This window comes from Cerasicoccus frondis (assembly GCA_031296915.1).
GTDB classification, from domain to species: domain Bacteria; phylum Verrucomicrobiota; class Verrucomicrobiia; order Opitutales; family Cerasicoccaceae; genus Cerasicoccus; species Cerasicoccus frondis.
This window is the reverse complement of sequence record JAVDPC010000008.1, coordinates 1-57671: the sequence shown is the minus strand read 5'-3', so window position 1 is coordinate 57671 and position 57671 is coordinate 1. Positions and strand designations below refer to the sequence as shown.

Genomic DNA, 57671 nt, shown 5'->3' with positions numbered 1-57671 from the left:
TTAGTCACCTGAAATCCAACGTCGGAATAAGGCTATAATCCAACAAAGTATTTTGTTTCGGGAGGTATGTTCTTGCTCGACGTTTGTCCGTTCGAATAAATCAGGCAAGCAATGCAGGGCTTACTATAAAGTAATCACCAGCCAAAGCTGTTTAGGTCATTATCAAGCATAGCTACCCAATCCACCGATAACCACCTTCAGACCATGAAGGTAGATCAGCTTCGATGAAGCCTATAGATCAGCAATTCTGTATTTGGCGTAACTAGCGCCATTCAGCTTAGTTGTGCTTCACTTCGTCGGTAATTAAAGTGTAGCGGCCGTTGGTCATTTCAGCGATTAGTTTCAATGATTCTTCCGCCCCCGGAATCCCAAGAGCGATCGTATTAATTTTAGCATCCGGATTCTTTCGATGCCACCGTCCGACCATCTCTATCGTTTTCTCTTGGTCTTCTTTACCTACAGCTCCATCGGTTAGAAAGAAGATTAAATCCGGCGGTTCCTCCATCGCAAAAACAACTTCGAATGGCAAACTCCAGGTCGTTCCATTAGTTAGCGGTGAGTTTTGAATTTGCTGAGTAATGATTCGTTTATTGGCGCTACTTAACGTGCGCCATTTTGGAGTAGGCGGTTTAACCCCCTCTGGCAGCGCGTATGCATCCGCTCCTTTTTGTCCGGGCATCTTATAGGTTTTCTTCGCATCGCTAACGACAGCTTTCAGCTCTTTGTTTTCCACGCCAACGGGCTCCCAGACCGGACCTGCAAAAAACAATACACTGACCATTGCTTGTTCAGGCAAATCATTCACAGAACGTGTGAATTCTTTGCGCATCAATTCCACACGCGGAATGCTGCCAGCCATTTTTGTCATTGAGGATGAGTAATCCACGACAAAGGCAATACGCTCGGCGTTGCCGCTAAGCCCAAAAAAATCTACAGAGATCTTACTTAAATCGACTCCACTGATTCCTTTCCCTATACCGTTACCTGAGAATCCGCCCATCGCGACACGGTTATCCACCATCGGCATATCAACATCGACCATAGGTATATCCATCGTAGTGATAGATCTCACTTGGATTTTCTTCACCGAAGCGGGTTCCATATCCAACATCGGCTTGATTTTTACGCGAGTCGGCTGATCCATAGGTTCAGCTATTGGAGGCGCTTCTAATTCCAATGGAGCGTTTCTAAAATTCTGCCAGATAGCAACGCCCCCCAATAAGAACAAAGCGGCGATGTGTATAATGAGACTGACGATAATGACTTCTAAAAGGGGTATATTGAACTTTCGACGCTTCACGTGAGATTGGGATTCAGGGTAGAACGATTTACAATTAGACTTATTTTTTCAAGGGATACCTAAGCCCAATAGGTATAACACTAAAAGGCTTTGTGCAGATCAACTCTGATCATTGTCTTAATAATGTTTCTCGCTTTGCACGCGCCTGCTCAAGACCATTGAAACTTAATATTAAGCAATCGACGACTTGTGCAAAGCCTTAAAAACACCGATACCCTCCTTCTAACACAAGATTTGAATAATGCCCAACGACACAGATGGTCTGGGCTGCAGGTTATCGCCGACAAATCACTGCTTTGCACCCAATGCCTCTTGAAACAGTAACATTACATAGCCCCTTGCCCGGATTACTTTCGGTCGGCCCCTTGAAGACATGGATTTCCCCGGAAAATACATCCCTAAATCGCTTGCCTATGCGGTCTACGCTTTACCCATATGCAACTGCCCAACAAGCGATATCTGGCCTGCGTGAAAACTCTCCCTGGTTTCAGCATTTGGATGGAGTTTGGCGCTTCCGACTGGCGGAAAACCCACTCACAGTGACCGTGGATGATATTAGCCCTGATTTGAATCGTGAGAACTGGGCATTGATGGAGGTGCCCGGGCACTGGTGCTTACAAGGTCACGGCGCCCCACACTATACGAACTTAAAAATGCCCTTTTCCAATGAGCCTCCTGAAGTTCCAGAAGCCAACCCCACGGGTATTTATGTTCGTGAGTTTGAAGTCGCTCAAGACTGGGAAAATCGTCGCATAATTCTGCACTTTGGGGGAGCCGAAAGCGTACTGTATGTCTATGTTAACGGGCATGCTATTGGCATGGGAAAAGACTCAAGACTCCCTTCCGAATTCGACGTCACCGACTATGTTGTGGTTGGAGAGACGAACTTTCTCGCAGTAGTAGTTGTTCAGTGGTCAGATGCATCCTTTATTGAAGATCAAGATCAGTGGTGGCTGGGCGGCATTCATCGAGAGGTGTTTCTTTATTCGACATCCCCTACTTATTTAGCCGATGTCTTTGTCGAGGCTTTACTGGAAAATGGCTATACCCACGGGCGCCTGAATTTAAGGGTTAATGTCGGATTTCCAAGCCAAGGCGAGGATGGCTGGAGCGTCCAAGTTCGTGTGTTAGATCCAACCGGAAAAGATATCTTTCAGCCACCACTGTGCAAACGCGTTCCGATTGGAAAGCCAAACTCCTGGCCTCGCATGATGGCGCGCTTTAATGAGCAGATAAACAATGTTGCAGTGTGGTCAGCGGAGCAACCGAACTTATATCAAGTCGTTGTTTCGTTAATCGATGTAGATGGCCACGCGATTGAACACACATCGACCAGGGTTGGCTTTCGCTCAATAGAAATTCGTGATCGTAATCTGTTGATTAACGGACAGAGAGTTCTAATCAATGGTGTCAACCGGCATGACCATCACCCGACAAAAGGTAAGGTCGTTGATCGCGAAACCATGCGCCTCGACGCACAACTCCTAAAGCGATTCAATTTTAATGCGGTACGGTGTGCTCATTATCCCAATGATCCTTACTGGCTGGATTTGTGCGACGAGTACGGATTGTATGTAATTGACGAAGCAAATATCGAATCACACGGCTACTTTTCTCAAATGTGTCAGGACCGGCGATACGCCAGCGCGTTTTTAGAGCGAGCGATACGCATGGTTGAGCGCGACAAGAATCATCCAAGCGTGATTATTTGGTCTCTTGGCAATGAAAGCGGCTATGCAGCAAACCACGATGCAATGGCGGGGTGGATTCGCACTCGCGACCCCAATCGCCCACTACATTATGAAGCCGCGCTCTGGAACACTCCCGATGGACGGCAGTTAGAAATGGAACACGACTTATCTCTGGGGCACTTAGCCAGTGATATCGTCTGCCCAATGTATCCTTCGATCGAGAGAATCGTAGCTTGGTCCAAGAATAAAGAGCATCCAGACCAACGGCGTCCCATGATTCTATCGGAATACTCGCATGCGATGGGCAATAGCAACGGCTCATTGGCGGATTATTACGACGTTTTTGAGTCTGCCTCCGGAGTCCAAGGAGGCTTCATTTGGGAGTGGATCGATCATGCATTTCAGCGTAATCACGCAGGAAAGACAAAATGGGCATACGGGGGGGATTTCGGGGACTACCCCAATGATCTGAATTTCTGTTGTGACGGACTACTTTGGCCAGATCGCTCCCCGCACCCGGCACTCTTTGAATTTCAACATCTTGCTCAGCCATTAAAAGCTATTTCATATGAACATGGATACTTAAAAGTAAAAAACAGACAGCATTTCACGAACAGCAATTGGCTGTCTGGCGAATGGCGTTTAACAGTAAATGGGTCCACTTATGCATCGGGCGCCTTACCACTTCTGGATTGTCCACCACAACTAACACAGGAGATTGCACTGGAGCTTCCCCAATACCCATCTACAGCAAGTGACGAAGTCCTTCTGCATGTATCATTTCATTCTAAGGAAAAGCATACTTGGTGCAACGTGGGACGTCGAGTGGGCTGGGATCAACTTGAGCTAAACCCCAGAACGACCTTCCAGATAAAACCGACTCCATCAAAGAGGCGATTGCACTACACCAATACGAGTAAATTATTACGGATTGAGAATGACGATATTTGCTTAATCTTTAACCGATCATATGGTCTTTTGGAATCCTTAAGTTCGCATGATACTCTCGTTCTATCTTCAGGACCTCAATTACAGGTTTGGCGAGGCCCAACGGATAATGACGGTATCAAGCAATGGACTGGCCAGGAGAATAAAGCACTCGGCAAATGGCTCGCTGCTGGCATCAATTCAATACGGCTGATCTCAACGGAACCACAACTAACGCAGTGCGCGAATGGCTCAGTTAAAGTAGTGCTTCAGCATACGGCGACTTGCGCTGCTTCTGATCGCGCAATTCTGCACAAGCATTCTTACATCATACACCCCACAGGATATATATATGTTGAAAATGAATTTGATGTCTCCTCTACTTTAGAGCCCCTCCCACGACTGGGTCTCTCATTAGTGCTTCCTGGTGATTTCGAGGACCTCAGTTGGTACGGTAGAGGACCTTGGGAAAATTACCGAGACCGAAATCGCTCTGCGATGATAGACCTTTACCAGTCTACAGTCTCGGAACAGTATGTGCCCTACATAGTTCCACAGGAACATGGTAACCATTCGGATACACGGTGGTTGACACTTAGTAACGGAACGGTGTGCATGCGCGTTTTTGCGAATAAATCTTTCGAGTTTTCCGCTAGCCACTATACGCCAAACGATCTCTATGCCGCAACCCATTCATGTCATTTAAAGCCACGACCTGAAACTTTCTTAAATCTGGATTACCTACATGCTGGCTTAGGCACAGGCAGCTGCGGTCCCGCAACACTGCCCAGATACCAAATTTTTCCAGGAAGGCACAAATTTTCATTCAATCTACAAATCGAAACTATTGGCCGATAAGCACCAGAGCCGACGCAACAAATATCAATCATTGCATATTCATATTTTCTATTTCTTCATAAGCGTCCAACCATCCTGCCATTCACCTTCGATTGATGTATCTACCGCAAACTCTGGAATGCCGTACTGACGATTGCGCATCAGTGATACCAATAGTTCAATCGCTGTCGCTCCAATTAACCTCTTGTTTGAACAGACACCCGCCCAATCAGCTACATCGTCATCTGTTGCTAAATGGATGATTCCAATTTCTTCCGGAATTTTCAATCCAGTCTCCAAAACACAATTTACTAGTTCGGAGCTATGTCCGATGATCACTTCAGGTCGGTGCTTGCGAATCCAAGCCTGCAGAACTTTCTTCGCCGCTGGCCATGTAGATTCGTCTCGATGAGAATAAAAAAGTGGTGGCACCTGATGCGTTCTAGGAGTTACTGAATTAGCATATATGGCTGCTGCTCGTAGGGAATGAGCAGAGAATTGATCAACTTGCTTTTCTAAACAAACACCAATGCGCTTATAGCCATATCGCTTAGCCATTTTCAAAGAGAGCAATAAGTTCGCATAGGAGTTAGATACGACACGATGTAAACGTGGACTGAGCAAACCACCTTGTATCGCGACTCCAGCAACACTATTCCAATCGATTCTAAAGTGCGTTGCCGGATAAGTGCAGACGAAACCCTCGATTCCACGCCGATAGAGCATATCTGAGACTTTCTTCATATTCATCCCGGGCTGATGAGTCCAGAATTCATCGATTCGATACCCAAGCTCTAACCCTCTCTTCTGCGCTCCCTCAAGATAGGGCGACAGAAAAGAATAATCATGCCAAGAAGGTGTATTCTTAATCGTATTCAGCCAAATGATCGGCAGGAGGCCTTTCTCCTTAGAATCTCGAATTCGAGCCATCCATGTATTTATCCGCGCGTCTGGAACATACCCCATCCGCTTACTTATTTCAAGGATCCGCTCTCTAGTTGCCTTACTAACGCCTGCTTGATTATTTAAAGCGTAGCTGGCAGCTGCTCTTGAGACGCCTGCCTCACGTGCAATGTCACCGAGGCTAACAATAGATTTTTCACTTTTAGAGGGCATACAATTGCTCTATTCTCTTGGATAAAGAACTGTTGAAAACTTAATATTAAGCCACGAAACACTTGTTCCTCGAATAAATCAAGATCTTACTAGTAATATAAAGATAAATTCGCTAATTTAGTTCGCGCTCATACACCTAGAACTTACCCTACCCTTGAATACCCCAGCACCAAATCGATTTCGAAATAATCGTATTATCTTCAGATCTCGGCGAGGCTTTGCACTCATCATATCCATTACCCTGATGCTCTTCTTGGTGATGCTTATGGTTAGCCTTACCACGCTTTCTCAAATAGAACTTCAGTCCGCAGGAAACACCAAGCACATTGAGCAGGCCAGATCCAACGCCTTGATGGCCTTAAACTTTGCTATTGGAGAACTACAACGAACGGCTGGTCCTGATCAGCGAACCACCGCTACCGCTGGATTGGGAGAGAATTCTACTGGTGTAACAGTTGCAAGCGCTCAAACAAACGGACTGGGGCAAGTAAATGCCGGCACCCGCTTCTGGACCGGAGTATGGGGTAATAAAAGCACCCCAGACTCTATATTTACGAGTTCACCCGAGCCAGTCTTACTCAACTGGTTGGTTAGCGGACAAGAAGACGCACCCCAGATAGTATTAGGCGCGGAAGGCCAGATTGCAGAGCCAGCTCAAGCTACGGAATTTACTTTTACGCCAGCGCAGTTAGTTACATACAATGATGGCAGGGCACTCAGTTCGGCAGTGAGCCCAGAAGAGACATTACTCATAGGCACAAAGAGCGCCACATTGATGTTGGGGGCCGGCTCAGCAGGTAGCAATATTGAGTCCTATGTCGCTGCGCCTCTCGTGGAAATTGCAGAAGGAGACGCTGCAAATGCCAAAGGACGTTATGCGTGGTGGGTTGGCGATGAAGGAGTGAAGGCCAGGTACAACTTAGTAGACTTACATGCTGGAAAAATTTCCCCTGATGATGCCATGACTGCCGAAAGTCGAGATAGTAGATATCGCTTACTGACGGCTCAGCGCAATGGCATCGATGCGATTGATGTCTTCGAATCAGATTATCCACTCGCAACAGCAGAACCGGACAATCCACAGTACGAAGCAGTGAAGCGAGCTGTGTCACTCGATCATGCGCTTTTAACTTCAGACACGCTTACCGATGAAGACTTGAAAAGTCATTTTCACGATCTAACCACCTACTCTAAAGGAGTTTTGTCTGATTCTCAGTTTGGGGGGTTGAAACGCGACCTTTCTTACCACTTGGATCCGCGTTCTGGAGACACTTTTCTCGATGGTCGTAATATCCTTCCCGACGCAGGAACCCCAGCATCAGACTTTCCTGGAGGTAAATTCCCCTCTAACCCTTCATTATTTTCAGCAAGTACCGAGACTGGAGGTTTTGGCTATGCTCATGTCGATGTAAGCCCCCGGCTTGGACCCAAATGGGATCAATTAAAGTCCTTCTATTCCCTAGCCTACACAGATAATAGTGCGCTCGAGGTTCAAGCAGCCGTTGACATTGATTCCGACCCGATTGTGGTGCAGCACGCGGTTACTCCCGTAATTCTAGAATCGAGATTTCAGATCGCTCTTAAGAGCGGCCCAGCTATCGATACATCGGTAATATTTGTTTTGGGCAACCCTTACACACGTGCACTGACAGCGCCTGACGGGCTAAACATACAGCTTGAGCTAAATCAGCAAGACTATCAAAATAACTCTTGGGGCGATAATGAATGGGGCCTGCTGTGCGAATACATCGAAGACGGCATGCCTGCCCAGCAATTACCTGAAGAACTTAATGGCACTCCTAATCCTAAGCGTATCACTTCTGTATTTAAGAGGCAGGAGAATGGCAGTGATTCCGTGAAAAATCTCTCGGAACCATATCAAGTCTACTTCGATCCAGAAAATCCCGATAAAAGCTATTTCAGGCGTAGCTATCCGATACTAAAATACCAACGCTCACTGAATAACGACGGCCCAACAGATCCTGACGACAATCGACCCGGTGTATTAGATAGAGTAGTATTTCAGGTTCCTCCTGGCGACCTCAACTTAGCTCCTGGTGAAACAAAGGCATATATCATTGATCCAAATAATAGCCTGCCCAGCACTGGAATTGATGGCGATAGCTACGAGACAATCCCGCTGCAAGAAATGACTGACTCTTCCATGGTCACATGGTTCACCCATCATTGCGACTGGCACTACATCAGTGATGCCTCTCTCTTCCCTACCGGTTTACTCACTGGAGGAGGTAACGCAGCCATGGGAAGCAGCGCTTTTTTTCGATCAACATTCATTAAGCCCAAATTAGGGGGCATAGATGTCAAACTGACGATACCTGGCAAAGAACGCTCAGTCCTGCAAGAATTCCGTTCCTTTCGCGTAGTTGATAACAATGGGCTACCAGGCATTGAATTCTACGATAACCTATTCAACAGCTACCGTACAGAGATAGCAGGCTTTCGCGGTTGGCGTGTTTTTGGCGACAACTTAGGAGGAAACAAATATGAGGGTGATTCCCTCTTTGCGACACACGGGGAAGCCAATCTATTGGGATCATATCAATACGAAGCTTATTACACTGAAGCGGATAGCACTAAACGTGGCTTGCTTCGATTAAACAAAACCGGCCTGAGTCCAAGCGAATTCACCACCTATTTCGACACAGACACCTCCTCCCAACCAGCTTGGGGCGCTGGTGAACTCGGCAACCCAAATCGCACCAGCCCAAACGGCAAGTATGTTATTGCTGATATCCCACGCTCTTATGCCGATAACGAAGTCGCTCTCTTTTCGTTAGCACAACTACAGCATGCGGATCTAAGCGCAGACGATGAAGCGCTTGGAGTATGCACTCAAGCAGGCAACCTCGTAGGCAATTCGCGCTACAACCGCTTTGTCCCCCGAAACAAGTCTCACACCGATCCAATTACCAATAGCCTTAGCATCCAACTATCAAACCATGATATAGAATCGAGCGACGCATTCGGCAATAGTCCTAAATGGTATACCGACTATGTGCCTGATCTCCCCAAAATGACTGAGATTCGTCGCTACGACATGAGCTACCTGCTAAACGTTGCGTTATGGGATAGCACTTATTTTTCGACAATTATTCCTTCGAAGGAAATGGATCCCTCTCCAGCAAATAATCGTTTGGTGTTTAATCAGGAGCAGAATCCAACTTTCGACCAGTTGGTAGGCCTTGAAGCGTCAGAAGCATTTCCTGACCCATCCATCCTGGGACCTGGCGAAGCAGGTCTAACGCCCGCAGCTTGGATGGTGAATGAAGGAGCCTTTAACGTGAACTCAGTTTCGGTTGACGCCTGGAAAGCAGTTCTCTCCGGACTACGTGGCCTCTCGGTAAACGGTGATTTAAACGATCCGGATGCCGAATTGGAAACGACTCCAATGGCTCGCTCCATAAGACAACCAGGAACTGGCCAATCAGTCTTTTCCAGTTCCAAATCGGCCAAAGAGGACGAAAATTCATTTACTGGATTCCGTAAATTGAATGATGACCAGATTGAGCGTCTGGCAAAGGAAATCGTCTGGCAGGTAAAAGCTAGGGGGCCCTTCCTCTCGCTATCTCAATTTATCAACCGTCAATTGACGCCAGCTGAAAGCGTATCTCATAACTACGATCTCGATCCAACGGACAATGAAGATTCTTCTGCGGACATAAATATCGAAGTAACTGAGACAGGGCTTGCAGGAGCCATTCAATTAGCGATCGATTGGTCTGGGATTAACTTGGATTTCAATAAAAATGACTACTTGGAGCGTGCATCCGTCAATAACGGAAAGGATAAAGCGTCTGAGTATCCCGATAATGACTACATGCCAGAGGGAGACTACTCTGGCTTCAGTAATTTCTCGAATATCCCAGGTTGGCTCACTCAAGCTGACGTGTTACAAGCACTGGGCGCTTCACTTTCTGCTCGATCAGATACATTTATCATACGCGCGTATGGAGATGTAATCGATCCGTTCTCAGGTTCAAGCGATTCCCCCGCTGTGTTAGCGCAGGCATGGTGCGAAGCAGTAGTTCAGCGCTTACCGGAATATATAGACTCAAGTGAGCGGCCAACTCTGTCTCCATTAGCTGCAAATAGTCAAAACCAGAAATTTGGACGCCGTTTTGAAATCGTGTCATTCCGCTGGCTATCTTCAGATGAAATCTAAAATTCTATCCATTAACTTCCTATCACTGTTTTGCTGGGGAGCTCTCTTCACTCTGTTTTCAAAAGCTGACGCTGAGCAAACTTATTCATTTCGCATCACAGGCTGGAATGTGGATATACCAGATCTCTATTATCAGACAGGCAGCGAAGTCATCTCAACTCCCGCACGTAGAAGGACATTGGGCAAATTGCATGTGTATCAGTCTACCAGTCGTGAATTGAATCTGTATGAGCCTACAAATGATGAAACGAAAGCCCCGTTAATCAAAGCGTCATTGAACCCCAAACCTCAGAACAATCTAATCCTAATCTGGAAAAATTCCGCAGGGAATATTGACTATACGGTTTTGAGCGATGACCCAAGTTCGCCGGCGCCAGGAGAAGTACGCTTTGTCAATCTGGCAAAAGATAATTTGGTGCTGAAATGCAATCACCTTGATCCGTTTCCATTACCCCCAGGCAAATCAAGAATTGTTGAGCCTCCAAAGTCACACGGCGTCGGGGTTGGCGTCAAAGTTGCGCAGCAGGCCAATGATAATGAAAGTTGGGAGTTAGCCTTGATGAGCGGAATTCCAGTTGAGCCGAATGAGCGGGTCACTGCATTTTTAGCGGATCCAAGGAAACTAGCGCTTCAACCTGAATTGGAGGGTAAACCGAAGAAGAAAAACAAAGACACCCTGACCATTTTCTTGATACGAGACCGCGTTATTCTTGAACACTAAAATTCCATGAGTCGCTTGCCTAACATTGTCTTAACTATAGCCGATGACCAACGTGGCGACGCACTCGGATTCGCTGGCATCGAACCCGTATTGACACCGGCTCTGGATGCACTCGCCGCACGTGGAACACACTATGCTGCCGCTCAACATTTCGGTTCTTGTCATGGAGCCATTTGTTCTCCGAGTAGAGCAATGCTGCATACCGGACAAACTTATTTCGATCTGGATAGCAGGCTATTGGGCGAAACGTATCACACCGATGGAGAACCTGAGGTCCCACCCTTGTTAGGAGAGCAACTCCAATCAATTGGCTATGATTGTTTCGCTACAGGAAAATGGCACAATGGGGTCACCTCATTTCAGCGATCATTCAATCAAGGCGAGAATATATTCTTCGGAGGCATGGCCGACCACTGGTTTACACCAATGCACGATTTCGATAGCGCTGGACGCTATCCTGTGGGTAGGGCCAAGATTACCAACGGCTTCTCGACTGAAGTATTCGCACAATCAGCTATCGATTTTATTCACTCACAAAAAGAACAATCCAGGCCCTTCTTCTGCTATTGCGCCTTTACAGCCCCACATGACCCTCGAACACCACCAGATTTCTGGCGAAGACAGTATGCTCCAGAGCAAATCCAGTTAAGTTCCAACATTGAAGTTTCACAGTGGCGTCGGTGCTCTCCCTCCGGGGCGGTTCCCCTGTTCGACAATGGTTCTTTGAGCATGCGTGATGAACTCCTACTGGGCGTTCCACGTGATAAAATGGAACTCCAGCGATCGATAGCTGAGTACTATGCGATGATCTCTCATATGGACGAATGCATCGGTAAGATCCACGATGCGATTGCCAGCATTGGCGAACTGGATAATACGATAATTATTCATACTGCAGATCACGGTTTAGCCGTCGGACAACATGGCCTACTTGGCAAACAGAACCTCTACCAGCACTCATTGCGCGTCCCACTTATTTGGGCTGGGCCTGACATTGAGGCAGGCGCCACTTCAACCAGTCTTTGCTATCAGCATGACTTAAACCCGACTTTATTGGAGCGTGTCGGACTGAAGTCAGATTGTAGTTTTTTTCAACCTTTAGACAGTCAACCCAGAACAGAAATAACAGCCGGGTTCAGTGACAGCCAGCGTACAATCCGTGATCAAAACCTCAAGCTTATCGAGTATAACTACAACGCTTCTCGAAAAACACAGTTATTTAATTTAATAGATGATCCTTGGGAGACCAATAACTTGTTCAACGGAATAGTAACAACAGATGTAAACCGTTTGCGAACATCATTGATTGAATCGAGAAGTCTAATAGGTGATGATAGCGCCCATTGGCTGATCGAAAAGCCACGAGATGTTCAACACGCTCCCCTTGCCTGAAGGACATTGCGAAGTGGGAGATTGGCTCAACTGCATCTGAGTGCTGACTTCTATCTACTGAGTGTCAAATCATCAGATCGGAACAACGCGAACGGTAACAATTTCATAGGGCGAAAAGTTCACCGTTGCATTCTCAAGTGGCCCATTCGACTCAGACTCAATGATGTCTGTTCTATAGACAGACACCGGTCGACAAAACGACAAAGACGCCTTTCCTCGCTGACCAGCCACTTCGTGCAAGCGTAAGATCCATTCGCCATTCTCCAATGGCTTCACCCAACAAGGAATGAGTGTGCTGTCTCCTTCAATAGATTCAAGAAGCTGTGAATACCCCTCCCCTTGATACGCGACGATATCTGTAAACAACGTATCAGCTAACAACGCTGGCTGGCGTTCACGAGGTAACGCGATATCGTAACGACCGATTGCCATTTTAATCGAATGTTGACCAATGTCGCTGCATTCAGTCAAGCCCTCTAAACGTGTCAAGTGAGGTGGCCAGGCAGCACCGTGCCCCAGGTCATAACCGGTTACTTTTGGACTACGAACCAAACTAACTCCCACCATACCATCGCGGACAGATGCACCGTATTTGGATTCAGAAAGCACATACATTCCAGCACTCTCCCCCTCATCAAATACTGCGAGGTAACGGCTAAACGGCACTTCCCACATCGCTTCTGCCTGAAGGGAATTCGAAGTTTGAGAGCGCAGCACACTCCCAAAAGGAATGCCAAAGCGAGCATTGGTAGCACGATATTCGGTTGGGAAAATCATCTTCAATAAGTGCTCTTCTTCCTTCCAATCCAACGCTACATTGATCTCGATGACGGGGCTCCCAGATTCAAGGATGAAAGAGACACTGGCCTCGCTCGAGGCGCCAACTTTACGCGTTACCGTGAATCCTGCACGGTGCGCGCCTACTTTTATCGGCTTGATGATCGGCTCCTCATCGCAAACTTGTCCAAGCTCCAAAACATGGCGATCAATATCCCAAGCCTCAAAGTTGGATGCACGATCAGGATAGATCATCAAGTGTCCTAAAGGAGCACTTAAAGGGACCTCACATCCCTCCCATACCAAACGATCAATCCAGCCAGCGTCGCTTAAATGAAATTCTACTAATTCATTCGAAACGGTCATCCCGTCCAATACAACTCCAGTTGGTTCAGCAATCATTGCATCTTCAAGCGGCAAGCCAGTAAGAGGAGGAACTGAGACATAAATATCTACATCGGTCTGAAGATTCGTGACCCACTTCTGAATTGCCACCGCATGCGGATTGAATACGCAAGGCGCCCCAGAAGCGCCAAGCGCACTTTTTGCTGAGGCAATTTGCTCTTCAGCATGCGCATCCATCACCGGTAGGTCCTCCACGTAAACATCCCAAACCGAGCTCCCAGGAATGTAATCATGGAATTGCGCAAAAACTAATTTTTTCCAAGCAGTCTCCATCTCCCAACTTTTACCGGTGACTGCGGATACTGCCTCGGCGACCTGCAAAGCCCGCTCTAATCCGCGAAAACTAGCCTTTAGGTTGTTGTGAGTAGTATAGGTCCCACGATGATATTCCAAATAGCATTCGCCCTTATGCACGGGCATTCTGTCTCGTGAAGTATTTAACTCAGCAAAGAATTCCTCTGGGTGCCCCCACTCCATTTCAGGCATACCAGGTAGAGCGCCTAAACGTCGAGCGCGCTCAAGCATTTCGTCCGTGGCGCCTCCACCGCCATCACCATAACCTGTCGGCAGTAAGAATGCATCATGAGCGTGTGCTTGACGATTCGCGTGCATCGGAGCTTTGATGTTATCAATTGTCATGTGCGTCACATATCCAGAATCCTGCGTGACGTGTGCGAGCACTTCTGATCCATCATTCCCGCGCCAGATGAAACTACTGTAGGGAAATGCATTAATCGCATTCCAGGTCATCTTTGTCGTGAAAAAGTACTCTACCCCAGTCTGCTTCATGATCTGTGGTAAACAGGCTGAGTAGCCAAATACATCAGGTAACCAAGTCAGCTTAGCTGGCTCTCCGTTTATCTCAGTAAATCCAGCTTGCCCTAAAACAAAACTGCGCGCTAAGGCCTCACCACAGGCAAGCAATGTATCCGACTCAACATACATCGCACCTGTGGCCTGCCATTGCTTAGAGCGAATACGATCTTCAACTCGCGCATAGAGTAATGGTTCTCTTTTAGCGACAGCTTCGTAACTTGCAGGCTGACTGTAGGCAAAGCGATACTCGGGGTACTCCCCCATTAGGTAATTGGCCGTCGCAAATAAATTAACGGCTTTGAGCTCCCCCATGCGTTCCGGCCAAATCCATACGAGATCCAAATGCGCATGCCCCGTTAAGACGCAACGCGCAAATGTCTTATCCATGTGCAATTCTGCGTAACCTTGCTTCAGCTTCTCACGCATTGCATCGACACCATTTATATCATACTCATCAATGGCGTCATTCAACAACGACAACATCTTGCGGTAGACAGGGGAATAGCTGTCCACAGGTGGCTGAAGCCCAAAGCCGCGAAATGTCTCCATGGCATGAGGGTTTTCACGATTACGCTGATCAACCGCTAAGTCGTTCAGGCATTTTAAATCATGATAAGTTTCCCACGCGTAATCATCGCGCTGCTTGATCGAAGCTCCTTCAAAGAAGCTACCCTTCTCCGCCATTCCGCGAGCTTCCGGATGCCAGATTGCACTTTGAATGCAACTCGATTGAATCCATAATTCGTGGCATCCCTCCGGTAAGCGGCAATGTCGGTGGGCTACATTAAATCCATAGTATGGCTCATCATCGACATAGAGTGTTGCCTCGCCTTGATCCTTCCAAAAAAGCCAAGTATTGCTGCCAGCAGGCGCAGGCAAGCGAAGTCGGCACCAACGCTGATCGAATAACCTGCCCCAAAACGAGCAATTCGAAACCGGATGGAATTCCATTCGCTTTGCTGCTTCCAGATTCACCTGCTGGGCGCTGGGCACAGTAGCGACCACGCTAAGAGGCTGCTCATCTGTCCAAATGGCTTTGGATAATCTGTTAATTGCTGCGCTTGCGCGAGTGGGAATCAACTGGGGAAGGTGATGTTTGGGAAGCATGAATCAGGGTATCATATTCTGCATAGTCTTGTCTTGTGCGAGGCTGACTTTTTATTACGCTCACTTGATGCGACATCTTTCCATCCATGAGTGGCCGAAGCAATATGCCTGCACCTATGAAGTCTGGAACTATCAATACTGCCCTACCCCAGTATACCATAGCCAAGACTACCATGAGCTTTTCTGGATAGAAAGCGGACGCGGAAATCATGATTTTAATGGAAAGTCCAAGTACATGGAAGCCGGCTATCTAGCTTTGATCCGTGAAGATGAAACACATGCATTTTCAGCCTGGAATAAAGAAGACAAGATTTGCCTGGTCAATTTCGCATTTCCAACGCAGCTATGGCATCAAATTCGTGACCAATTCTTCAACACTGGTACTGTCTTCTTTGATCTCAAGGCAATCGAACAACGCGAATATTTCCTGGATATTGGAGATCGCGAGCGCATTCGCCAATTAGGGGCTGATCTAGCTGCTGGCCGTTGGACACGTGTAAATGCCGCATCTTTCCTGCTCGGCGTCCTCGCGTTGTTATCAAATAGAGCTCCTGAACAGGAGCAACCGAACTCAACGCCGATTTGGCTATCACGTGCCGTTCGTCAAGTTGAGTCTTGGCCAAATTTTGTTGGTGGCGTTCCGACCTTCATCAAGCTGGCAGGCCGCAGCCACGAGCACGTGTGCCGTGACTGTCGTCGATTTTTAAATACGACACCGAGAGAGATCGTCAACCGTTCACGGCTCAAGTGGGCATCGATGCAGCTAGAGACAACTGACATGGAAATCACCAATGTCGCCCACGAGTGCGGTTTCGAAAACCTCGGGCATTTCTATAAATTATTCAAGCAGACCTATGGAGACACTCCTCGCAATTATCAACGAAAGCGAAGAATTGCCAATTATACTCAGTAGGCTCGCGATCGCCTAATCCAGGGCGTTGGCGTTTGCAGCGCCAACGCCTGTCCCTTTCATCTAAATTGATGGTGTCCCCAAGACCTCAAACTCATACACTTTTTGATAATAAGTTCCGCTGGAAACCAGAAACCTCACTTTACTCGTGGTGACTGAGCTAAACTGTTCGTTAATGGTCAGATCAGTATTTGCTACACCAGTAGCAACGGGCAGCCATGAAGAGCCATTCCAAACCTGAATTTCGTAATCATCGACTCTCTGAGTAGATTGAATATAGTTAATCTCAGTGATATCATAATCGCTGCCCAAATCGACCTCTATCCATTGCGGGTATGCCTCAGAACTGCTGGACATCCAGCGGCTTCCACTGCTTGACGTGTCGCCATCAATGGCCCGTGACGGCAGGCTTCCACCATTAGTTGAGCTTGCTGTGGCTACCTTCCCAAGCGCAACATTCACAGGCGTTACTGGAACAGAAGATGTCGACTGACCGTATACCTCCATTTCGTAAACTTTTTGCGTACTCGATCCAGCAGTTATATAGAAGCGAATTTTATCTGTTGTGACTGCGGGAAATGTTTCAATGATATCCAAATCCGTATTCCCAATTCCGCTTACCACAGTGACCCAAGCTGAGCCATCCCATGCCTGAATTTCGTAGTCATCAACACGCTCAGTATGCTGTAGATACCGAAGTTCTGTAATATCACGTTGCTGCTTAAAATCGACAACTGCCCATTGAGGGTAAGTCGATTCAGAGCCCAACCAACGATTGCTGTTACTACTAGTATTGCCATCCGTTAGCTTAGCGCCCTTATCGATACCTGAGCTTACGGTAGTCGCCGCAGTGAGAGCAAAGTTGTGCCCTGGACCTAGAATGGGATGCGTAATCGGACCGTTCAAAGTCACGAATACAGGATCCTCGGCCAGATTCAATGAAATCTGACCATTCACTACATTCACAGTCCATGCGTTGCCATATACATCATGCACGTCAAGCATGCCTGTAGATTGAGTATCTAAGCTAATGGCGTGTTGGGTAGGCAGACGATTGCTACTTGGATCAGAAAGGGTTGGCGCCGTCCAAGCAATGAGCTTCTGATCCCCAAAATCATTTTCCAGTATAATCACATAATCTAAATGACTCTCGACCTCAACTCGCTCTACAAAATGATAGCCAGAAAGTGTAGCAAGCATAGTCTGCGCAGCGTAATATGAAGCACGCAGACTCAGGTCATCATTTACCATGCCCCATTTCGAGCCTTTCCACTGGTACCAGTTCGTCAAGCGAACGTCAGCCATTAGATCAATCAGGTACTGTCGGACGAGCATGCAGGATTGCCAATATTCGGCATCAGCAGCAGGAACTCCTCGGCTGATTAAATAAACGTCACTAAAACCTGTTTCGCTGTTAATTATCGCGAGATTACCGGCGCCATAAACATCAAGCAAGTTCTGCAATTGCACATAACCACTCTTGTATGCAAGTTCCGGCCAGGGAAAACCATACGGATGAACAGATATCCCATCTATACCAGTCGTGTGTATTCCTTGTATAAGGCAACGCTCTATCCAACCAAAGGATCCGGTTCCCAAAGATGAAACAGATCCAGCAAAAATGAGACAATCCGGATCCGCCGCGCGCATAACCGGCACGGTTGCGGCCACGAGTTCGGTATATTGATCTGCGATCTCGTCAGTATTGCTGTCACTACCCCAAAAACCGCCAAGGTTCGGTTCGTTCCAGATCTCGAATATGACATCATCATCTTTATAGCGATCCGCTAAAGCCGCAGCAAAGTTTGCAAATCCCTGACGTCCCTGAGCGGTTAAAATTGCCCGCTCTCCATGGTTTTCGTACAAACTGTTATTGAAAGCCATCGTCACCAGAATGCCAATTCCCTTGGCGCGCATATCGTCTACAAAATCATCGTAGTAACTAAAATCATAAATGCCTTGGGATTTCTCAATCGTTCCCCAGATGAAGCCTTTCCGCACATAGGGAGTTCCAGTTGCTTCAATCAAATTTCGATTAGCAGAGGACATATCCCCGTCTTTTGTCTGAATGCAAAAAGTATTAGGAATAACTAAATTAGGAAGTGTGTTCGCAGACAAGCCAACTGTAATAAACATAGCAACGACGACACCAAGCAAACGAATATAAAACTTGAAGTAGATCATGGGTTTGGTCACTGGGGTTACGGGGTCAATTCACGCATCCATAAAAATCTGCATGCGCAAGCCAGACACTAGTGCTGTCAGGTAAATTCACTTTCGACAAACAACGGTTTACTTAACATTAATCCATCTGCCATCATTGCACGACTTCAGACCGATGCGACTCATAGGCCACGAGTAAAAAATCGTGTCATGGCTCTGCTTAATGTTAAGGTATGTTCCTTTCATTTTACCTTTCGCAAAGAAACAACTAAGCATACTCATGACGGTAAGATCCCTTCATAGAAACTCTTACTCTACTTTGCATGAGCACTATACTCGCATCAACTAGCGGCGAAGATTCTCTCGATTTATTTATTCTTGCGGGCACGAGTAATATGCAAGGCGATGCAGCGTTCGTCAGTGAGCTTCCAGATGAGCTCCGTGTTCCAAATACGAGAGTTCTGATTTATCAAAATGACACATGGACTCCGCTCCAAGCTGGGGTTTCCCCGAAAAAAGCTGGAAGAAACTTCGGTCCTGAAATCACATTTGGAGATATAATGAGTCGGCATTTCGGCAAGCCTATTGGCATCATTCAAACAAAGCTGACCGCAGTGAGTGATACGACAGGCTACCAGAAAATTTTAGATCAGGTAAAGAGTGCAAGGCGAACTCGCTCAATACGAGTTAAAGGGCTGGTTTTACAAGCAGGTGAGCGTGATGGAAATAGCAAGGAACACCTCGAAAACTTTAAGCAAAACATCATTACTCTCATCAATCTGGCTCGAAACGATTTTGAAAATCCGAAGTTACCAGTCATCATAAATTTAGCGATTCCCAAACCAGATCGGTGGCCCTTTGTGCTAGAAATTCGCAAAATTGAAAACGACCTCATCTACCCCGGATTCGCAGTCATTAATTGTGACTCCCTCCCCCAGGCCCCAGATGGAATCCACTACACCACAGAAGGCGAGCTTGAGTTCGGACGCCTCTTAGCAAATGGCCTTATACAGATCCTCAATCATCATTAAATACTCAAGAAATCTATATATCCAGCCAGACAATGAAAATGTGTAAATCCCTCAGCTTCCATCTAAGCGTTTTGAGCTTAATAATCAGCATCCAGTGCACGGATGCCTTTGCAAAATCACCAGCCCCGCCAGCGAATTCTACGGATGTTGAGGCACTTACAGATACTCCCCAATCCAATGAGAACGGCTCAAAAAAATCGTCTAAAAATAAGCGACAGCCGCAACGAGTCACATACGCTGGCAAACCCCAAGGTGAAGGAGAAGCGATCCGGCTTTTTATTCTCTCAGGACAGTCAAATATGGCGGGACTCGACGAAACCACTACAATGCTTTCGGCATTTGAGGCGGCATTCCCCAATGATGAGCTAGTACTAGTTAAAGACGCTCAAAGCGGACAACCGATTCGCCGATGGTATAAAGACTGGAAACCAGTGGGAGACTGGACTCCTAAGAACAAGCGCAGTGAACCCGGAAACAACGACTTATACCAACGATTAATGGAGTCAGTAAACTCAACCATTAGCAGCAGGACTATTCATACTATTTCTTTCATTTGGATGCAGGGGGAAGCAGATGCCAAGGCCCAACAGTCTTCCAATTACGAAGAAAGTCTTGCTAGATTAATCAGCCAATTACGGACAGACCTGAATCGTCCAGATGTCACTGCAGTTATTGGACGCATTAGCGATCATCAATTAGATGACCCCCACTGGCTTGCAATCAGGCAAGCGCAAATCAATGTCGCAGAGAAGGACGCCTTGGTAGAATGGATCGACACAGACGAATTGAATGGCAACGAAAATGGCCTACATTACAATCGAAGTGGCTACGATGAATTGGGAACTCGATTCGCTCAAAAATCAATTGCACTCGTCCAGAAAAGCCAGCACCAATAACGCTTCGGTATCCGTAATTTTACATGTTGTGTTGACACCCATAGATCCATCTTCGCCTAACTAGAGCCGTTTTTTTGTGGGCATACAGATCATCAAGCTTGACGAAAGATGCGCAAGCGCAACTATAACGTTATACAAGATAGATTAAAACCTCATTCTTATCTAGCATGTCAACAAAACCCGTAATCAATATTCTCGACTTTGGCGCTGACGCGTCAGGTCAAACGATCTGCACTGAGTCTTTGCAACGCGCGCTCGACGCAGTAGATGGCGTAACGCCAACTCGTGTCCTCATTCCTGAGGGGCGCTTTGTGACCGGTCTGCTTTACCCCAAATCGAACACCGAAATCCATCTCGCTAAAGGTGCGATTCTGCAAGCCTCGCCGGTGTATGAGCATCACCGCCATGAAGACAACGTTGGCGGTATTCTGCTTGCACGAAACCTGGAAAATATCTCCGTCACCGGTCTTGGCGAAATCAATGGCGACGAATTGAACTGGTTCTACATGGACCAATCACGCACCTACATTGACTATGACATCAACTCCATCAAGCAAGGCGCAGAGTTCGTTGGCTTCGACAATCCATTCCCTGACGGCCCCGTCGAACCCAAAGAACGCCCGGGCAATACACTCATATTCTCCAACTGCCGACAAGTCGCCTTGAGAGACTTTAGCGTGCGTGGATCGGCATACTGGACGATTCACTTGGCTGATTGCGTTAACATCGAAGTCGAAAACCTCACCGTTTCGCACAATCAGAATATCCCGAACAACGACGGCATTCACCTGACCTCTTGCCGACATGCCGTCTTGAAAAATCTGGATATCCAATCTGGCGATGATTGCATCGCATTGACCGGTTTTCGCGATCTCAAAGGCGAGCCGGAGATCGAGCTTGGCTTCACCAACCTGGAAGGCGAGCTACTGGATATCCATGTTGAAAACTGCCGCCTTTCCAGCCGCTCATCAGGCATCCGGATTGGCCACGGCGAAAACCACATGTCTCAAATCCATCTCAAGGACATCGAAATCTACGACAGCAACCGCGGCATCCTGATTCAGGCTCGCGACGCCGGCGACATTCATGACGTGCATTGCGAGAACATCAAAATCCAAACCCGCTATATGGCCGGCAGTTGGTGGGGCAACGGCGAGCCGATTTCCGTTAGCTCAATACACCGGCTCAAGGATCTCTCCGAACCGCTTGGCGAAGTATGGAATATCCATTTTAAAAACATTCAGATGGCAGCCCCCGCCCCCGCCTTCCTCTATGCGGCGCAGGAAGGCATCGTGCGCGACATCTCTTTTGAAAACTGCCAGCTCTGTCACCAGCCTGATCCCCTCTTTAAGCAAAAAGGCCAAACCGTTGACCTGCGCCCAGTCCACGATTACAAGCTCGCCTTGATCAATACGGACAAGACCGACATCGACAGCATCAACGTCGCCAGCGACACCATCTCGGGTTCGATCCAACTCGTCGAACAAGCGCCCGCGTAACCATCTACTCAGCCCGCGTGAGGCGCAGTCGGTAAAACAGCTGCGCCTCCGCGTTCGGCCCCGTGCTACGAGGATCATTGATCGTCACTTCCGATGGCGACTCGCCATTTTCCTCGATCGTTACCGCGTAGGCATTCGTACTTACGAACGGGCTACCTTCGTTACTCACGGCGAGCAACTCCCAGTCCGCAAGGTTTACGCTGGACCACAGTTCGACGACTAAGTCGTCTTTACCAGCATCGCGGCTTAGCTGGATGCCGCGTGCCGCATTCATCGTAAATGCTTCACCACCGCGCGCAACGGGATCAGTCGGGTTCGTGCCAAAGTAGTATTCCAGTAAATTACTGCGGCCATCGTGATCGGGATCAGCCTCGGCGTCGACTAGTGCGGCATCCCCCATTTCACCAGCATTGAGCCACTCGCCCAACCAAGCCAGATAAGCACTTGGCAGCGCGGCCATGATCGACTGATCCACCACCCGCAATTCATCAAAGGTCATGCGGACGGCCTGGCCCGAAGAGCAGAGAAAACGAAATGCACTAATCGTGGAAGCGCTATAGTTCCCTTGGCGAGGAGCGTCATCGATCAGCAAAGCATCATCCACCCAAAGGTCAGAGCAGTTGGTCGGCAACCCATACTCGATACCATCCACACCTCGGTAAACTTTTGCTTCACCGGACATGTTGGAATACCATATAATTCTCAGCGGCGTAGCACTGGTCGGCATATTCGGCGTATCATAATTCGTCGCCCCATCCGTGAGCCGAAGGTAGTATTGACCCGCACCACGCGCTTTAACGATCAGGCCAAATGACCGCTGTGCATTGCTGCCACTGGCGTTGTCTGTAAACGCAGTATCCCAGTCGCCCAGAATGAACGCCGCGATATCACTGTAGCTGGAAGTATCTTCGACGGATAGCTCAAACTCCATGCGGACAAACGACATGCCGCCGCCCGTTGAAAGGATACGCTGAAAGCCCGCCGTGCCCGTTCCACCATCGCGCTGGTGAACGAGCTGACCAGCATCAATCTCCCAACTACCGCCATTGGTATTCGCACTAATATCGTCGAACTCACCCACCGCTGGATCACTCGCGGCAACGTAATCCGACAAGAGGCTGGAGCTGTCGAAGTTCTGATAGAAAACCGTTTCACCACCCAAGGAACCTCCATCCAGCCGAACGGTTATCGTAACGTCATCGCTGGTCGTCGTGGCGCCGTCGTTACCGGACAGTCGCAGTATGTAAACACCCGGTTCATCGAAACTGACGCTCGTGCTGGGCGATTGCGCATCAGCAAAAACCGGAGTCGAGCCAACTGGCCCATCCACGACGGACCATTGCGAAGTCAACGTGCCTGATGGCAGTCCGTCGTCCGTAACCGCTCCTGATAAGTTACCCGAAACCGTCGAACCAAACGTTAAAACCAACTCCTGATCCGCTCCCGCATCTACAACAGGCGGGCTATCGAGCGGACCACTCGGACCGGATACAAACGTGACGCGCACTGTGCTGATGTGGCCATAGCGCGAGCCGGAATCCGGCGTGGGGAAAACCTTCAGTTCCAAGCGCCCCTGGCTGTTCGCGCTAACAGAACTAAAAACCGCCGTCGTATCAAGGTTCGAGGCCGCTTCGAGATCACGCACTTCATCACCGATTCTGTAGCGAGTCATACGCCCGCGACCGCCGTCGTCATTCACCTGATAGGCGTAAATCTCCACCTCGTAAACACCGCCCGGATACAAGCCGGTTAAGGCCAGCACGCCAGCCCCGTCAGTTTCGGTAGCATTACTTTCGGTCACCCAACCATCATTGGAGATCTCCTCATCGAAAAGCGATCCCGGTGCATAGGTGACCAAGGAATGTCCGGCAAATGGTTCAACCAGCTCAACCACAGCTTGCGCGCGACCAGAGTTTTCCAAACGCGGGAACACAATATTCGCGCCCAAAGTGTCGTGGTAGCCGTATGCAGTGCTGTTCCACTGCTTGCCATCGCTATCGAGGCCGCTGAACGAGCGATTACCGAGGTCGATCAAAAAGGTGTCACCGATTGCCCAGTCATTGTCTCCCTCTTGCGCCAACATCCAGTCGTAGAGGAATGATTGGGCATAGACTTTGTTCCAAATACCGTGTCCACCATTGGGATACTCCGAGTATCGAAGATCATTCACTTCCAAGTAGGTTGTCCCATCCGAATGATAAGGAGAGCCATCGTTGTTGGCCAATGGAAAGGTAACCGTCGGCTCACCATTGGCAGCAAGCACTTCATTCACGCGATTGCGCGATGTGTTTACGCCGACGGTTCCGTCATTTTGCGCGTGAAACAACCAGATGGGCTCACCCATCGAGTGCGAACCAACGTCTGCGCTAAAGGCTACGGCCGCCAAGGCAGATGTCGCGGCAACTACATCGGAATAAATCTCGATAGATTGCCAAATGCCGCCACCACCCAGAGAAATGCCCGACGTGTATATTCGCTGCCGGTCAATGTTGTAGTCCGACATCACATTACCCAAAGCACGCCAAGCATTGTCGGTCTGCGATGAGCTCCACCCTCCCGATGGAAGTTGCGGTGCGTAGATAAAGAAATCCCGCGCCTTGGCAGCCTCCACGAGATAGGCGATATTCCTTTCGACCTGAATCTGGTTGTCCGAGCCGCGCTCGCCTGCGCCATGAAAGAGAAGCACGATCGGGTAAGAGATCGCCGGATCATAGTTCTCCGGCACCAGCAACCGGCCATTCATATCGATGGATCCGTCACTGCGAAAATCAAAGCCATAGACTTCGAAGTCATCGACGTCTACGGGATCCACTGCATGCAGTGATGGGGCAATGACAGAAGCTAACAGTAGGGAGACACAGGGGATAACACGCATAATATTTTTTCAGTTTAATCAACAAAAGTAAGGGGTAATTTTGCTGATATTGAACTACGCCGAAGATCAACAGAGCTCACGACGAAAGCCAACGAATGGAGGCGACGCACCTGGCCGAAGCACTACGCTATAGCACAAAGCAATTTGACCTTGGAGTGAGCGCGCGCCCCCTCCAAGGTCAGGAACTGCCTTAACGACCAAGTCCCTCAGTTTAACCCCCAAGTTAAAATAAACAGGCAGCACAATCGCCAATGCCCCAATTGGTGCATTAAACGCCTAGCAGCACAAACCGCGTGCGACGACGTCTGAAAAGTATGGCATTGCTTCGCGATCATGCGAAATAAGAATTATTGAATGTGTAAGGAAAAGAGCTCGTAGGCGTCCAAGTCCAGAGTCACCGAATTGCCACCTTCCGAGATAACGCGCCCAGTCGCCGCCGCAATGACACGGCCGTTACCAGGAACCTTGACTTGAACAGATTTCAACGGCTCGATGCCGGTGTTCACAATCGCAAGATAGGTGCCTTTTCCATCCGTTTCGATTTCCCTGACAACGACAGCTTGGTGATTAGCGGCGCCCTCCACCACGCGGCTAGGCAACGCAGGCAAGGCTAAGAAATTTGCGTTAAAGCGGCGCGCATAGGATGGGAATCCGCGATTGAACACATGCCCGCTCGTGTACCCGAGATACCACGGATCGCCATTGGCCACCGCCAGCGCTTCGGGCATCATTTGATAGGTTCCCACGCGCTCGAAATCCGTGACAAAATAGCCAGTAGCATAATCCATTGTGTTCTCGTTCAACGGAAAATGTCGAACCATCGCCAAGCCGGTGTCATTCCTGAACTCGTCCATCGCAGATGAATCCGTGACGGTATATTTACGGTTATAAGGATAGACCATGAGAATGCCCTCAGCGTCCTTGTAATTCTGCGGATCGGCCTGCGGCGCGGCGTGGTGCCACTCCCAGGTCCCCCATGTCTTCAGTGGTCGTGTGATGGCATCCAGGTAAAGATGCTGTGCGGGCACGTCATTTTCATCGATCACGTAGAAATTTTCGTAGTCTTCACGACGGGTAGAAATGTCTTTCCACAGCTCGGTGTCATCCGTCACCACAATGCGATGATTGCCGCGAACAAAAATGTCCGGCACCGGCTCCTTGGGAACAGCCATGAAGAGCAACTCCGGATCACCGTCTTCACCAACACCATTTACCTTAAGGTAGTCATAGATTGCGACGAGGAACTCCTTGCGCTTGCCAAACCACCATTCGTAGTAGGCGTCCAGCGTAGCGTCGTCACCCTTTAGTTCCTTACGGGTAATCTTCGCACGGCCGGTTTCCTCGCAGAAGCGGGCCAAAGTCTTGTCTGAGAAACTCATCGGCATTTGCGCAACACGTGGTCGCAACCAAAGTCCCACAAATTCTGCGCGATCTTTGTATTTAAGGATCGTCAAATCGATGATGTGCTTAAATTCCGCCAGCGTGTCTGGATCGGTTAAATCGACGCGGTTCTTTTCAGCGAACTTTACGTGCGTGAAGTCATCGCCGTCCAGCGGCATGACGAGTTGATCGCTCTTACCACGTTGTCCACGCCCCTGTCGGCCCGTGCTGCCAGCATACTCATAGTATGGCAACAGCGTTAGCCCATACTGCTGAACGAGGTCCACCACCTCGCCCCATACATGCGGGAACTTGTGCGAGTTATACCACGAAGGGTTTTCCACATCCCAGTGCTGGGCATGCCCAAACTCAAGTAAATCCTTGGAGAAGGTGTTCATGCCCAGGAACCGCATCAGGCGCATATGGTATTCATACCAGTCTGTAGGATTGGTAACCGATCGCTCCGTCTCATTGGCCGAGTTGATTACTGCATCGGCCATCTCTTCACGATAGAAAAGGTGACGAGACGGCAGACCTTCCGGGAGCTTCAAGGGAACGAAGAAACGTTCAACATCCGGCACCTCGAAGAGACGAATTCGGGCAACTGCTGCACCCTTCGATAACGGTGCTTGCTCTGCGCCTGGCTGACCTACGATGACGCGAAACCCACTGACGGGCGAGAAAATGCGCTCTTTGGGACTGCGGCTTTGCTCGATGCCATCATAGCCATCATTAAGCCAAAACAGCTGCTGAAAGGTCATGAATTTATTCGAAAGCGGAATGTCCAGCGGCTCAAGATTGGTGCTGGTGTAGGTAAAGATAACATCACCTAGCGCCTTCCCGGTTTGTATGCCTCTCGTCATATCGCCACCACGATTAGCCACGTGGAATGAGCGCGGGGCATTATCTGGAAATTCAACGGTCAGCAGGTATGGCTTACCGGGCTCCAAAAATTTGCCTTCTCCCATTTGGTAAGCGAAATACTTAACGTCTTCACCTTCGTTGGGCAGCACGCGAACGGGCTTTCCCAGCACGTTTTCCACTTGGGAAACACCGGCTGGAAAATCAATAAAAGAATGTGTGGTTTCAAGTCCCGGCTTCACCTCATCAACCAAGGGAAGCTCACCAAATAAAGTGCCAGTATCGACTAGAGGACGGCTCTTCACCTCAGCGACGGCATTCGAGATTATCGCATCACGGCGCGCGGCTTCCGCTTTTGCTTCGGCAACCATGGCCGAACCTTCTGGCGTGTAGGCATAGACCAGCATCTCCCCGTAGGCGCCGCCATCGGTCATCTTCTCTACCTTGAGGTAGCGGGTATGGGCATCAAGCCCCTCATGAATCTTCCATTGCTTAAAGCCCACTCCTTCTTCAACGAGAAGCTCAGTCCAGTTTCCTTCAGCCCCAGACGAAACCACCACATCTCCGTGGCCATTCAGATCCCAGAACATGACTTTGCCAAGATGAGCCTCTTCCCCCAAGTCGATCACGAAGCTGACAGGCGCTTTGTCGGCGGGCGTCCATTGCGTCTTTGGCGCAAGCATCGTTGGATTTGCTCCCATAGTCTGCTCATCGAACAAACCATTCGCAGCGCCAGCATTGGATAACATTTGCGGAGTGATGGATAATTGCTCCATCGGAACATCATCCGAATCAATGGCAGACAAGCTGGCAGCGGCCAAGAGGAATACGCTTAAAAACGAAAGCCTAAAAAGAGGGGGGAACATTTAAAATACAATAACGTTATACTTTCTTAATCATCAATGGCCCGAAGAGTCGCTTCGGGCCATTGACTATCAATTTAACAAGACTTACTTACGGCGGCGCAGCGCGGTGAGACCGAGCACTAGCATACCACCCAGCAGAGCATAGGTGGATGGCTCAGGAACGATCACCACAACATCCGAGAATGTATCGCCAATACGGAATTCATCAAAATTCCCTGGCTCGACTCCCTGTGACGTCGCCCAAGTATCCAATGAATTTTGACTACCTGCTGAAAAGCTGGTGCTAACAACTGTAGCTGTTGCCGGATCCGAAGGAGAGAGCGTGGAGATATCGGTCGAACTTTCCACAACCCAAAGGTTGAATGTCGTGGTTCCCACCTCGGTGAACACGACCTGCCCGTAAACGAAATAATCAATGTTTACATCCAAAGTAAAAGTGGACGATAAATCAATCTGAGCCGAAGTGCCCCACCGTATGCGAGCAACTGCGTCGGTGGTGTTGTTATCAGAGAAAATCCCCAAGAACTGCCCTGCTTCAGCATTTGTAGTCGTTGAGAAGGGATTAATGGTCAACTTCTTCGCACTACCGCCTCCATCTTCTGCTCGATTCATTGCAAAGCTGAACCACAACTCTTCATCACCAGTTCCCACGATGCTCGTGCCATATTCTCGGCTGAAAGTTCCACCCGAACTCGGCCCGGCTACGTATCCGTTCTCGCTCAAGAGAGTCGATGGCGCAAGGGAACCACTAGTCGCAGTGTAGGAACCGGAAGTGAACCAGCCATTACTCCAGCCACTGCCACCATTTTGACCAGACATATCGCTGCCTGGAGTGTAGTCAAAACCATCATAGACCAGAACATTCGCCTGGGCGGATGCGGTCATCAGCGAAGCCGCGGCGACAATAATCGCAGAACGACCGGCAAATGAGAAGGGGTGATTTTTTTTCATATCGATATTTTTGTTTTTAGGGTTGGTAGATTGGTTCATCAGGCGTCTATAGCGCCAAAGGAAGATCGAAAATAAATTCTCTGTGATGGGTGGGGATTACAGGGATAGTCTTTCAGTTTAGCATGATTACTATAACGTTATTGCAACTATGCCAAGTAAAATATTTATATTTTCAACGATGTAAGAATCTTCGCGATTAACGCTCAATTACCACTCACGTAATCGGTAATTTTCCTGATTTGGATATTGCCCCGGGTCGGATCGTCCGAGGGCATGATAAACACTAGGTACCGAAACTTCGAAGAGAAATTCCACGTAGCGGCAAAAAGACGTTTAACACCATCGCTCGTGCCTTCCGCGAGCTTTACACTGATAGAGACTGAATCGGTTTCGGGAATTTTTGTAACCGCGAACGCATTCGGCTTCACCCGAAAAACCTGGTCGCCAATTTTGCCTGCCACGTCTTTCTCCGTAAAATTGTAGATACGAAAGCTTCCCACTGGAGAGAACTCTGCTGAGTCATTGATCGAGTATATATCGTACTCAGCTGGGCCTGACTTACTGCGCGAAAACAATAACAACGGAGCTTCAACTTCAGGATTCAAATTAAATTTTGCCACCGGAACACGTGGCGCTCCTTTCACCTCCGAGTCTTTGTAAAAAACAATCGGCAAAGGTCCACTGTATTGAATCCAGTCCGTCCTCGCATTGTTATAGATGCGAATTGCCTCCCCCCCCTCGGGCCGCACATACAGCGGTGTGCGAATTGGCGCATCCAACGACAGGCAGCGAAAACGCACGGACACCATTTGCTCGCTTTGAGCAAAGCCAGCAACGCTGAAGCAGCCCCACAACAATATGTAGAATAATTTTCTCATTAGGCTATACATCATCCTCTCCCAACCAACGGAACGAAATAACGCGGAAGCGACGTCCCATAGTCTTATTCGAAACGTCCTGAAGCTTGCTTATTTGAGTTTCAGGCTCATCTCCCTCTGGGTTAACAAACTCAGGCATACGCTGAACCAGCGCCTCACACCAAGCACGGGATTGCACTTCTCCCGTAAGCGGATCATTTACCTCTCCGTAGGATCGAATTAAGAAAGTATCTGAGCGAACGGTCATAGCAGCAGCAAGCGGCGTCAACAAATCTGCCTGAGTCAAATACTGTGGCGTGCCGACCCCAGACTTACTCGTTACATGGTCCACATCAAAAGTTCCCGAGGCTACGCCTGATGTATAGGCGTCAACGAATTCAGCATCATCATTAATGTCAAGGCGATCAATAGCCGTCTGCAAGACACCCTTTTTTCCAGTATCATCGTCAACCAATCGGCGATTGATAAAGTCAGACATACTTAAGAAAGGGCCACGCGTGCGGACTTCAGTAACAATAGAACTCGCCAGCGCACGCCGTTGAGCAGAAGTCAATCCTCTCGGCGCAACCCACTCATCCTGGTCATCAGCCGCACTGCCATTGCTTAATGTCGAACGCGGAAAGATCGTCAGGTCGCCATTGACTTCCGTAGAAAGTCCTCCTGAAGGATTCAAAACCGTGTAGTCCGCCCCCAGCGTCGAGGCCAAGAAAGAGTCCCAAGCATCGACGGACAGACTGTTTACATTAAAGCCACCTTTAACCGCAAAATAAGACGCACTTTTACTAAAGCCATCTATCGCACTGAGATCATTAACGAAATCCGAACTAATGAGCGAATCAGTCGACCCAATGTATGAGTAACGCTCATTCAGCACTTCAGGAGCTTCTCCTTCATTCAGGTAAGTGTCCACCATCGCCTGGAGCGTTGACTCAAGGTCCATATCCTCACTCACCGGACTATCACTAAAGTCCAAACGAGGCGTTAGAGAAGAAAAGAAGTACTCATCAAACAACGCTTCATTACTCAGATACGAAATATCGTATAAGGTATAACGTCGATCCGTCTTTGCTGTATACGTCTTATCCAAATCAACGAAGCCAGACGCCCAAGAATTACCGATAGCCTGCCCTGGCATATAAGTCGACGGTGATATCCGGGCATGCTGGAGACTAGCCAGCGATTGCAATGGGTATGTTGGCGCCTCCGACACCACAATGTTCGACTTTCCACCCGCTGAATACATCGTACCGAAATACCCCTGGCCGGAATCCTGTTGAATTTCCGAATAGTCATCTGTCCCGCCAATTTGCACCGTGTAGGGCGGGCTATCAATCGAGTGGTTAGAGAATTGCTTATCCAGCAATGGCGCGAAGGGAGACATGCTTCCGATAAACTCCGACGTCGCAGACACCCGGCTAGAATCAGGGACCACAGGATTCTGATACAAACCGAAATAGAGGAACGGCTGCTTCCCTTCAGATGCTAGTTGCGCACGATTCACACTCATGGGAAACGCAGCATTGGATCCGCTGTAAAGTAAATCGACCAGAGGCCCACGGCTATTACCTACCATTGGCCCATAAACATTCAGAAACAAACGCTGAATGAATGTATCTTCAGTATAGAGACTGCCTCCCGAGGAAGGATTCGGCACATAAGCGAATTCGAGATTAAAAGCGCGGCTAGTATCAAAACGACGGTCCTGAGTATTGGCGCCTCCACCACCGCTGTAGTACTCATTCAACCCCCAATTGAAGACATTGATCTCCAAGGGAGTAGTGTCTCCAGTTTTCAACTGATGAAACAAGCCATCCCGGTCAATGTTCTCATTTGTCTTTAAGCGACGCCCCAAAATTATGCCGCCATGATTCCTAAAGCCCTCCTTCATTTCAAGATATGGAGCGCTACGCGTGCCATGCTCTTCGTTAGATCTGGGTAGTTGATCGATGGTAGCGGGTGTAGCATTCCCTGGAGAAAAGAGCAATACCTCGCCTGGCTCCATTCGAATAGTATTAGCACCATCGCCAATCACCAGATCCAGGGTTCCAAATCCCCTACCCGTTATTCTTCCATAACCATCAAGGAAACCAGACATCTGCGGCACCGAAGTATCCGCAATGGGTGGAATGATATCTGCAGCAGGATCCGCCACCGATACCATTAGCCCGAAGGGTGAGTCTCTAGCGTGAATTTTAAATCCGCCATCAAACTCCAACGCGACGTTATAGGGATTCCAAAGATATACAAAAGGCTCAATAGTCAAAGCAATGGCGTCCGTAACGCCTCCTGCCTCACGGAACATTTCATTGCCGACTCGCTCCTCTCCTTCCACATATTCGTATTCGACAACATTCTTATCGTTATAGAGAGAATAGATGAAAATAACACGATTCAGAACAGGAAGCATTTCGTGCTCAGTTAAGCGCGTTACTGGCTCATCCTGCCCAGTGGCGTCATTAAATACAACAGTATTAATGTAGTTATCTTTATTTTCAATATCACCACCTTTGTCACTCTCCCATGTCGCAATCAGTCCTTGCATTCCACCCTCGCCGGAAAAGTCAGATGCATTTGGACCAAATGGACGCACTTTTGTGCTAAACGTACTATTGTTTCGAGATACACCCTTGTAACCACGATAGAAATCACGCAAGTAACTCCAGGTTGGACCGCGCACAAAAGCTTGGCTACCATAAAGCGGGATCGGCTCTTTAAACAGATAACTCACTTCATCTCCAGAAACTGGGTCCACGTAAACATTACTCAAATCCGAAGGAGGAAAGACAGCCCAACTGTCAGTGAAGACCGCATCCATACCCGATTGCCCCGTGTAGGGTGTATCTGCGAAATCTGCGTCATCCAGCTCAAAAAGCAGACTCAAATCTTTCTTTAAACCACCAGACTTGGTGTCTGTTTGCAGGGACAGCGAATTCAAGCTGGTCGAATGATAGTGCTCCTGCAGACCAGCTTGCCAGCGTGGCGTGCCCAAGGAGCTATAAAGGGGATCCGCAAGGAACACCTCACTGTGTGTTTCCGCCCGTGCAATGTTCTTTGCCAAGTCAGGATCTTCACTAACACTCATCGTTTCCAATCCACTGAAAACACGCGCATCGCCGCCAGAGGGAGCGCTGAGCGCCAAGACGCCTTGCAAGCTATCAGTTGCCCCTGGGTAATTACCCAATTCCATATCCGTGCGACTCACTAAATTGATTCTCGCCTTCAAGCCTTCGTCTGCCACCCAATAGGCGTAACTACCGCCACCTTCGAGCTGAACCTTTGGCGCAGCTACATAATCGGTGACAGTCAGGTTGCCAAGAGTCCCTTCACCTAACAGCACCGCGTCGGAATTCGGATCAATCAGGGCGCCAGCCTGATCGAAAGGATTAGCGTAAGCAGGGATCGTCTCGGCATCCCCACTACGATCAAACCCAGAGACTAGCCAGGCTATATGTTTCTTGTAGTCTGGATTTGCGCTGCCATCCGGCAATCTCTCAGCAGCATCCCAAGCGCCGATCCAATTCGCCATGTGCGAATCATCCACAAGACTCTTATCGAGCATCTGCGCCGTAGCACTGACTCGCTGATCCCCTCCCAGACTCTCCTGCAAATTCCCAATAGCCACGGTGAGCCCGAGCAAGGCATTTTGCTCAGCCTGGGTTCGCGTTTGGTGAGTAGCGGCGCTGAACATCTCGACACGGCTTACCGTTACAAGGCTAAGCAACATCAACACCATAAAGCCCATTAATAGCAGAGAGATCACCAAGGCAAACCCACCGGATCGAGGATTCTGACGACCAGAAATCAATTTGGGGTGGAATTTGAAGATGATGGGGCTGGATTTGGATTTCATAGAAAACGCTCTGGGAATTATTGTCAGCTGATCGACAGTCTAGTGCTAAAACTTGCGCCTAAATTTACGCTGCAACGAATAAACTTCGCCGCACAAGAGCGCCTGCTTCTGTATTTAGCGGGACCGTTCGGACTTTCATTGGACTGATTAATCGGGGAATTGGGGTTTTTGGAAAAGTCATGCCCTCAATTAAAAGAACAACGACTGTAGCCCAATCTCGGGCCAGCATTCTATAACGTTATACTATCAAGATTTATTGCTTCAACAAAAAAATTACTGATTCCGAACTTTTACCGGAGACTAACGACTCAAATAATTTCAAGCCCATCACGGCTCGGCAGCACAGGAAACGGTGCAGTCGGCAGCGTCTGATACCAAAAGGCCACGGAGGCCAAATCGTCCTGAAGCGGATGATAACGCCCCTCACTGCGCCAACCTAGCGCCTGAACCGTAACAGCGATTCGCTCCTTGAAGCGAATCGGGTCCGGGACATGCCAGCGATAAAGACTGAAGCGCATCTGAGACTCATACAGGCCATCCGGTCGCACGACATGCGGCATGCCCGCATATGGCGTCGAAAACTCCTGGTAACGCTTCTTAGCCTTGTCTTCGAAATTATAGGACCCGCAAAAATAATCCTCTGTGCCCGTGCCACAGATCGTCGGAAAACAATCGCCGCCATGTTCACCCACGGAATCCGCCACACTACGCCCAGTCGGCAAGTCGTCGTCGAGGTAAAACTTCACTTCCCCCTCTCCCCACCAGCCACCGCTGTTGACACCCCATGCCATATAGGTCCCGACATAGTGACCACGCCCCTCGACGCCATCCAGAATCGTGTAGACCTTACCCTCGGGCACTGGATTCACCCGACGAAATTGCGTATGCAGGTATGCCGCATCTTCCGGGACAGGCTGGAGACTGTAGTTGACTTGGTAAAACAGCGTCAACGCGTTGCGGGGATCGCGATTTTCCAGAGTCATCCGGAAGCGCCCGCGAAACGGCATCGGCCAATAGCAGTTAAACGCACAGCCCGGATTCAAGCAAACCATCTGAGAATTCAATGGCGCAAACAGATCGTTGCGCGTATAGGCAGATGCAAAGAAGTCACCCAAGGGACATTCAATCGAAGGAGTTGTTTGGTCGTCGTAATAGACGCGCAGAATCAAATCACGATAACGCACGTGAGCAGTCGTCATCCAGATCGATTGCACACAGCCTGGGCCCTCAATGTTCGCAACCGTGAAAGTCTCGCCCGGGCCCACCTGCTGATTAGGGCGCACCTTCCACCCGCGCCCCAATTCACGCGAACAATGGCCCTCCAGCGCTGGATCACCACTTTTCGGCAATTCCGCACGACCGCCGCCACGACGAGCGCCATCTGGATTTTCTGACGTAATGCTTCGGCTCTCAGCATTTGAGAGCAGCGCTAAATTTTCCAAAGAATTATATAAACCGTGATCCATCGACTAGAAATACGAGATAAGTTAATTAAGATAACGTTATAGCAATTGAGCAACAAAACATCAGTAGACAAGAAAAAAATCTGCTGCGGCGACCTCAATGCAGCCCAACAACTATTTCAACCTTATCGGCCCCATTGAATTGCGGAGGATAAACTCTGATCGTATTGAGTTCAATCGAACGGGCGCATCAAAATCACGAATACGATCTTCCAAAATCTCAAAAATCTTCTGCGCCATCTGCACACGGTCAACACGTACGGTGGAAAGCTCAGATGGCTCAGCCGCCTGAATGTCATCACTGCCCAAAATTGACAAATCGCCCGGGACACTGACCCCCATCCGCTTCGCTTCAGTCATCAGAGAAATAGCCGTCTGGTCATTATACGCAACAATAGCAGTTGGTTGCGCTCCAGCTTCACGCCACTGCTGGAATGCCCGCTCACCAGCGGACTCAGCAGACACCCCCAACACGGAACCATTCTCATCATAGCTCATACCAAGTTCCCGCAGGACCTTGATGACTTCCGCATGCTTACCAACTGGCTCTGCCCCCATCGGCGCCATGCCCACATACGCAACCCGCTCATGGCCCACATCTCGCAGATAACCAAGGGCTTTCTGCAGGCTTGGATTGTAATTCACACCGAGGCTATCAAACTCATCGCCATAACTCTTATAAATGAAAAGCACCGGGTAACGCCAAGACTTCAACTTCCGATAGACATCAAGGTTCTCGAGATTGGAAACTGGATTGACCACGAGTGCATCCGCCTCTCCAGCCGAGAGCTGTAGTATGAGATTTCGCTCTCTCTCGGGAGAATGATGCGTCAAAGCCAGGATGGAAGAATACCCTTCCTCGGCAGTGACCAAATCCAACTGCTCGTACAACTCCGAGTAGTTCGCATTCGCGAGATTAGGCAGGATCATTCCAAGCCGTTTGGTATAACCACGCTTAAAGTTTCGGGCCGAAGGATTCGGATGGTAGCCAATCTCCTTAGCGGCTTTCATGATTTTTTCCCGAGTCGCATCACTGATGCCGCCCTGCCCATTAAACGCTCTCGATATAGCGCCCTGAGAAAAACCTGTCAGCTTGGCAACCTGCAGGATAGTCGGGCGCCCCGACTTGGACTTGGCTGTTTTTTTCTTGGGCATGTGTAAAACGTTACCGATTTTTTATAGGATAAGCCAATAAAGAAAATACGCCCCACAAAAGATCAACAGCCCCAACTATCCGCAACTGATGCGTAATCCGCCAACCGAGATTTTCCACCAGCACAAGCACGGAGAGTGACAATCATAAATTCCACAGCGTTTTTTCGTTGTTAAAACGTTATAGTTATATAGAGTTTTGCGCAATGAATCATTTAATCGCTCCCGAGCCAGTAAGTACTAAACCCTTATCAACAATCCCCACACCACCCTGGGGTGAATTTGACCTGAAATCGAATGAATTCATTCTAAAAACACCGTTTGCGCCTCGTCCATGGAAAAACATCCTCTGGAACAAGACCTTTAATACTCAGCCAACACAGGCCACCGGCGGCATCAGTTATAAGCGCTATAACGATGGACGAATAGTGCTCTTAAATTGGTCTGGCGCCCAATATATCTACCTCAAGAATCTGCATACCGGCGCGCTGTTCTCCCCCACCTTCTCCCCGATTGGAGACAAGTCATTTGAGAGCTACCAATACCGAATTGGACTGAACTACAGCACCACCGCCATGCAGCAGCATGGCCTCTGCATTCGCATCAAGCAGACAGTCGACGAAACGCTTCCCCAGACCTATTTCGAGCTCGAAATCGAAAACCTGACCGACCAGCCTAGCACGTGGAGCGTCGTCTTCCTGACCGAGTTAAATTTAAAACAAGGCGGCGCCAAGTTCAGCTCGACGGATCGCTACGTACACCAAACATGCTTGAACGGACGACGCCTCATTATTGAAAACACCAGTGCTGAAGACCGCTCATATGCGGCATTCCTTGAGTGCGACAAACCCTTCAACGGCCATGCATTCAACTCCACCGACTTCACCGGCGTCTATGGTTCCCTAGCCCGGCCTGAAGCACTACTTGAAGGCTGGCCGGAGACTCTGACTCCCATCGAGCAGCCCGTTCTGTCAGGTTATGTCGACTGCGAACTGGCCGCCAATGGCAAAGAATCCCTCCTCATCACGCTTGGTTTGCCACACTCCCCCGGTGTCGATCTCACGACGCATCCAGAATCCACAACGCAATATATTCACCGTAACGAGCAGAGCCAGCAGAAGGCACTGAGGAAGCTCTATAGCCAAGTCGAAGTCAAGACGCCCGACGCGAGTTTCGACTTATACATCAACACCTGGATCAAGCACCAGCTCAACTACTGCGCCCAGTGGAACCGCGGTTGGGGCAAGGGCTTCCGCGACAGCAATCAGGATGCCTGGGCCTGCACGTTGCTCTACCCCCAGCGCTCGCGCCAAATGATCCTCGACTGCCTGCCTTATCAATTTAGCGACGGGCGCACCGTACGCAGTTGGGGGCCCGTTGACCGGGACGCCTACAACGATGGCGGTGTGTGGCTGATCTTCTCAACCTACGCCTACCTGGCCGAGACCGGTGATCTATCCACCCTCGATTACGTCGCCCCGTTCTTCGAATCAGAAGAGAGGGGAACGCTGTATGAGCACCTTTGCCGCGGCGTCAATTACCTATGGGAATCTCGTGGCGAACACGGCCTTTGCCTCATGCCCTATGGCGACTGGAATGACCGCCTGACCGGCATTGGCAAGGGCGGCAAGGGCCAAAGCGTTTGGACCACGATGGCGCTTATCGGCGCTCTGCGCAAGATGGTCGAAATCGCCAACCACTATAACCAACCCGGGGACGTCCAAACCTTCACCGACCGCATTGATGAGCTGGTAACCATCGTTCGCAAAACCGCTTGGAACGGCCAATGGTATTCCCGCGCGATCACCGACGATGGCGAGCTCGTCGGCGCCCCCGAATGCCAGGAAGGCAGCATTTACCTGCTCCCACAAGCATGGAGCATCATCTCCGGCATCGCCACGGACGAGCAACAAAGCGAGCTCATTGAGGCCGTAGAAAAGCACCTGAAAACCGTTCACGGATTCCGCCTACTCACGCCGCCCTACCAGAAGTTTAATCCCAGCATCGGCCTCCTCAGCGCCACGCAACCTGGGCGCCTTGAGAACGGCGGCAACTACTGCCATGGCACCATGTTCATGACGTATGCGCTCTGCCTGGCCGGTCAGCGTGCTCGCGCCTTGGAGGCGCTCGAAAGCATCTTCCCGATCAACCCGCTCAACCCTCCCGCGACCTCCCGCCAAGAGCCCTATTCGTTAACGAACTCCTACTGCGCACCGGAGTCCGGCGGCATTTCAGGCCGTTCGCATTTCTCATGGCGTTCGGGCACGGCAGGCTGGGCTTTCCGTTCCGCAATTGAGGGCATCATGGGCGTCGTCGCCACTATGAACGGCCTCGAAGTGGCGAGTGAGCTACCGGTGGACACCTGGGATCACGCCAGCCTGAAGCGGACGATTCGCGGCAAGACTTTATTCATCGAATGGCAGCGCACTGGAACACCCTCGCGCACGCTCAACGGAAAACCCATCACATCGGAGCCGCTACAACCAGACGAATGGACCGAGACCGAGAACACGCTGCAGATCACGTTCTAAACCAACCGCATTCATCGCAGAAAGCGACGCTCCCTTTTCAATAAGCCAATGAAACACGCGCTTCATCATCTTCCCCTGCCCGCAACTGCCAATTGGTGCTGGGCCGAAAAAGAACACCCAAACCAGACCATTCTCTTTCGCACTGAGATTCAAAACCTCAGCGAATTCGAATCCCTAGCGCTACACATCGCGGCGCAGACGCGCTACTATCTTTGGGCCAACGGGAAATACATCGGCCAAGGCCCTTGCCCGACTCCGTGGCCGGACAATACTGTCGATGGTCACGCAGTCCAAGCGCACAGCGATGGCCGACTAACGCTCGCAGTCATCGTATATCATTACGGCGTTCCCACGCAGAGCCATCCGTTTGCCCCGCCCGCCTTATGGACTCGCCTGATCGGAGAACGCGCGGGCCAATGGCAAGCCATCGACATCGCCCCTGATCAATGGCGCTACCTCGCACAAGGCGGTTGGCAGCACACCAAGCTGCGACGCACGTGGGCTACGTCATGGATGGAGCAGTTTGACGCTTCGCAGCACCCAACCGGCTGGGAGCAACCTGACTTCGACGATACCGCGTGGCAGAGCGCCATTTCTGTCGAGCGCCCCGATACCACGCTCACACCGCGTATGACGCCCGCTCTACGTGAGTCCTCAGCACCGGCACAAAAGCTGATTGCCGCCGCAAAGGTATCCGTCGATGCACCAATCGCTGAAGAGGGCGAAGGTCAACTTTCCAAGCTGCTCGACGAAGAGCCATGGGAGTTAATTCCACATGCAGACCTACAGGCGCAGTGGGATAAAGGCACCAGCATAACCGCGAGCCCGGAGCAAGGAGGGCTGGCCCTACTCTTCGATTTGGGCGAGGAAATGGTCGGCCAAACGGAGTTTACCATCGAAGCCGCCAGCGGCATCGTCGACCACTATGGCGCAGAGCTGCTTCGCGATGACCGCCCTTGGTGTTTCCGCAGTAACGCCGAATACGCGACACGGTTTTTCGCATCGGAGAATTGCAGTGAGTTTCGCACGCTCAACTACAATGGCTTCCGCTATTTGTTGATCGTGTTGCGCCCTGACAAGGAGCCGATGCACCTGAAATCATTCGGCGTTTGGCGACGTGAGTCAGACATTCAACCAGCCGTCAATTTTCAGTCTGACGACCCCAAGCTGCAACGCCTGTGGGATGTCAGCCTGCGCACGATCCAAGTTTCGACGCAGGACACATCTGTAGACTGCCCGACGCGCGAGCAGGCCCTGTTCATTGCCGATGGTTTGTGGAATGCACTCTGGCTAACCAAGCTCTACAACGAGCCCAGCTTCTTCGAGCACCTCCTCGACGTCGCGGGCAAAACCCAGTGCGACAACGGGCTCATGCCGTCCGCGGTTTTCTCAAGCCTCAACCCACCGCATTTTCTGCTCGATTTCTGCCTGATCTACGTCTGGTCGGTGGACGTATTTCGCCGCGCGCAGCCAGACCGCCTGGATGTCGTCCGCAAGGCGCTGCCGATCTTTGAGAAGACGCTGATGTGGTATCAAAACGAGATGGCGGAGTCCGGCATTGTCGAAGCCGATCCGGTTGCTATCGAAAATTACGACGGCGGTCGTTTTCAAATCACCTTCATCGACCACCCAGGCCTGTGGCATCCATTCTCCCATCCCGGCTTTGAGCGTTCGCGGAGTCAACTGGGGCTGAATGCGTTTCTCGCGATTGCGCTGGATGCATTTTACGCGTCGGCCGCAGCGGTCGACTACAAGCACAGCCTGGACACCAACATCCTCGACAGCGATCGCTTGCGCGGCCGTTGCTACGACCTGTTTTTCAATCCGGAAACGGAGTATTTTGCCGACTGCCTGCACGACGAAAATCACACGCTCGTCGGCTGGAGCGCGCAGTCGCAAATCCTCGCGATCCTGTCTGGCATCGTTAGCGGAGATGCCGCACGCGGGTTGATGCAACGCCTCATCCGTGACCGCAAGGATCCCGGCATTTGCCAGTGCACACCGTATTTCTGGGTTTACTTCGCCGAGGCGCTCATGGTCACTGGCTTCGAAAATCAGGTCATGCCGCTCATTCAGGACGCCTGGTCCGGTATGAGCGACGACCCGGCCACTACCACCTGGTGGGAAACCTTTGAAGGCAGCCCTCAAGATACACGCTGCCACCCCTGGGCCGCTCTACCCGCCTGGTTCCTGACACCCGAGGGCTACAACTTCCGCCTATGCGGCGAGAGCCTGCCAGCCCAGCATTAATTCCAGCAACATTTCCAAAAATAAAAGAGGCTCAGTCGAATCGACTGAGCCTCTGCTTTTTCAATACTAACACTTAAATCCAGCGGCCATCACTCGACGGTTCCGACCAGCTCCGTGTCTTCGAATACCGCGGTCGCCAGTGAAGTCGTGTTACCACTCGCAGCACCAAAACCCAAGTAAACCGTGCTCGGCAGCGCTTCGGTGGTCGAGTTAACCAGCGTCCAACTGACACCGTCGGTGGAGTAGTAGCTGTTGAACACGTTACCCACGCGCTCCAGCCGCAGCCAGTCCTTTGTCGCCGCCCAGGGGCTGCGCACTTCGGTCGGCTTTTGACCGGTAGTCGAACGGTTAAACTGCGACACCGCGGCCAAGGTTCCACCGACCGAAGTCGACACAAACGGCACGTCGTCGTCCAGAGATTCACGCGCCATCAGGAAGGCCGTCGAGCCGGAAGTCGCCGGCGTCAAACTGTCAACGCGAGTGGAGAAATCAAAGTCTCCGGTCGCCGACATGTAGCCGTAGTGGAAGGTATCCCAAGCGCGCCAAGTCGCAATCACGCCACTGCCCTCAACAACGAATTGCCCCTCATTTTCGGCAAAGCTGCCGGCCGGGCTTCCACTGGCGCCAACTTCGACATTAGTGAATTGCGGCTCCAGTTGAGTGTCAAACTCCGGGCCATCCTGCGGCGGCAACGAGTCATTCGTAAACAAGGCGACCTCGTTGAAGTTTGCCGATTGCGAGTGCTTGGTAATGCGCACATAGCGCGTCTCCCGCATGATCGCGATGGGTATCCAGACGTTGTATTCCGTCAGCCCATCCGTGGTGAGCGATTCCCAGTTACCCGGTTCGCCAACGGAGATTTCCACCGTGCCGGAGTTGCTCGAATCATACAAGTAGGCATAGGTCACGGGCGTCACCTGACCGAGGTCGATGTAAACGCTATTCGGCCAAGTGACCGATGAACCCCAGCCCGGATTCCAACTCGTCGTTGGTGAACCGCCGGTTCCCATTTCTGCGCCAACCGCAGTTGCCTGCTCGTCGGCGATAAGCGTGGCGTCACCGAAGCCATCTTCATTGACCACGTTAGCGGTGGTGAGCGGGATCAACTGATCCGGACCGAGTCCCATTTCGGGATCATCCAGCATGACCAATACTGGCGTTTCGGATACATCGATCGTCACGGCGTCATTGCTAATAGTCAGCGCGGTCTCGATGCCGGAAGTAGAGCTATCTGCAAACTCAACCAGTGTTGCCGTCGTGGCCAAGCCATCCAAATCCAGCGAGTAGTTTCTGACCGTTTTATCCTCGCTCGTCGGGCACCAAACGGCAATCGCACGCACATCGCCCATCGCATCGGCGAAGCGGTAGATCATAACATCAGACTGACCGGAGTCCTGCTCACTTTCGAAGTAGAGATTCGTCAGGCGGCGCTTCAGTGTGTATGTGTAGAACCAGGAAAGCTTGGGCACAAACAGGTTGTTCGCATCCCGTTCGAGCAAGCCGGATGTCGCATATTTGCTGGCCAACGGAAGGCTCGTGGCGTCACGCGTCATGTAGAGATGCGCGCGGTCAATGCCCGCCGCAGACAAGGCCAGGAAGGAACGGAGAATCCACGCTGCCTGCACTTCATAGCTGTCCATCGAGCCAATCGCTGGCGCACGCTGCACCGACTCATGGTAAGTATCGTAGCCAAACTCGCTGAGCCAGATTTCGACACCCGGCAGATAGCGATTCCGGTATTCGGTGAATACTTCCAAGCGCTCGCGCAGACCATCGGCCTCGGGGCTGACGCCGATTGTCGACTCACCCTGCCCGCCGTTGTCGTTGCAATAATGGTGGAAGTTAATCGCATCGAACGGGAAGTCTCCATTGCGGCTTACGTCACACCACTGCTTGATGGTTTTCAGGTAATCCAGGTCCAACAAAGCGGTTCCACTCATGGCGAATTTCATGTTTGGATCGGCAGTATGAATGCCCACGCCGGCACCAAGAGTGCCCAAGTGACCATCGATGTCTGCGCTGGCCATGGCCGCATATTCCTTGGCGGAAAAGTAGCCTTCGCGACCACGCCACCACTTGTCTTGCTCGTTCCAGCTTTCCATCCAGCGAACCGTGCCAGCACCGGTAATCGCGGGCTCCGACGAATGCAAAGTCAGCGTTGCCGGGTCCACCGCCACACTGCCATAGCGCGCTGCAAACTGATACAGGAACCGGGCGTGCTCGACATAAGAAGCCGGGTCCAGCGCATCGCGATTTTCACTCGGCGGCATCGGCTTGTGGTCAGAATCACCACCTTCGACAATCCAAGGCACGCTACCCTTAATGTCGGCTACCGTGCTAATGCCCGATAGGCGGATGTTGCGATAAAAACGGTCGAAATTCCAATTGCCCGTGTAGGATTTGTTGAACTTCAATTCGTCGCCATCGTAGGCCGGATCCAGCGTATTGCTGTCGTTCCAATACCAGTTATGATATTCACGCAGCGAACCCACGGCCTGCAAGCGACCCATCGGATCGTTGTGAAAACCATTCACCGCAATCAGACGATCCATCGACGGCGGGATGTGGCCAACCTCGGCCGGCTCGGGCTGATATGGCTCCAGGCGCGAGCCGTAGACCATCATCTCTTCCGGCGCATAGTTGACCTCGTGGTTCGTAATCCGCAAATAGCGTGATTGCACATCCACGTTTTCAATGACCCAGTCCATATAGACGGGCTGCGTGTAGGACCACAGCATCGTCCAATTACCGGGCTCACCGTACTCGACTTCAATCAGGGTTTGGCCACCGCCATCCCAACTGGCAATCGCATCGATCTGGCACAAGCTGCCGAGGTCTACAATCGCCGAGATCGGATAAAACCAAGTCTTGTTGGTATAGCTCGTGGTCCACTCACTCACCGGCTGAGTGCCGGTTCCATTGATTGGATCGCCGACGGAGTCTTGTTCATCAAAAAGCCGCCATGGCTCGCCAAGCGATTGTTCGCAATAAATGCGGTTTAGATCGATATCGATCTTGGTTTGCGCAGACAGCGAAATCGCCGCCAACGCGCCGACCGCCATAAGGCGCAGCCAGCTATTTGGGGTTATATCACAGTATTCTTTCATGGTGTTGTAGGGTTGTTTGAGATAAGCAGAAAACGCTGATGTGATACCTTCGGCACAAGGCCTCGATCACTCCAAGCGCTCCGCCTGAATGCTCCCGAACCAAGCCGCGGGCCGTAGCCAGAACCAAAGCCGCAACAGAATCAGTCCGGGAGCATTCATAAAGTCAGCGCTCGATTAGGTAGCCCAGCAGGCCACCTTCGAAAGTAGAGTCATTCGATTTCAAGACCAGCGAGCCTTCCTCCATGGCCGGGCTCAACGCCTCGTCGACATCGACGCCATCGCGCTCAAATTTGCCGGTGAGCGTTGTCGGGGCCGCAGATGCGATGGACAAGCAACCATCGCCAATCGGAATACACGCCAGCTTGCGCGATTCGCGTATGGGTAAGTCATCCTGGGAGACGAGGATCCAGTTGCCGGTCCACACGATGCCCGCAATCGCCTCATCGGTGTAGCCTTCAGATTCCTTGCGCAGAGCCAGTGCCGTTAAACGATCGCCATCGCCAAAGTTTTCCAGCCGCCCCCAGCAGCGGGGCGTCGGGTCCTGAATCAAGTCGCCCAAATGCGTATCGAGCCATAGCGGCTTCCAGCCCACCGTTCTTCGGAACCAATAGGCCAGCGCACGACGGGGTCGAAAATACGAACGCGGAACCTCGGCGCCATTGTCATGGAAATACGGCAGAATACCGCCCGGCGCGCCCATGATCGCGGAGTTCATGACGACATCTCGCTCCGCCGCCCAGTGATAGCCACTGGAGCCGTTTAGCGCAATGCCGCCGCGACCAATAATACTCGTCCAGACACACCATTGGCCATGCCCATGCGACTCACGACCGGCAGAGTCTCCCAGATCGTCCAATGCGATCATTTGCGACAGCTCGCCCATCCGCGGATGCAGCCCGTAGCAGAGAATATTAATATCAGGGCGAATCCGGCGCGCCTCTTTGGCAATGATGCGCACCAGCTCAATCCCCAACTGCTCACCGCGGTATTTGGGATCACGCGGAACGGCGACATCCGGCCCGGGCAAACCATAATAAAAATCCAGCTTCAACAGCGACGCCGGATAATTGCCCAGCACCTTGCGCGTGCGCTCAATGAGGAAACGGCGGGTGTTCTCCGAGCTCGGATCGAGCGCATAATGCCGGGGCGCATCGCTGTATGGATTGAACGACCAAGAGCACTGGCGCGGCTCACCATCGGTGCCGCAAAGCAGGTCCTCTTTGCCGAGTCCAAACTCCTCTGGACGGTCAAGCCAGCCTACCGATTGCCAAAGCCCGACCTTCATGCCCAACTGCTGCGTTTTTTCGATGGCCTCATCGAAGTCAGGAAATTTCTCGTAGTCCGTGTCCCCGCTGGAACTCATCGTCTCCCAAGGGTCATCATAGACGAGCACGTCGACGCCAAAGGATTGCTTGATGCGCCTGGGCGTGTCCTTCAGATCGAAGATGCCCTCCTTGAAATCGCCCCAAGTATTCCACATCGAAATCTGGTGCTCCGAGTGCCGCGTCAGAGCCGCCTCCGGATAGTAAAAATGATGGTAGGCGTCGATTGCATGCTTCGACCAAGTCAGCTGCAAATAGTCCGACCAAGTCCGCACCGGCTCATCGATGGCACCCCACAAATCCTCACGATAGTGATACTCCAGGCAGCCACAGAAGGACGCAGACTTAAAGCACATCGCGCCGTCGGGCGGGGTTAGATTCCCCATTACCAGCCAGCCATTATCGTCACCCATCCCGCAGGCCAAAATGGGCCTCGGGAAAGCCGCACCGTAAGGCGTCCCCATCGACGGCCCGTAATTCCCCAAAGCAATGCGACTGTGCCCCAGATCCCACAGCCGCACAAAGCTTTGAATGGGTCCCGTCTTCGCGCAGGGAATACAAACTCCTGTCGCCTGCCAATCTGGCCAGAATGGCTTCTCCAAATTCGGCGCCATGCGGCGCTCATCGGGCCCCATTTCACTTGCCCCGATATACATCGAAATAATCGCGCAGGGAGCTGACTTCCAACGAAGCTTAAGGTCGCTCAGATTTACGCGATCACCCGTAAATTCATACGACATGGAACCACTGGCCAGCCCATCGAAGTCCAGCTCAATTACTCCGGCATCATGGCTCTCACCCTCCTCAAGTGACACCGCGCGCGCTTTCACAAAGCGCTTCTGAGCACTTGGATCCACCAGCCACAACCCCGGTAGCAGCGAACCCGCCCAGAGCGGCTTGATCGCACCAGCGGGCGTGAGACTGGCCTTGTCGTGATGCAAATCCCAGCGCAGCTCAAAGCCGTTGTGACTCCAGCTAAAATCAAATAAATCGTTATACATATATAGGATATCTGAGTCGTAATTTGAAAAAAGCAAAACCCATTCTATAAACTCATATACACGATGCACGAACCCCACTTGGTTTAGACCAAATTTAAGTAAACAAGCTATACCTTAGGGAATAAGTAGTTATTACGCGACTGATTGAGCTATCATTCGAGGGGTAGGTAATGACATTAACAATTGAGGTATTATAGAACTAAGAATGCTATAACGTTTTACAAAATACCAAGCAACAAAAATAATTCGTAAAACAGAAACCATCCCCAGCCTACTTCAAATAGCCAAGATTAGATCGACATCGCATGGGTCTTCATTGGTGCGTTCCGGCAGCGACTTTTCCACTTCCGCTAGAAGGCCAGGGACTCACCGTGTGAGCACGCATCCACTTCCTCGACGATGGTCTTGTTGTTAAAGCCCTCATACATCCGCATCAGCTCACGAGTACGAAGCGACTAGCCATTGGCACATTACCGCGACGAAGAAAAACATCAAGCTCCTCTGCCTTTAGCTCAATCTTAGATACATTGCGCCCACGAGTTTCCATAATAAGCAGCATGGCAGAGGGCGCAGAAAATGTACTGTTTACTCTGTAAATAACCTCACTGACTCCATATTAGCGCAAATTTCAATCAGCAGGCGAGTATGCATCAAACGCAGTCACAATCTTATCGGACAAATCTATCGCGCCATGCAGCAATGGGTCATTCGTATCTCGCATCCATTTATCAACACGGGCGCGCAGCTCATTCAGCGTGCTTTCGCAGCAGCTTTCCGTAGCGAGATTTGTCGACTCCATTGGATCCAATATCAAGTCATAGAGCTCTTCCGCAAATGGAGCATTAGTATGCCAATCGGACTGAAATAGATAATCCTTACTTGGACTATTATCGCAATTAGCTAGTATGAGATGGTCACGGGGTTCAAAGTGCCGGATATACTTCCAACGATGCGTCCTAACGGATCTCATTGGTTCGTAGGCAGCATGCACATTGACCTCCGCGAATATCTGAGAGTGAAGCGTTGCGTCTTGCTCTGTAGTCAACAGCTGCAACGGCTCCCCGGAAACATATGCGGGACACTTCAAATCGAGCGCTTGGCATATAGTCGGAAAAATATCCAAATGCGTGACCATGGAATCTGAGCATTTTCCTGAGTCAAACCCGCCAGGCCCTCTCAAGATTAACATGACCCCAATCCCATGGTCGGTCAGGCGACACTTCATTCCCGGGAAAGGTATTCCATGGTCGGTTGTTGCGATGATCAATGTATTCTGCGCCAACCCATTACGATCTATCGCATCAATGACTTTACCCAAATGTGCGTCAAAAGTCTGTGCGCTTGCCATAAAATTGGCAAAATCCTGGCGTGTAACATCCGTGTCCGGAATGTTAGCTGGTGGACGTACATAGGCAGGATTCGGAGCCTCAAATTCCTTAGGAAATGAGCCGTCTTCCATTCGGTGGGGAGGGAAGAAACCGACATCTAGAAAAAATGGCCTGTCATGCCTGCGCGCTAGAAAATCTGCCGCCGCCTGACTAACGCCTTCGGAGCCTGTTGAATAGATCCGCTGTGGACCACTCGCGCCATCCTCAATGGCTTGGTCGAGAAACTCATCATACCCCAGTTCGCTCAAGGAAACGTATTTCGAGTGAGCAATATGCTGTATGCCACTGAGCGCGGTCTTCCAGCCATGCTGACGAAGAAAATTTGGCAGAGTGCGCTGATAGTCATTCAATCGGAACCCACGGTGAGCCAAGCCCAACATACCATTCTCGTGCGCGTATTGACCAGTTAGCAGACAGGCGCGGCTGGGTGAACAAGTTGGGTTCGCGCAGAAAGCTTGCCGGAAAAGCATTCCAGACTCCGCTAATGACTGAAGGTTCGGCGTTATTACATCATAACCATAAGGTTGGATATATCTACCGACATCATGAGCGTGGAGGTAAACGATGTTCAGTTTATTCATTCTTAGATTCCGACTAACATCTTGCTAGCGCCATGATTTAATAGATGGCAATCAATACCCCATGAGTCCCCCCCCATGGAGCATGATTCCCCGCTTTCAACTGGACGAGCAAAGATGCCGCATCGCAGCGCCAAATAACTCACTATACCAATTTCCTGCGGCGAACGGTAATTAAAACAACCGCCATAGAACCAACGATCAGCGCGTAGGTGGATGGCTCAGGAATGATATCAGATGAGCGGACAGCCTCTAACGCGCTTAAGCCAAGTGCGCCCGAAGCATCCGAGTCTCCCCATACTCTGTAGTTATCAAGCATGCCATCAAATGGGCGCTGATTGCCGCTAAAATTTGAATTGGCAATAGTCATGTTCGAATGATTCAGCGATACGGTGCTGGAAGACAGAGTCGTGCTTACTATTAGCGCCACTTCGCTTTCATCTGTGCCGCCATAAAGGGCGGCTTCCCCGGTAACTCCATTGTAGGTAAAAGCAAAGAAATTCCAGGTATCTGTGGTGAACAATGAGGCATCACTACTTGTAAATTGTTCTGTTCCAGAGGCCAGTGTAACATTCAGAAGAATATCAGTATCCGTAAACCATACCCCCACACTGCCAACTTCTATTAAGCGAGCGAAATTACCCGGGGTGCTGGAGCTGTAATACCATCCCGAGACCGTGAAGGACGTCTGTCCATCAAGTGCAGAAGCGCCTCCACTATTAGCTGCCATACCACCGTAACCAGCATTGGCGCCGTTCGCTGCTCCACTGCCGCCCATTTGCGTGGAACCGGAATTATCAAAAGCATAATCGCCAGCGATGCCAGAAACACCGCTACCTGAAACGCCACGCAGGTCGGCCGACTGGCGTGAGGTGCTGCCCGTTGTTACATAGTTTGTGAAAGCAGCGGTTCCACCAGCCGTTCCGGTTGCCACAGTATTGGCGCCGTTTGCAGCATCATTAAACGAGTATTCATAGAGTAGCGTTTGGCCACTTAAGCTACAGAATGCTGATGCCAAAATCAGGGAAGAGTATGTTATAGACTTCATATTTGTTATGGGTATTGAGTGCATGTTTAGGGTGAAGTGATTGCGGAAATTTTCTGCGAGTGATTACGTTGCCATTGGAATATCGAAGGGACGCTCGGCTTCGGACGCGGGATACTGGAGATTCCTAAAGTTGGAATCGCCAAAATCTCGTTTCCTTCGACATGCTCGAATTGTCCCAAAGGAGAACTAAATCCGGCAATATCCTTGATGGGGCCATATATGATATTGTCGTAAATTTCGATTCCCGTGCAATTTGCCTCTCCAACCCAAATCGCCGGACTCTTGCCTTGAGGTAAAATAAAAGTGTTGTGCGCAATGATATGATCGAAGCTCATTTCCTTTATATACAATGCACGGTTACCAAGCAGGTTGAATCGATTATAAAGCACCATCCAAGCTTCGTTGCCGCCCAACATAACTATCCCATTTTTGGGGGCGCTCACATCGTTGTAGTAAACTACATTTCGCGGTCCTTGTGGCCCATGCGCAGCATCACTTGGCCCAGTCGCGTAAAAGGCATTGCCATATGTGCCGTCCCCGATGTTCTCAGGGGTCTGCTCAATTCGATTGTTTTCAAAAAGATTTTCGTGAGTCCACCCGGCATGCCATTGCGCATCGCTTCCAATGAAATGGCCATTCCTCACGACGTTGCCGGATGCGCCCCACTGAAGGTTTGGCGCGTGCCTCATGGTGTAAGTCGTGACTGAATCCATTAAGCAATCGAAAGACTTTTCAAACCCTACATATCCTGAGCCACCGCCACCGCGAAAGATTGCTCCGTCGGCTATGCTATTTCGTATTTCGCAAAACTTTGAATTTGTCAGATAGAGTGGATTACGCCCCGAGTTCACCACCTTCACGTTCTTGATCCAGCCATTCCAGGCATAATTGAAAGTCACTCCATTCGCCCAGAGATCCTCCATTGCATACCACTTGCTAGCTTGATCCCTCTCCCCAGAAGTATCAGGGCTAAAAATCTTTTGCTCCAACACCAAGTCTTCCACCCCGAAACGATCAACGACGCCAATGCGCTGCACGTAGGAACCATCCTCCAGCGGAAACTCTATGCGAAAGGCTTGGTTGACCGTCACAACATCACCATCAATTTCCGTGATTTCAAACTGATTACTTCGAAACACTCCCCACGGACAACGGTTCCCAGTGATCTGATTCCAACGCTCTGTAGCTGGCGCAAGAATCATTATACGATCACCGACTTCAAGTCCATGGTTCGCTCCAAGGCTTAATTGATTGCTGCCGCGAAGTGCGCTACGGGCAAGCGAAACCTTAGGCCCAATGGGGCCACGGCCAACCGCAATGATTGCACCATATTGACCGACAGCTAGATTACCTGGCTGATCCTCTGGTGTTGCCGTGATTGAGAAATCCTGAGAAAAGCAATCCCCATTCGCATACTCAATTTCTGCAGTCACGACATGCGTGCCTGGCCCAACAGTATCCAAGATTGATCGCCCAGTCAGACGCATGCTAAACCGATTCCCCCAATGTGCCGCGCGTTGGCGTTCGAACAGCGAAACATCACCGCTACGAGCGCTGATCCTTACCAAATTCTTGGGATTGGTTTGTATCTCAAAACTGCTATTCGGCCCTAAGATTCCAGATGGCGACCAGTTACGCGAACGCATCTCTCCATATGGAATATGCTCCTGATATAACAGTCTGGTTTCGCCATCTGCATTCCCCCTTAGGACCACGCCTGAATGCTGAATAACAATTGGACTCTCAAGTGAAAACACACCAGCTGGTAGTTCAACTGCGCCACCACCTGTCTTCGCAGCGATCTCTAACGCCTCGTTGATCAATGGCCCGATATCCCCTGACTCTGAGCCTTCAAAAAATTCCGGTCCAACCACCGTTGGGAGATGCGGTATGCCACCAGCAATTCCAGCCATCCGCCAATCTGGGTAAACCAAACCATCGGGCCCAACTACATCTGCGACAGTTAAATCTGAGGCGCCCGCCTCCAGTTTATAAGTCCCCACCCAAGGAGGAGTGGGCGCCTCTGGCTCGTAGGCCACTAAAGTAAAGTCGTCGATGTCAAAAACCACATCGCGATCCTGAGCATAGCTGTGAATCCATGCATCGACCGCAACAGCGCCTTCTGGCGGATAGGCTTTGACGCTCTGTTTGCGCCACTGCCGACTCCCAACAATTGCTCTTAGGTCCGCACCGCGATTTAACTGTTCGCCGGCTTCATCAAAGAATCGTATATACACGGCGGCCCTGCTTTTCTCAACTGCTCGAGCCATAAAACGAACCTCATAGACAAGCCCGGGATCAACTGGAAAACGTGGCGTAGAAATGGAAGAGCCATGAATCTCAGATTCATCAGTAACCCGCAGTCCCGAGGCCCCACGATGTGCGGCGTCAGCAAGGACCACACTCATAGTTTCATCTTCATCCAGCACCCATTCGCAAAGTCCAGATTCGAAGCCATCTTGGAACAATGCATTTGGCTCCACCCCAAATGCAGTTTCCATGCTGGCCAGGACTCCTAGAATCAAAAGAAGCCGAAGCGAAAGCGATCTAGCAGAATAGGTATTCATTCACGTTTTACTGCTTAACCGGATCAACATCCCGAGACACAAATTCGACATGCCCATCTAGATATAATCTCAAGCGTCCATTTTCATAAACTGGCTTTTCCGGCAGACGACTAAACCATCCGGAGGCAGATAGCTGTGCGGTGCCGAATCCTGACCAATCGCTGGGGATTGCTTGATCTGCGTTCGTAATGAGCCAAACATCCTGACCAAGCTGATCAATTCGCGAAAGCCTCCAACCGGTCGTCGCCTCTGCGCTCGCAGATTCTTGAGCGCCAAAAACCCGACCACGTGGTATAGGCAGCAAAAAGTTTTGTATATAATAAGGCGGAGGATTATCCGGGTCATCAACATCCTCTGAAGCAACTGGACAAATAAGTGAAGGGATGAAAGTTCGTCCGCTTATTGTGTAGGCTGAGGCATTATCAAGATAGGGCGCAATGGACGCCTGCATGGTGCGCTCTTGAGGATACTCATTCCGGTAGAAGGGATAGAGGCCCAAATTGCTGGGTCCGGGCAAAACTCCATCATTGTTATACGCAAACATGCTCACCGCAGCGCCTACTTGTCGCAGGTCAGAAATCCCCTGACTTTTCTTTGCGCTCGACCTCACTTGCCCAACAGCAACTAGAAGAATCGAGCCCAATATCGCAACAACTGCGATAGCAGCCAACAGCTCTACGAGCGTAAAGGCTCTCCGTTTCTGCGAAATGAAGCTCCTCGAAAAACAAGCACTAGCTGAGTCGGATTCTAAATCGATTCTCATTTTCAAATCCTCCTTATTTTAAATCGCTTCGACGCACTTCCTCTAACTCACTCAGAGTTAAAACTGCCGAACTCCCCTCTTGAGTCACCCAAAGACGAACGTGATCGATTAAACCATCAAAGGGTCGGTCGCGCTTACTAAGATTTCCAATATAAATTGGCTGAAGCGCTTGTTCATTGGAAACACATCCCGAAGACATGCTTGCATTACTCATTAATGCCACCGGTTGGTTCTCTAACCCCGCATAGAAATTAACATTTTGCTCTTCCTGATCGCCATCATAGGTAACGGCAAAGAAGACCCATTCCCCACTTACTTGAAAAGCAGGATCACGACAAAGAACGTTATCTCCATTTACAGCGATAACCAATCCTTTCCCGTCTTTACTGTCGAAATAGCTCGATACACGGGCGCTGGTGAAGAGCCGGGCGAAGTTTCCCGGCGTTTCACCTGAGTCCGCCTTAAACCACCCTTGCAAAGTGAAAGAACAAGCGCCCGCAAGCAACTCGGATCCCTTCAACACCTTCAGGACGCCACCGCGGTTCGGCGTCTTATTCGTCCCTCCCATACCTGTAGAAGCAGCATTATCAAATGCCGTATACGCATTAGCGACTCCTGCGGCTCTTAAATCATTTGGATGGCCTTCCGCATCAACCATTATCTGGACGGGCCCATTGCTTGCATCTAAAGCCATTTCAAAAGCCAAACATTCACTCATTGGCTGCTTAGCGTTAGCTGTAGAAATGGTGATGCCTAGGGCCGCGAATATAAATAAAAGGCGACAGAGTTTGATGTCACAGGGGATTCTCATTTCATGGGGCGGGGGTTAAATTAGCTGATGCTCGAACAGTGCTCCATGATCTTTCTATTCGCAAGGGGATTGATTTTTAAATCGTTAAATTTTAACATTGATCGACTGACAGCAGCCATCAAACTCTCAACAATACAATCTCTCCCGGATCGCTCTCCATGCCCAACAACCCTCCCGACTCCACAAAAATCCGACGTCAGTCTAACGTTACCTTGAAAGATATTGCGCAGGAGGCAGGAGTCACCACTGCCTTGGTTTCCATGGCGCTGCGCAACTCACCCAAGGTCGCAGCAAAAACACGGGATAGAATACAAGCACTATCAGTAAAAATGGGCTACCAGTCCAATCCCATGGTGCGCACGCTAATGTCCCAGGTCAGACAACAGCGGAAAATTTCGTACCGGGAAACGATCGGTTTTATCACCAATCTGGAAAGCGCGACTTGCTGGCATGAGGGAGGAGTCTATGTGGAATACTTTTATGGGGCTCAAAAGCGCGCCCACGAGCTGGGCTACGAACTGGAGCACTTCTGGATGGGCGAGTACCGTCCCAACTACAATCGACTGGCCAACATACTTCGAAACCGTGGCATTCAGGGTTTGCTCATCCCTCCACTTCCGGAAGAAGACCATCACTTTGATATGGATCTGAAAGGTTTTTCGGCAGTTGCATTTGGCTACTCCTTAGAGCACCCGGGCATTTATCGCTTCTGCAACAATCACGTCCAAACGATTCAAACCGCCATAGATAAGCTGATCGAATTGGGCTACAAGCATATCGGTATATGTTTAAGCAAACTGGAAATCCAACAAGTTAACCACCTGTGGTGGGCAGGGCTTTCAATTTCTCGATACCGCCACCCCAAAATTAAATTCTCGATATACAGCGATACGACTTTAACTAAACCCAAATTCCAGAAGTGGTTTAAGAAAGCAAAGCCAGAAGTGGTCATCGGATTAAGGAAGCATGTTCATGCCTGGCTTAAGGAAACCGATAAAAACATCCCCGACGACGTCGGCTTTTTACATCTGGATTGCGTCCGATCCAACCACATTAGTGGCATGTTTCAAAATACCGAGCAACTGGGAGAGGCAGCTATTGAGTATTTATGCAGCCTGCTGGAAGGGCGGATGTCCGCCTCAGATAGCCAATCGAAAATAACACTGATCAATAGTGTTTTTCATGAAGGCGACACGCTTCAAAAGCGCTCATCGTAACGATAGCGCGAGAAATATTTAACGAATTAAACTTCAAGGTCATTGCGCGAGTGCGCCGGTCTGGTAGCAACAACTCAAACCACACTAGGCGCCCGATTCTCCAGTGAAGATTGTGATCTCCATGATCACGGGTGCTCGAGTTGTAGCCACCCATTAATCTGAAAAATGACGCAAAAAACTCCTCTAAGCGTATTACTCGTTGGCGCAGGCGGGTATGGCAGTGTCTATGTTGAAAGCCTACGATCCCTGCAAAATCAGCGCCTTGCTCGACTTTGCGCGGTGGTCGATCCGAATTTCAGTGATACAGCAGCCTGTCTTGAATTTGCAGCAGATGACGTCCTCTGCTTCCAAGACCTGGAAAGCTGCATCCAAGCGAATCCCCCGATCGACCTCGCAATCATTGCTTCTCCAATTGCATTTCATGCAGACCACACCTGCACAGCCTTGAAAGCGGGCTGGAATGTCATGTGTGAAAAACCGATCTGCTCGACGATTGCAGATGCGAAGCGAATGATCTCGGCGCGAAATGATTCAGGGATGTTCCTTGAAATTGGCTACCAATGGTCTTTCAGCGAAGCCATACAAAGCCTCAAAATCGATCTACTCGCTGGACGCCTTGGAGCTCCTCAACGTCTGTTAACACGTGTCGCGTGGCCCCGCCCCGTCTCATACTTTCAGCGGAATCATTGGGCTGGCCGTATCTTGGATGATAACGGGAGCCCAGTCTATGACAGTCCCATTAGCAACGCCACAGCACATTACTTACATAACATGCTTTTTGTTGCTGGCCCCACGTTGAATCAGTCGGCCACTCCCGTTTCCGTGCTATCCGAATGCTATCGAGCCAACGACATTGAAAATTTCGATGCGGCCTGTTGCCGAGTGCTCACTGAGGAAGGGCCAGAAATTCTTTTTTACAGCGCTCATTGTGTAAAAGAAAATGACGGACCTCATTTTCGCTTTGAATGCGAAGAAGCAACGGTGGAATATTCACAAGGCAGCGAAATCCTCGCCACCTTCAAGAATGGACGCCGAATACGGTATGGGAACCCGAATGAGTCGGCGTTCAGCAAAGTCATCCATTGCCTGAAAAGATGCCAGTCTCCGATTGGGAGTGAAGATGTCTGCGGCGCAGAAGCAGCTATGGCTCACACCCAATGTATTGAAGCCATTCAAACCACCGGCATCTGTGATTTGCCGAAAAAGCTCCTTTCAAAGAGTCACTCCGATACCGGTGATAAACTTATCTTTTTTGAGCCCCTGAATGAAGCGATAAAACAAGCTTACGATGCGGGTCTGCTATTCAGTGAATGCGACTTCTCATGGGCAATGCTCCAAGAGCCCAAAGTGCTTCAACCCCAAGGCTAAGCGAACCCCTTTGAAGGGGCCAACTTTTTGATCTATTCCATTCGTCTTTCTCAATGCGTTTTAAAAGCAAGCTATCCCTGAAGACCCACATTCCTGAGTCAGATAGAATTCCACTTAGGCAAAAAATAGCGTTCGCACTCGGCGGCAAAATGGATTATTTTGCCACTGGCGTAACGGTAAGCACGCTCTGGATGCCCTACTTCAATATTGGCTTGGGAATGAGCCCTGCCCTACTCGGACTCATCCTAATGCTTCTGCGCGCCTGGGACGCCATATCGGACCCGGTGATGGGCAACATCTCCGACAACGCCCGGACGCGCTGGGGCAGACGCCGGCCATTCATGTTTGTTGGAGCAATCCTAACGGCGGCCATTTATCCATTCTTGTGGTCACCGCCTGCCGACTGGAGCGAGATGGGAAAATTCTACTACCTCCTTGGGATCGGCGGGCTTTTCTTTACCAGCTTCACCGTTTGGTCGATGCCCTACTATGGGCTCCAGTTAGAACTCACGCCTAACTATGATGAGCGTACTCGATTAACCGCATGGATGTCATTTTTCTCCAAAGTCATGGTGCTTACTGGAGGTTGGATTATGGCTATCCTCACGGGGCCGTGGTTTGCTGACCCCGTTACCGGAGAGGCAGATTTAGTCAACGCCATGATGACCTGTCGCTGGTACATTGCAGGCATTATTTGTGCGATAGGTTTAATGCCTGCCCTTTTCGTTAAAGAGCGTTATTATAAACGAGAAGCCAGCACACAGGCAAAAGACCCCTTCTGGCAAAGCATTCGCGAAACCTTCAAATGCAAACCACTCTGGTTTCTCATCGGCTCATCTTTTTTCCTATCTCTCGGAAACGCCTCGGTATTGAGCCTTGGACAATATGTAAACATCTACCTGATCAACGATGGCAATCTCGCTGACGCCGCAATCATCGACGGATGGCGCTACACTGCGGTTGTTGTCGTAGGCATCGCATCACTGCCCGTGCTAACCTGGTTGAGTGAGAAATTTGATAAAAGGACACTGGTAATCAGCGTCCTGACCATGGCGATGATCGGGCACCTGCTTTACTACTATTGCCTCGATCCGGAGCATCCGTACATGCAGCTCATTCCAGCCGCACTCCAGGCAGGAAGCCTTTCTGCATTTTGGCTATTCCTGCCATCTATGAAGGCTGACGTCGCTGACTATGATGAAGTCGGCACGGAGAGGCGCCGTGAGGGAGCTCTAAACGCATTCTACTCCTGGTTTATCAAGGCCGCAAATACTTGTGCGATGGGTATTGGTGGTCTCGTGCTTGAAATCACCGGATTTGATGTCGCGCTGGCGCAGCAACCTACCGAAGTGCTCATGCGAATGAAATGGATCTTCCTGCTGCTCCCAGTAGCGATTTGGATATTCTCGGTGATCCTCATTCTTAAATACCCACTATCCCGGGAAAGGCTTTTGGACATCAGAACACTTTTGGAAAATCGCAGAGGCAAACTTTAGACTCTTCCTGCGTCGCTTACGCTTAGCCGCAAATAGCCAATATAATCATCAACGAAAGGACATCCTAAAACGATTTCAGAAGTCGGACATGACACACTCCCTAGGGAGTGTTTTCCAATTAAAACTGTTGATGGAACGAGTAAAAATGAATGCAGCGCAAGGCGGCTTGAACGAAGC

32 protein-coding genes are annotated in these 57671 nt (G+C 50.2%); 13 read left to right on the top strand and 19 right to left on the bottom strand.

All coding sequences use genetic code 11. From position 1 onward, the window contains the following. Window positions 1-277: 277 nt before the first annotated feature. Entirely contained in the window at window positions 278-1300 is a 1023-nt protein-coding gene (locus RBB63_RS08515; protein ID WP_309383104.1) for a vWA domain-containing protein, read from the bottom strand. Between the two features lie 305 nt (window positions 1301-1605). Here RBB63_RS08515 and RBB63_RS08510 point away from each other — a divergent pair, with 305 nt between their 5' ends. Continuing rightward, window positions 1606-4776 carry a glycoside hydrolase family 2 TIM barrel-domain containing protein gene (locus RBB63_RS08510; RefSeq protein WP_309383103.1) on the top strand — a complete coding sequence of 1057 codons (3171 nt, stop codon included), beginning with the start codon at window positions 1606-1608 and terminating at the stop codon, window positions 4774-4776. 48 nt (window positions 4777-4824) lie between these two features. On the opposite strand, the gene RBB63_RS08505 is transcribed toward RBB63_RS08510, so the two are convergent. Then, window positions 4825-5871, bottom strand: coding sequence for a LacI family DNA-binding transcriptional regulator (locus tag RBB63_RS08505; RefSeq protein ID WP_309383101.1), 1047 nt, complete (start codon window positions 5869-5871; stop codon window positions 4825-4827). A 154-nt stretch (window positions 5872-6025) separates the two neighbouring features. Between RBB63_RS08505 and RBB63_RS08500 the strand changes: the two genes are divergently transcribed. From RBB63_RS08500 to RBB63_RS08490, 3 genes are read left to right on the top strand one after another with little or no spacing between them, the layout of a single operon-like run. Next, entirely contained in the window at window positions 6026-10054 is a 4029-nt protein-coding gene (locus RBB63_RS08500) for a pilus assembly PilX family protein (protein WP_309383099.1), read from the top strand. Beyond that, window positions 10044-10775, top strand: coding sequence for a hypothetical protein (locus RBB63_RS08495; RefSeq protein ID WP_309383097.1), 732 nt, complete (start codon window positions 10044-10046; stop codon window positions 10773-10775). The genes RBB63_RS08500 and RBB63_RS08495 overlap by 11 nt, the downstream gene beginning before the upstream one ends. 6 nt (window positions 10776-10781) lie before the next feature. After that, the gene (locus RBB63_RS08490; protein ID WP_309383095.1) at window positions 10782-12167 is read left to right on the top strand and encodes a sulfatase-like hydrolase/transferase; all 1386 of its coding nucleotides are present in this window, start codon (window positions 10782-10784) and stop codon (window positions 12165-12167) included. Between the two features lie 72 nt (window positions 12168-12239). Here RBB63_RS08490 and RBB63_RS08485 read toward each other — a convergent pair whose 3' ends face one another. Continuing rightward, entirely contained in the window at window positions 12240-15272 is a 3033-nt protein-coding gene (locus RBB63_RS08485; RefSeq protein ID WP_309383093.1) for an alpha-mannosidase, read from the bottom strand. Window positions 15273-15339: 67 nt separating this feature from the next. On the opposite strand from RBB63_RS08485, the gene RBB63_RS08480 reads away from it, so the two are divergent. Next, complete coding sequence (locus tag RBB63_RS08480; protein WP_309383091.1) at window positions 15340-16185, top strand: helix-turn-helix transcriptional regulator; 846 nt, start codon at window positions 15340-15342, stop codon at window positions 16183-16185. A gap of 60 nt (window positions 16186-16245) precedes the next feature. Here RBB63_RS08480 and RBB63_RS08475 read toward each other — a convergent pair whose 3' ends face one another. Beyond that, window positions 16246-18366 (bottom strand): discoidin domain-containing protein, encoded by a 2121-nt coding sequence (locus RBB63_RS08475; RefSeq protein ID WP_309383089.1) that lies wholly within the window; start codon window positions 18364-18366, stop codon window positions 16246-16248. A 302-nt stretch (window positions 18367-18668) separates the two neighbouring features. Here RBB63_RS08475 and RBB63_RS08470 point away from each other — a divergent pair, with 302 nt between their 5' ends. The 3 genes from RBB63_RS08470 to RBB63_RS08460 all read left to right on the top strand — a co-directional run bounded on the left by RBB63_RS08470 (window position 18669) and on the right by RBB63_RS08460 (window position 21771). After that, a complete protein-coding gene (locus RBB63_RS08470) occupies window positions 18669-19376 on the top strand; it encodes a sialate O-acetylesterase (RefSeq protein ID WP_309383087.1) in 708 nt (235 codons plus the stop codon). 32 nt (window positions 19377-19408) lie between these two features. Beyond that, a complete protein-coding gene (locus tag RBB63_RS08465; RefSeq protein ID WP_309383085.1) occupies window positions 19409-20272 on the top strand; it encodes a sialate O-acetylesterase in 864 nt (287 codons plus the stop codon). 167 nt (window positions 20273-20439) lie between these two features. Continuing rightward, on the top strand, window positions 20440-21771 hold the full coding sequence (locus RBB63_RS08460) for a glycoside hydrolase family 28 protein (protein WP_309383083.1): 1332 nt from the start codon (window positions 20440-20442) through the stop codon (window positions 21769-21771). A 4-nt stretch (window positions 21772-21775) separates the two neighbouring features. Here RBB63_RS08460 and RBB63_RS08455 read toward each other — a convergent pair whose 3' ends face one another. From RBB63_RS08455 to RBB63_RS08425, 7 genes are all read right to left on the bottom strand, one after another. After that, the gene (locus tag RBB63_RS08455; RefSeq protein ID WP_309383081.1) at window positions 21776-24646 is read right to left on the bottom strand and encodes a carboxylesterase family protein; all 2871 of its coding nucleotides are present in this window, start codon (window positions 24644-24646) and stop codon (window positions 21776-21778) included. Window positions 24647-24993: 347 nt separating this feature from the next. Continuing rightward, window positions 24994-27753: a hypothetical protein gene (locus RBB63_RS08450; protein ID WP_309383079.1), complete on the bottom strand. Its 2760-nt coding sequence runs from the start codon at window positions 27751-27753 to the stop codon at window positions 24994-24996. An 84-nt stretch (window positions 27754-27837) separates the two neighbouring features. After that, on the bottom strand, window positions 27838-28704 hold the full coding sequence (locus RBB63_RS08445) for a PEP-CTERM sorting domain-containing protein (RefSeq protein WP_309383077.1): 867 nt from the start codon (window positions 28702-28704) through the stop codon (window positions 27838-27840). A gap of 203 nt (window positions 28705-28907) precedes the next feature. Then, a complete protein-coding gene (locus tag RBB63_RS08440; RefSeq protein WP_309383075.1) occupies window positions 28908-29582 on the bottom strand; it encodes a hypothetical protein in 675 nt (224 codons plus the stop codon). Window positions 29583-29586: 4 nt separating this feature from the next. After that, window positions 29587-33432 carry a hypothetical protein gene (locus tag RBB63_RS08435; RefSeq protein WP_309383073.1) on the bottom strand — a complete coding sequence of 1282 codons (3846 nt, stop codon included), beginning with the start codon at window positions 33430-33432 and terminating at the stop codon, window positions 29587-29589. A 308-nt stretch (window positions 33433-33740) separates the two neighbouring features. Continuing rightward, window positions 33741-34898: a glycoside hydrolase family 172 protein gene (locus RBB63_RS08430; protein ID WP_309383071.1), complete on the bottom strand. Its 1158-nt coding sequence runs from the start codon at window positions 34896-34898 to the stop codon at window positions 33741-33743. A gap of 111 nt (window positions 34899-35009) precedes the next feature. Next, complete coding sequence (locus RBB63_RS08425; protein ID WP_309383069.1) at window positions 35010-36050, bottom strand: LacI family DNA-binding transcriptional regulator; 1041 nt, start codon at window positions 36048-36050, stop codon at window positions 35010-35012. A 203-nt stretch (window positions 36051-36253) separates the two neighbouring features. Between RBB63_RS08425 and RBB63_RS08420 the strand changes: the two genes are divergently transcribed. Together RBB63_RS08420 and RBB63_RS08415 are read left to right on the top strand one after the other, a co-directional pair. Then, window positions 36254-38578 (top strand): GH36-type glycosyl hydrolase domain-containing protein, encoded by a 2325-nt coding sequence (locus RBB63_RS08420; RefSeq protein WP_309383067.1) that lies wholly within the window; start codon window positions 36254-36256, stop codon window positions 38576-38578. A gap of 48 nt (window positions 38579-38626) precedes the next feature. Then, window positions 38627-40828 (top strand): alpha-L-rhamnosidase-related protein, encoded by a 2202-nt coding sequence (locus RBB63_RS08415; RefSeq protein WP_309383065.1) that lies wholly within the window; start codon window positions 38627-38629, stop codon window positions 40826-40828. An 89-nt stretch (window positions 40829-40917) separates the two neighbouring features. Here RBB63_RS08415 and RBB63_RS08410 read toward each other — a convergent pair whose 3' ends face one another. The 7 genes from RBB63_RS08410 to RBB63_RS08380 all read right to left on the bottom strand — a co-directional run bounded on the left by RBB63_RS08410 (window position 40918) and on the right by RBB63_RS08380 (window position 53320). Next, on the bottom strand, window positions 40918-43935 hold the full coding sequence (locus RBB63_RS08410) for a hypothetical protein (protein ID WP_309383063.1): 3018 nt from the start codon (window positions 43933-43935) through the stop codon (window positions 40918-40920). A gap of 163 nt (window positions 43936-44098) precedes the next feature. After that, window positions 44099-46258 (bottom strand): alpha-amylase family protein, encoded by a 2160-nt coding sequence (locus tag RBB63_RS08405; RefSeq protein WP_309383061.1) that lies wholly within the window; start codon window positions 46256-46258, stop codon window positions 44099-44101. 628 nt (window positions 46259-46886) lie between these two features. Then, window positions 46887-48227, bottom strand: a complete 1341-nt coding sequence (locus RBB63_RS08400) for a sulfatase family protein (RefSeq protein WP_309383059.1) — start codon at window positions 48225-48227, stop codon at window positions 46887-46889. Window positions 48228-48369: 142 nt separating this feature from the next. Then, the gene (locus RBB63_RS08395) at window positions 48370-49296 is read right to left on the bottom strand and encodes a LamG-like jellyroll fold domain-containing protein (RefSeq protein ID WP_309383057.1); all 927 of its coding nucleotides are present in this window, start codon (window positions 49294-49296) and stop codon (window positions 48370-48372) included. A gap of 2 nt (window positions 49297-49298) precedes the next feature. Continuing rightward, window positions 49299-51773: a carbohydrate binding domain-containing protein gene (locus RBB63_RS08390; protein WP_309383055.1), complete on the bottom strand. Its 2475-nt coding sequence runs from the start codon at window positions 51771-51773 to the stop codon at window positions 49299-49301. Window positions 51774-51846: 73 nt separating this feature from the next. Beyond that, complete coding sequence (locus tag RBB63_RS08385) at window positions 51847-52602, bottom strand: type II secretion system protein (protein WP_309383053.1); 756 nt, start codon at window positions 52600-52602, stop codon at window positions 51847-51849. A 13-nt stretch (window positions 52603-52615) separates the two neighbouring features. Continuing rightward, complete coding sequence (locus tag RBB63_RS08380) at window positions 52616-53320, bottom strand: LamG-like jellyroll fold domain-containing protein (RefSeq protein WP_309383051.1); 705 nt, start codon at window positions 53318-53320, stop codon at window positions 52616-52618. 251 nt (window positions 53321-53571) lie between these two features. Here RBB63_RS08380 and RBB63_RS08375 point away from each other — a divergent pair, with 251 nt between their 5' ends. The 3 genes from RBB63_RS08375 to RBB63_RS08365 all read left to right on the top strand — a co-directional run bounded on the left by RBB63_RS08375 (window position 53572) and on the right by RBB63_RS08365 (window position 57494). Next, entirely contained in the window at window positions 53572-54630 is a 1059-nt protein-coding gene (locus RBB63_RS08375; RefSeq protein ID WP_309383049.1) for a LacI family DNA-binding transcriptional regulator, read from the top strand. A 165-nt stretch (window positions 54631-54795) separates the two neighbouring features. After that, on the top strand, window positions 54796-55998 hold the full coding sequence (locus RBB63_RS08370; RefSeq protein ID WP_309383047.1) for a Gfo/Idh/MocA family protein: 1203 nt from the start codon (window positions 54796-54798) through the stop codon (window positions 55996-55998). 53 nt (window positions 55999-56051) lie between these two features. Further along, complete coding sequence (locus RBB63_RS08365; protein WP_309383045.1) at window positions 56052-57494, top strand: MFS transporter; 1443 nt, start codon at window positions 56052-56054, stop codon at window positions 57492-57494. Here the strand turns inward: RBB63_RS08365 and RBB63_RS08360 are convergent. Next, a partial coding sequence (locus RBB63_RS08360; RefSeq protein ID WP_309383044.1) for a hypothetical protein occupies window positions 57491-57671 on the bottom strand: 181 nt, incomplete at its 5' end. The genes RBB63_RS08365 and RBB63_RS08360 overlap by 4 nt on opposite strands.

Coding starts and splice junctions, on each gene's coding strand:
- RBB63_RS08510 (WP_309383103.1), top strand. CDS start 1,606: ATGCCTCTTGAAACAGTAACATTACATAGCCCCTTGCCCGGATTACTT.
- RBB63_RS08505 (WP_309383101.1), bottom strand. CDS start 5,871: ATGCCCTCTAAAAGTGAAAAATCTATTGTTAGCCTCGGTGACATTGCA.
- RBB63_RS08495 (WP_309383097.1), top strand. CDS start 10,044: ATGAAATCTAAAATTCTATCCATTAACTTCCTATCACTGTTTTGCTGG.
- RBB63_RS08490 (WP_309383095.1), top strand. CDS start 10,782: ATGAGTCGCTTGCCTAACATTGTCTTAACTATAGCCGATGACCAACGT.
- RBB63_RS08485 (WP_309383093.1), bottom strand. CDS start 15,272: ATGCTTCCCAAACATCACCTTCCCCAGTTGATTCCCACTCGCGCAAGC.
- RBB63_RS08480 (WP_309383091.1), top strand. CDS start 15,340: ATGCGACATCTTTCCATCCATGAGTGGCCGAAGCAATATGCCTGCACC.
- RBB63_RS08475 (WP_309383089.1), bottom strand. CDS start 18,366: ATGATCTACTTCAAGTTTTATATTCGTTTGCTTGGTGTCGTCGTTGCT.
- RBB63_RS08470 (WP_309383087.1), top strand. CDS start 18,669: ATGAGCACTATACTCGCATCAACTAGCGGCGAAGATTCTCTCGATTTA.
- RBB63_RS08465 (WP_309383085.1), top strand. CDS start 19,409: ATGAAAATGTGTAAATCCCTCAGCTTCCATCTAAGCGTTTTGAGCTTA.
- RBB63_RS08460 (WP_309383083.1), top strand. CDS start 20,440: ATGTCAACAAAACCCGTAATCAATATTCTCGACTTTGGCGCTGACGCG.
- RBB63_RS08455 (WP_309383081.1), bottom strand. CDS start 24,646: ATGCGTGTTATCCCCTGTGTCTCCCTACTGTTAGCTTCTGTCATTGCC.
- RBB63_RS08450 (WP_309383079.1), bottom strand. CDS start 27,753: ATGTTCCCCCCTCTTTTTAGGCTTTCGTTTTTAAGCGTATTCCTCTTG.
- RBB63_RS08445 (WP_309383077.1), bottom strand. CDS start 28,704: ATGAAAAAAAATCACCCCTTCTCATTTGCCGGTCGTTCTGCGATTATT.
- RBB63_RS08440 (WP_309383075.1), bottom strand. CDS start 29,582: ATGAGAAAATTATTCTACATATTGTTGTGGGGCTGCTTCAGCGTTGCT.
- RBB63_RS08435 (WP_309383073.1), bottom strand. CDS start 33,432: ATGAAATCCAAATCCAGCCCCATCATCTTCAAATTCCACCCCAAATTG.
- RBB63_RS08430 (WP_309383071.1), bottom strand. CDS start 34,898: ATGGATCACGGTTTATATAATTCTTTGGAAAATTTAGCGCTGCTCTCA.
- RBB63_RS08425 (WP_309383069.1), bottom strand. CDS start 36,050: ATGCCCAAGAAAAAAACAGCCAAGTCCAAGTCGGGGCGCCCGACTATC.
- RBB63_RS08420 (WP_309383067.1), top strand. CDS start 36,254: ATGAATCATTTAATCGCTCCCGAGCCAGTAAGTACTAAACCCTTATCA.
- RBB63_RS08415 (WP_309383065.1), top strand. CDS start 38,627: ATGAAACACGCGCTTCATCATCTTCCCCTGCCCGCAACTGCCAATTGG.
- RBB63_RS08410 (WP_309383063.1), bottom strand. CDS start 43,935: ATGAAAGAATACTGTGATATAACCCCAAATAGCTGGCTGCGCCTTATG.
- RBB63_RS08405 (WP_309383061.1), bottom strand. CDS start 46,258: ATGTATAACGATTTATTTGATTTTAGCTGGAGTCACAACGGCTTTGAG.
- RBB63_RS08400 (WP_309383059.1), bottom strand. CDS start 48,227: ATGAATAAACTGAACATCGTTTACCTCCACGCTCATGATGTCGGTAGA.
- RBB63_RS08395 (WP_309383057.1), bottom strand. CDS start 49,296: ATGCACTCAATACCCATAACAAATATGAAGTCTATAACATACTCTTCC.
- RBB63_RS08390 (WP_309383055.1), bottom strand. CDS start 51,773: ATGGAAACTGCATTTGGGGTGGAGCCAAATGCATTGTTCCAAGATGGC.
- RBB63_RS08385 (WP_309383053.1), bottom strand. CDS start 52,602: ATGAGAATCGATTTAGAATCCGACTCAGCTAGTGCTTGTTTTTCGAGG.
- RBB63_RS08380 (WP_309383051.1), bottom strand. CDS start 53,320: ATGAGTGAATGTTTGGCTTTTGAAATGGCTTTAGATGCAAGCAATGGG.
- RBB63_RS08375 (WP_309383049.1), top strand. CDS start 53,572: ATGCCCAACAACCCTCCCGACTCCACAAAAATCCGACGTCAGTCTAAC.
- RBB63_RS08370 (WP_309383047.1), top strand. CDS start 54,796: ATGACGCAAAAAACTCCTCTAAGCGTATTACTCGTTGGCGCAGGCGGG.
- RBB63_RS08365 (WP_309383045.1), top strand. CDS start 56,052: ATGCGTTTTAAAAGCAAGCTATCCCTGAAGACCCACATTCCTGAGTCA.